This window comes from Actinosynnema sp. NPDC020468, assembly GCF_040642015.1.
Taxonomy (GTDB): Bacteria; Actinomycetota; Actinomycetes; order Mycobacteriales; family Pseudonocardiaceae; genus Actinosynnema.
In genome coordinates this window covers 1-53,714 of the sequence record NZ_JBFAEO010000052.1, presented here as the reverse complement: position 1 = coordinate 53,714, position 53,714 = coordinate 1, and the positions used below count along the sequence as shown (strand labels likewise).

The following is a 53,714-nucleotide window of genomic DNA, read 5'->3' as shown; positions in this document are numbered from 1 at the left end:
CCCCTTGACGCATGTGGTTGCCTCAGGCAGGCCATACGGGGAGAACACGACGCCCTAACCCCCGGAGGCGCTGCCCGTCCGGCGAGGACGCTCTTACGCTCTTAAAGCTCTTACGCTTTCAGGCTTTCACCGCCTAGACGGTGAACCCGAGAGCGCGAAGCTGCTCCCGCCCGTCATCGGTGATCTTCTCGGGCCCCCACGGAGGCATCCACACCCAGTTGATCCGGAAGTCGGACACGACCCCACCCCCGCCACCCCCGACCAACGCCGACCGAGTCTGATCCTCGATCACATCGGTCAACGGACAGGCAGCCGAGGTCAGCGTCATGTCGATCACCGCGACGTTGTCCTCGTCGACCCGGATGTCGTACACCAACCCGAGATCGACGACGTTGATCCCCAACTCGGGGTCGACCACATCGCGCATGGCCTCCTCGACGTCGTCCAACGCGGCGACATCGGCCTTGGGCGGCAGAGGAGGCATCCCCTCGACCCCGCGCACAACCTGCTCGGACTCAGAAGTCACGCCCCAACTCCTTCACTACGAGCCGCACCTTCACTACGAGCCACCGCATCCTTGAACGCCATCCACCCGAGCAACGCGCACTTCACCCGAGCCGGGTACTTGGCCACACCGGCGAACGCGATCCCGTCCTCCAGCACGTCCTCGTCGGGCTCGACCTGCCCACGCCCCTGCATCAACTCGACAAACGCGTCCAACTTCGCGAACGCCTCGTCAACGGGCTTGCCCACCACCAGATCCGTCAGCACCGAGGTGGAAGCCTGGCTGATCGAACACCCCTGGCCGTCGTACGACACGTCGGCGACGATCGGCCCGTCAAGCCTGACCCGCAACGTCACCTCGTCCCCGCAGGTGGGGTTGATCTGGTGCGACTCCCCGGAGAACGGATCCCGAAGCCCACGCCCGTGCGGGTTCTTGTAGTGGTCCAGGATGATCTCCTGGTACATCTGCGAGAGCTGCATCAGGCCACCCCGAAGAACTTCTGGGCTTCCCGCACCCCGTCCACCAACGCGGACACCTCGTCCAGCGTGTTGTACAGGTAGAAACTGGCCCGCACGGACGCCGGCACCCCCAACCGCTGGTGCAACGGCCAAGCGCAGTGGTGCCCGACCCGAACCGCGACACCCAGGCTGTCCAGGACCTGCCCGGAGTCGTGCGGGTGGATCCCGTCGATGGTGAACGCCACCGCGCCACCCCGATCGACAACCGACGTGGGTCCGATGATCCGCACCCCGGGAATCCCGCTCAGCCCGTCCAACGCGGCGGCCGTCAGCAGGTGCTCGTGCGCGGCGACCCGATCCATCCCGACGGCGTTGAGGTAGTCCACGGCCGCACCGAGCCCGACGGCCTGGGACGTCATCGGCACACCGGCCTCGAACCGCGCGGGCGGAGCCGCGAACGTCGACCCCGACATCCGCACCATCTCGATCATCGACCCACCGGTGAGGAACGGCGGCAGCGCCTCCAACAACTCGCGCCGCCCGTACAGCACCCCGATCCCCGACGGCCCCAGCATCTTGTGCCCGGAGAACACCGCGAAGTCGACGTCGAGCGCCCGCAGGTCAACGACGCTGTGCGGCACCGACTGGCACGCGTCCAGCACCGTCAAGGCGTCGACCCGCCGAGCCGCCGCGACCAGCACGTCGACCGGGTTCACCGTGCCCAGCACGTTGGACTGGTGGGTGAAGGCCACGACCTTGGTGCGCGGCGTCACCACGCTGTCCACATCGGACAGGTCCAGCCGACCCTCGTCGGTCACCCCGAACCAGCGCAACGTGGCGCCGGTCCGCAGCGCCAACTGCTGCCACGGCACGAGGTTCGCGTGGTGCTCCATCTCGGTCACCACGATCTCGTCACCGGGACCGAGCCGGAACCGCGCGGCCTCCGGGCCGGCGACCGCCGCGTTGCCCATGGCGTACGCCACGAGGTTCACGCCCTCGGTGGCGTTCTTGGTGAACACGATCTCGCCGTAGGCGACCCCGACGAACGCGGCGATCTTCTCGCGCGCGCCCTCGTAGCCGTCCGTGGCCTCTTCCGCCAACTGGTGCGCCCCGCGGTGCACGGCCGCGTTCGAGGTCTCCAGGAACGCCCGCTCCGCGTCGAGGACCTGCCTCGGCCGCTGCGAGGTGGCGCCGGAGTCCAGGTACACCAACGGCTTGTTCTCCCGCACGGTGCGTCCCAGGATCGGGAAGTCCGCCCGCACGGCAGCGACGTCCAGTGGAGTAGCGGTGGTGGTCACTGCCCCGACGCCTCCTCTCGTAAGCGAATCCACAACAGGGACAACGTCAGCGGGTGGTCGCGGCTTCCTGGACACCGGCGTACTTCACGTAACCCTCGTTCTCCAGCACGTCCGCCAGCTCGCGACCGCCGGACTCGACGATGCGGCCGTTCGCGAACACGTGCACGAAGTCGGGCTCGATGTACTTGAGGATCCGGGTGTAGTGCGTGATCAGCATGACGCCGACCTCGCCGGACTCCTTGTACCGGTTCACGCCCTCGGACACCACGCGCAGCGCGTCGACGTCCAGGCCGGAGTCGGTCTCGTCCAGGATCGCGATCTTCGGCCGGAGCAGACCCAGCTGGAGGATCTCGTGGCGCTTCTTCTCGCCGCCGGAGAAGCCCTCGTTGACCGAGCGCTCGGCGAACGCCGGGTCGATGTCGAGGTCGGCCATCGCGCCCTTGACCTCCTTGACCCAGTGCCGCAGCTTCGGGGCCTCGCCGCGGACGGCGGTGGCGGCGGTGCGCAGGAAGTTCGACATCGACACGCCGGGCACCTCGACCGGGTACTGCATGGCGAGGAACAGGCCGGCGCGGGCGCGCTCGTCCACGCTCATCTCCAGCACGTCCTCACCGTCGAGGGTGACGGAGCCGGAGGTGATCTCGTACTTGGGGTGGCCCGCGATGGCGTAGGACAGCGTGGACTTGCCCGAGCCGTTGGGGCCCATGATCGCGTGCGTCTCGCCTGCCCTGATGGTCAGGTCGACGCCCTTGAGGATCTCCTTGGACGCCTCGTCGGTGGTGACCGAGACGTGCAGGTCCTTGATCTCCAGAGTGGCCATTGGTGCTTCGTTCTCCTGTGGCGAGCGTGGAAAAAAGTCAGTTCGTGGTGGTGGCGACGTCCACGAAGACGTCGTCACCGCGGAGTTCGACGGCGAACACGTCGACGGGCTCGGTGGCCGGTGGCGACGACGGGGCGCCGGTGCGCAGGTCGAAGCACGACCCGTGCAGCCAGCACTCCACGCCCTTGCGGGTGACCTCGCCCTCGCTGAGCGCGACCTCGGCGTGCGAGCAGAGGTCGCGCAGCGCGTGGACGACGTCGCCGTCGCGGACGAGCAGGACCGGGGTGTACTCGGCGCCGACCTCGAACGCGACCGGCTTGCGGTCGTCCAGGTCGGTCAGCGAGCACACCCTGATCACACCCCCACCGCTTCGAGTTCCGCCTCGATGGCCGCCTCCAGGCGCTCGCGCACCTCGGGAACGCTGATCTTCAGCAGGATCTCGTGGAAGAAGCCGCGCACGACCAGCCGGCGCGCCTGCTCCTCCGGGATGCCCCTGGCCTGGAGGTAGAACAGCTGCTCGTCGTCGAACCGGCCGGTGGCGGACGCGTGGCCCGCGCCCTCGATCTCGCCGGTCTCGATCTCCAGGTTGGGCACCGAGTCGGCGCGCGCGCCGTCGGTCAGCACCAGGTTCCGGTTCAGCTCGAAGGTCTCGGTGCCCTCGGCCGCCGCGCGGATCAGCACGTCGCCGATCCACACCGTGTGCGCGTCCTCGCCCTGCAACGCGCCCTTGTAGACGACGTTGCTGCGGCAGTTGGACTCCGCGTGGTCCACGAACGTCCGGTGCTCCAGGTGCTGGCCCGCGTCGGCGAAGTACAACCCGAGCAGCTCGGCGTCGCCGCCGCGGCCGCCGTAGGTGACCACCGGGGTGAGCCGGACGAGGTCGCCGCCCAGGGTGATGACGGTGTGCCGGAACGTGGCGTCGCGGCCGAGCTTCGCGTGGTGCGCGGAGACGTGCACCGCGTCGTCGGCCCAGTCCTGGATCGCGACGACGGTGAGGTGCGCGCCGTCGCCGACGACGAACTCCACGTTGTCCGCGTACGCGCCCGACCCGCGGTGGTCGATGACGACGACGCCCTCGGCGAACTGCTCGGCCCGCACCAGCAGGTGCCCGTAGGCGACCTGGTCGACGCCGGGGCCGGTGACCGTGACGGTCGTCGGCTCGCTCTTGACGTCGCGCGGCAGCGTGATGACGGTCGCCTCGGCGAACGCCGACCACGCCTGCGCGGCGACGCGGTCGCCCGGCGTGCCGGCGGTGCCCAGGCGCTTGTCGCCGCGCACCGCCGTGTCGACGTCGACGCCCTCGGGCGCCTTGACGTCGACCGCGGCGGTGCCGGTGGCGGGCGCGCCGTTGTGCAGGTTGCGCAGGCGCTTCATGGGGGTGAAGCGCCAGATCTCCTCGCGACCGCCGGGCACCTCGAAGGCGTCCACGTCGAACGAGGCGAAGTGCTCGGCCCGCGACGAGATCGGGACGACCGCCCCGTGCGAGTGGGCCGTCAGGCCGTGTTGCTGGTCTTCGGTGGTGACGGCCATGTCAGCCGACGGCCCCTTCCATCTGAAGCTCGATCAGGCGGTTCAGCTCGAGCGCGTACTCCATGGGCAGCTCGCGCGCGATGGGCTCGACGAACCCGCGCACGATCATCGCCATGGCCTCGTCCTCGTTGAGACCGCGCGACATCAGGTAGAACAGCTGGTCCTCGGAGACCTTGGAGACGGTCGCCTCGTGACCCATCGACACGTCGTCCTCGCGGACGTCGACGTACGGGTAGGTGTCCGAGCGGCTGATGTTGTCCACCAGCAGCGCGTCGCACTTGACCGTGGACTTCGAGTGGTGCGCCCGCTTGTTGACCTGGACCAGGCCGCGGTAGGACGTCCGGCCGCCGCCCCGTGCCACCGACTTCGACACGATCGTGGACGACGTGTGCGGCGCCATGTGGACCATCTTCGCGCCGGCGTCCTGGTGCTGGCCCTCGCCCGCGAACGCGATCGAGAGGACCTCGCCCTTGGCGTGCTCGCCCATCAGGAAGACGGCCGGGTACTTCATGGTGACCTTGGAGCCGATGTTGCCGTCGATCCACTCCATGGTCGCGCCCTCTTCGGCCTTGGCGCGCTTGGTGACCAGGTTGTAGACGTTGTTCGACCAGTTCTGGATGGTCGTGTAGCGGCAGCGACCACCCTTCTTGACGATGATCTCCACGACCGCGGAGTGCAGCGAGTCCGACGAGTAGATCGGCGCGGTGCAGCCCTCGACGTAGTGCACGTACGCGCCCTCGTCGACGATGATCAGCGTGCGCTCGAACTGGCCCATGTTCTCGGTGTTGATCCGGAAGTAGGCCTGGAGCGGGATGTCGACGTGGACACCCTTCGGCACGTAGATGAACGAGCCGCCGGACCACACCGCGGAGTTCAGCGCGGAGAACTTGTTGTCACCGGAGGGGATGACGGAGCCGAAGTACTCCTTGAACAGCTCCGGGTGCTCCCTCAGCGCCGTGTCGGTGTCGAGGAAGACGACGCCCTGCTCCTCGAGGTCCTCGCGGATCTTGTGGTAGACCACCTCGGACTCGTACTGGGCGGCGACACCGGAGACGAGGCGCTGCTTCTCGGCCTCCGGGATGCCCAGCCGGTCGTAGGTGTTCTTGATCTCGTCCGGGAGCTCGTCCCAGGTGGTCGCCTGCTTCTCGGTCGACCGGACGAAGTACTTGATGTTGTCGAAGTCGATGCCCGACAGGTCGGAGCCCCACGTGGGCATCGGCTTGCGGTCGAACAGGCGCAGTGCCTTCAACCGGAAGTCGAGCATCCACTCGGGTTCGTTCTTCTTCGCCGAGATGTCCCGAACGACGTCCTCGTTCAGACCACGGCGAGCGCTCGCGCCGGCCACGTCGGAGTCGGACCAGCCGAACTCGTAGCTCCCGATGCTCGCCAGGGTTTCCTCCTGGGTGAGCGGGGTCGTGGTGGTGCGCTGCTCGGCAGCGGCAGTCATGCGGGCTCCCCTCCGGTGTTGTTCAAGGGTGTGTTCGGGATGTGTGTCGTGCACACGGCGTCGCCGCGCGCGATCGTGGCCAGGCGCTGCACGTGCGTGCCGAGCAGGTCCGCGAACGCGGCCGTCTCGGTTTCGCACAGCTGGGGGAACTCGGCGGCCACGTGCGCCACGGGGCACAGGTGCTGGCAGAGCTGCTCACCGGTGTTGACGTGCCGCGCGGACGCGGCGTAGCCCTCCCTGGTGAGCGCGACCGCCAGTGCCTCGGCCCGCTCGGCGGGCTCGGCGCGGCTGACGATGGTCGCCCGGTGCTGGTCGACGAACGCGGAGACCCGGCGCTGAGCGAAGGCCCGTACCGCCTCCTCCCCGCCCTGTTCGGCGAGGAACCTCAGTGCGGCGACCGCGAGGTCGTCGTAGGCGTGCCCGAAGCGGGCCCGCCCCTGTTCGGTGAGCAGGAAGAGCTTGGCCGGGCGCCCCCGGCCGCGCGCGCCACGGCGTGACGCCTCCCTGCTGACGGCCTCGCCGTCGGCCACCAGCGCGTCGATGTGCCGGCGCACGGCGGTCGGGCTGAGCCCCAGCGTCTCGGCGACGGCCGCGGCCGTGACCGGGCCCTGCTCCAGCAGGAGCCGGGCGACGCTGTGCCGGGTGCGGCCGTCGTGCCCCTGGTGGGGCACCGCGGCGAAGTCGCTCCCGGCGTTTTTCACAACACCAGTGTTGCGTATTTCCCCGGCAGTCGCAAACAGCCATCACGCGAGGCGTTCGGGTGACGTGGACCACCCGTGCCGCTCCCCCGCCACGCCGCCCGGAAACACCGCGTAACGTCCCATCGTTCAACAATCCTACAAAGCGGCGCGTAACGCGGCGAGCGGGGCGGCTCGGCAGGCAGGGCCGCGGCGGGTCGAGGCAGCCAGGGGGTCGGAGCGGGCCGGGTCGCGGACAGCGGGTGGGGTTCGGGCGGTCACGGTGGCCGAGGGCCGGCGACGGCGGGCACCGGCCGGGAGCGAGGCCGGTGGAGGACGCGGCAGCATGGCGGGTAGCGGTCTCCGTCGGCAGGTCCGGCCGGCGGGCCGCGCGAGGGCGTGGCTCGAGGTGCCGGGTTTGGGCGGTTCGTGGACGCCGGTGGCGCGGTGGGCGGGTTCTCGGGGGTCGGCGGGGTGGGTGGTCGCTACCCTTCCGGCGTGGCGGCGGGTGGAGTGGTGATGGTGGAGCGGCGCGAGTTGGACGAGGCCGCCGCTCTCGACGCGGTCGAGCGGCGGCAGTTGGACATCATCCGGCGGTGGGGGACCGTCGGGGCGTTGCTGTTGGCCGTCGGGTCGCTCGGATCAGGCGCCGCGCCGGTGTTCAGCCCGTTGCCGGGTACGCCGGTGCTCGGGTTGTTCACCCGGATGCCCAGCGCGGCCATGGGGATCGCGTTCACCGGGATGTTCCTGATCGTGTCCGCGTGGTTGTGGCTCGGGCGGTTCGCGCGGCCCGGGCGGCCGCGGTTGGTGTCGCGCAGCCAGCTCGACCGGACGCTGCTGATGTGGATCACGCCGCTGGTGTTCGTGCTGCCCATGTTCAGCCGGGACGTCTACAGCTACCTCGCCCAGTCCCAGATCGCCGCCAACGGGCAGGACCCCTACGAACTCGGGCCCGCCACCGCGCTCGGCGTCGACCACCCCCTGACCACCAACGTGCCGAACATCTGGCGCGAGACGCCGGCGCCGTACGGGCCGCTGTTCCTCGCCGCCGGCCGGCTGATCTCGATGGTCACCGGGAACTCCGTGCTGCCGGGCGTGTTCCTGCACCGGCTGCTGGTGCTGGTCGGCCTGGCCATGATCGTGTGGGCGCTGCCCCGGCTGGCCCGCCGGTTCGGGGTGCCGCCGGTGAGCGCGCTGTGGCTGGGCGCGGCGAACCCGCTGGTGCTGTTCCACCTGGTCGTCGGCGTGCACAACGAGGGCCTGGCGATCGGCCTGATGCTGGTGGGCCTGGAGTTGGCGCTGCGGAAGATGCCGACCACACCGGGCGCGCCGACCACGCGCGAGGAACTGCTGTGGATCGTGCTGGGCGCGACCATGATCACGTTCGGCGCGGCGGTGAAGATCCCGGCGGCGCTGGCGCTCGGCTTCCTCGGCGTGATGCTCGCGCGGCGGTGGGGCGGCACGTTCACCGACCTGCTCAAGGCCGCCGGGCTGCTGCTGGTGGTGTCCGGGGTGGTCATGGTGGCCACGTGCCTGGGCACCGGGCTCGGGTTCGGCTGGATCCAGACGCTGAACGTGGCGGGCACGGTCAAGAGCTGGATGTCGCCGCCGACCGCGCTGGGCTTCCTCGGCGGCGGCCTGGGGTTGACGCTGGGGCTGGGCAACCACACCGACGCGATGATCACGTTGATGCGCCTGCTCACCCAGGCGGTGTCGGTGGTGCTCGTGGCGACGCTGATGTGGAAGGCGTTCCGCGGTCGGATCAAGGCGGTCAACGGCCTGGGCGCGGGCCTGGGCGCGGTGCTCGTGCTGGGTCCGGTGCTCCAGCCCTGGTACGTGCTGTGGGCCGCGCTGCCGCTGGCCACGGCGATGCTCGCGCGCCGGTTCCGGGTGTTCGCGACCACGGCCAGCGCGGTGATCGCGGTGATCCTGCCGCCGACCGGCAGCGCGTTCGACGGCCGCGCCTACATCGTGCCGCAGGCGGTGGCGGGCGCGCTGGTGGCGTTCGGGCTGTGCCTGTTCGTGGCCCGCAAGCAGGTGTTCCCGCTGATCCGGAAGGACCCGCTGCCCGGCTCCGCCTAGCCCGAACGGGCGGTAACACCTCCAAGTCCGGCGGACGGGCGTCCGGCGCTTGAGAGGATCCCGCCCCGGGTGGAGGGAGCACGTCGTGGCCGAGATGCCGCAGGAGCAGATCCGGTTCGCCGTCGTCCTCAACGGCGGGGTCAGCCTCGCCGTGTGGATGGGCGGCGTCGTCCTGGAGCTCGACCGGCTGACCAGGGCCGTCGACGGGTACGCCGAGCTGCTCGACGTGGTGGGCGCCACGGCGCGCGCGGACGTCATCACCGGCACCTCGGCGGGTGGCATCAACGGCGCGGCGCTCGCGCTGTCCCAGGTCAACGCGAACGCGAAGCTGGAGCGGTTGCGGGACCTGTGGGCCGAGCAGGGTCGGATGGAGCAGCTGCTGCGGACGCCGTTCCGCGGCGCGCCGGTGTCGTTGCTGCGCGGCGACGAGTTCTTCCTGCCGCGGCTGCGGGAGGCGTTGAGCAGGCTGACGACGGACTTCGCGCCGACGCCGCCGGCCGAGCGGCCGGTGGACCTGCGGATCACCACGACGCTGCTGTCCGGCGTGCCGACGACCACCTACGACGACCTGGGCCAGGCGCTCGTGCAGTCGAGCCACCAGGGCAGCTTCTCGTTCCGCCGCGACCCGACCGGCCGCGACGACTTCGCGCCCGACGGGATCACCGGCCTGGTGGACCGGATGGCGCTGGCGGCCCGCTCATCGGCGTCGTTCCCGTTCGCGTTCGAGCCGTCCTACGTGCCGGTGGGCGCCACGGCGCCGGACCGGCCGGACATGGCGGACGTGGCGTCGTGGTCGGACGGGACGGCGGACCGGTCTCGGTACGCGGTCGACGGCGGCGTGCTGGTGAACACGCCGACGAAGGAGGCGCTGGACGCGATCGACCGGATGCCGGCCGAGGGTCCGGTGCGCCGGGTGATGCTGCTGGTGTTCCCGCACGCGCCGCAGGCCGCCGAGTCCTCCGCGTGCGGCGACCTGCCCAGCACGATCGGCACCGGCGGGCAGCTGCTGGGCGCGTTGACCAGTCAGAGCGGGCGCACCTACGTGGAGCGGATCGAGGAGCACAACCGGTTGGCCGCGTCCCGGCGCGGTGGGCGCGGCGCGCTGCTGGACCGGTTGGCCGCGGGCGGCTCGGTGACCGGGAAGCTGTACGACCTGGCGGCGGCGTTGCACGACCACTACGAGGACGTGCGGATCCGGATGGCCGCGCGGGACCTGACCGCGCGGCGGTTCGAGGTGCCGGGCGCGAACCCGGCGGGCTCGACGTTCGAGCGGGTCCGCAGCTCGGCCGAGGCGGCGCAGCGGGCGTACCGGGCCGAGCACGGGTCGCTGCCCTACGTGCCGCGGCGGGCGTTGCCGCACGCGCTGCCCGAGGTCGGGTGGCCGTGGGGGCTCCAGATGGCCGAGCGGGTCGCGTCGGCGGCGGCGGACCTGCTCAAGCGGCGGGTGTGGGTGGTGCCGGACACCGCGGAGGAGCCGTTCGCCCGGGCGTGTCCGCGGATCGCCCGGGCGCGGGCCGACCTGTACGCGGTGCGCGAGGAGCTGCGGGAGGCGCGCGAGGACCTGGACCGGCGGTGGGCCGACGACCGCGGCGACCTGGGCCGGGCCTACTGGCTGGAGCGGGTCGGGGCGTACGCCGCCGGGATGGGCACCGGGGAGGTGGGCGCGCGGGTGCGGGCCGCGGTGGACCGGATCGGCGGGTTGCTGGACGTGGCGCACGACATCCTCGTGCTGCTGGACGACACCCGGTTGCGCATGGGCGGCCTGGAGAACTGGCGGGCGCTGCTCGACGCGGCGGCCACGCCCGAGGAGGAGTCGGCGGGGTTGGACCCGGCCGGGCGGCGGCTGTCCCGGTTGCTGGCGCTGGAGATCGCGACGACGTGCCTGGCCGACGACACCCGCGGCGGGGTGGACCAAGCGGTCGAGCTGGTGCAGATCAGCCTGCGCACGCACAACGCGTTCGCGGACTACAGCCTGACGCCGGAGGACAAGGCCGGTGGCGCGTCGCTGGCCCGGTTCTCCGGTTTCCTCAAGCGGTCCTGGCGGGTCAACGACTGGATCTGGGGTCGGCTCGACGGGGCGACCATGCTGTGCAAGGTGCTGTTCGACCCGCAGCGGTTGCTGCGCATCGACCGGCTGTCGGGCTCGGCGTCGTCACCGGATCCCGTCGAGCGGGCCCGGATTCGGGTGGAGTCGTTGGTGTCTGCGCTCTTCGGCGAGGCGCCGGCGCGGTTGCGGTCCACTGTGGACCGCGCGGTGGCGGAACTCGCCGACGTGTACGCGCGTCCGGACGACGACCACCCGCCGACGTGCGCGGCGCTGGCCGAGTTGGCCGCGTGGGGGTTGCACGTGCGGATCGTCTGCGAGGAGATGCCGTCGTTGCGCGCGGCGATCCTGGCCGACCGCAACGACGGCGCGGACCGGCGGTCGCGCGGTGAGCTGTTCCTGGAGGAGCACGACCGGCTGCTGGCGCGGTTCCCGGTGCGGACGCGGGAGGAGCGGGTCGCGGTCGGGTTGGAGGCGCTGGAGGCGTTCGACCGGGCGGGGATCGGGCGCGAGCCGCTGACCCAGGAGTCGAGCAGCGACCAGGTGATCCGCACGGCGGCGACGGCCGCGGCGGTGGCGATCACCGTGGCGGACAGCGGGAATTCCGGGCTGGGACCGGCGAAACCGCTCACCCGGGCGTTGCGCGGCGCGGCGTTGCTGCCGTACTGGACGATCACCGGGTTGACCCGGGGTGGGCGGCTGGCGCAGTTCCTGGCGCTGCTGGGGTTCGCGCTGGGCGGGGTGCTGCTGGTGCTGGCGCTGTTCGACCTGCTGCCCGCGTGGGCGGTCGGTCCGGCGGCGGCGCTGGGTGGCGGCGTGGTCGCGGCGGCGTTCGGGTACGCGGCGCTGCGGTCGGGAACCCTGTTGCACGGCTTGGTGTTGCTGTCACCGGTGATCCCGCTCGGGGTGGTCGCGGTCGACCGGACGCGGGGCGCGCTGCGGGCCGGCGAGACGTCCGGCCAGGCGGTCACCGGTGTGGTCGCGGTGGGTGGCGTGCTGCTGGTCGTGGTGGCCCTGCTGGTGATCGGCAGCCTGCCCGCGCCGGTCGGCACCCCGCTGTCGGTCCTGCGCCGAATCCGCGTCCGGCCGCGGTTGCTGGCCCGGGTGGTGGTGGCCGGTGCGGTGTGCGCCGGGGTGTGGGCGGTGGTGCGGTACCGGCTGTACGACGTCGCGCCGTCGGTGGTCGTGGTGGGGACGGTGGCGGCGGTCGCCTTCGGTGGCGTGGTGTCGTACCTGCTGGGGAGTTCGCTCCGGCGGTGGCGGCGGGTGGACGGGCAGTGGCGCACCGAGGACGCCGAACCCCCGGCGGCGGCGACCGCGGGGTGGGCGGCGGTGTACGGGGCGGTGCTGCTCGCGGTCGCGGCGCTGGTGCAGGTCGCGGGGTGGCGGTTCCCGGGGTGGGAGGCGGTGCTGGTGACGACGCTGTCGTTCGGGTTGGTGCTGCTGCTGGTGACGACGTGGTGGGTGCCGGTGCGGGCCCGCCGGGCGATCGAGCGTTCCCTGGTGGAACAGGGCGTGCCGGCGTACCGGCCCGACCCGGCCACTCCCCACACGGCCGGATTCGGCTCGGGCGGCTCGGGCGGCTCGGGCGGCTCGGGCGGCCAAGACTCGGGCAGGTCGGGCGCTTCGGCCACGGATGGCTCGGCCTCGGACGGCCTTGGCGCGGACGACGCGAACTCCGGCGACCTTGGTTCGGGCGGCGCGAACTCAAGCGGCGCGAACTCCGGCGGCTCGGACTCGAGCGGCTCGGACTCGAGCGGCCTTGGCACGGGCGACACGGAGGGCGCGAACTCCGGCGACCGCGACCCAGGCGGCGCAAACCCCGGCGATCTTCGCTCGGATTCCTCGGGCATGGGAACTCCCGACTCGAGCGGCTTGGAAGACCAGGCACGGAAGGCGCATCAGGCCGATCACACAGCCCAGGAAGGCCAGGCCGAGCGTCCCGTCCCTAGCGAACAGACCGACGATTCGCGGTCACTCGAACAGACACTGCTCAAACACCTGGAGGGCAACGGCATGCTCTTCAAGTTCCTGATCCGCGTCCACGCCGGAAACCCGCGCTGAGCCCCTCCGGCCTCCGAGTCGCCCGCCGCCTCGCCCGCAGCGCCCGCGCCATCACCTCCGCTCGCCAGAGCCCTTGGTAGGATTGTTCAACAATCCCTTCATCCTGCAATTCAACAACTTCGCGACCGGCATTCACCCTTGGGTGCAGGAGATTCGAAGACAGGTCGTAGAATCGTCGGATTGTTGAACGATTGAACGAGCTTTGGCCCGTCGCCCGGATGGGTCGACGGGCCAAAGCTCGGTGCCTGGTGCCTCGCCTAATGACCGGCGGACCGGCAGGTCGGTAGACCGACGGGTCGGGTCGGTGGGCCGGGTCGGTGGGCCGGGTCGGCGGGTCGGGTCGGCGGGTCGGGTCGGCGGGTCGGGTCGGCGGGTCGTTGGGCCGCAGCGGGTGTGGGTCGGGATGTGGATCTTGGGGTGCGCTGCGGTCGGCGGGTGGTTCAGGTGGGGGTCGGGTGGGTCAGGCGGCCAGGGCGGTGGGCTTCAGGGAGGGGAGGCCCAAGGCCTGGGCGTAGAGTGCCTCGAACTTCTCCAGGGTGTCGTCGATGGCGTGCGCGGCGATGAGTTCGGTGCTCGCGGCGCCCATGCGGGCCGTCACGTGGGGGTCGGCGGTCACCGCGTGCAGGCGCTCCGCCAAGCCCGCGACGTCGCCCGGCGTGAACAGCCAGCCGTTGCGGCCCGGCTTGCACAGGTGGGGCAGGGCCATCGCGTCCGCCGCCACCACCGGCTTGCCCGCGGCCATCGCCTCCATCGTGGCCAGGCTCTGCAACTCCGCCACACCCGGCATGCAGAACAGGTCGCACCCGGCGTAGGCGTCCAACAGTTCCTCCTCCGACACGAACCCGCGGAACCGCACCCGGTCCGCGATGCCGAGCTCCGCCGCCAACGCCTCCCACTCGCCCCGGCACGACCCGTCGCCGACGACGTCCGCCCGCAGCCGCGGCACCAGGGCCACCGCGCGCAGCAACTCGTCCACCCGCTTCTCCTCGTCCAGCCGCCCGACGAACAACACCGTCGGCGACTCGGACCGCTCGACCGCCCGCCCCCGGTACCGCTCGATGTCGATCCCGCACGACACCGCCACCGCCCGCTCCGGGAAACCGTTGTCGTGCAACAACTGCACCGCGCGCGGCGTCGGGGCGGTGACCACGTCGGCCGCGCCGAACACCCGGCCGAGATCGCGCCACGCCCACCGCGACGCCGCGCCCTGCAACCACGCCGGGCACCGGGTGTGCCCGAACAGGTTCTCCGGCATGAAGTGGTTCGTCGCCACGGTCGCGAGCCCCAGCTCGGTCGCGTGCCGCAGCACGTACCGCCCCACCACGAAGTGCGCCTGGACGTGCACCAGGTCCGGCCGGAGCGAGGTCAACAACTCCCGCACGTCACCGCTGACCTGCCACGGCAACCCGATCCGGAACGTGCGGTGGAACGGCGTCCGGTGCGACCGCAGCCGGTGCACCGTGATCCCGTCCACCGACTCGGTGCGCGCCGAACCCTCCGGGTCCAGGCAGATCACGTGCACGTCGTGGTCGCGGCCCGCCAACCCCGTCGCCAACCGGTGCGCGAACCGGGCGGCGCCGTTCACATCCGGCGGGAAGGTCTCGGCGGCGATCACGATCCGCAGCGCACGTCCGTTGCTCACAACGTTCTCCGATCTGGTGGCGGCGACGGGGGTGCGCGACAGCGCGACGACTCCCCCGACGGCGATGGCGGCGCAGGCCACTTCGGCCAGCGCGGTGGGAAGACTCGTGTGGTTGGCCTCGCCGAGCAGACCCGCGCCGATCCCCACGGCGACGAGCGGGTCCACCACGGTGAGGCAGGCGACCGCCAGGTGCGGCGGACCACCGGCGTAGGCGTGCTGGATGAACCAACCGCCGACGAGCAGCGAAACGACGATGCCCGCCGCGGACACCCCGGTCGTCCAGTCGACCCGACCGCCCTGGACGTCCTGCGACACGGCGCGCATCAGCACCGACACGTACCCGTAGGCGACACCGCCGGCCGCGCCGAACCCCAGTGCCCGCACCGCGGGACGCGACGACACGACGCCCAGCAGACCCGGCACCGACACCAGGCCCAGCACGAGCAGTCCGGCGGTCAACTCGGCGTCGGGCGCGATCGGCGTCGGCGTCGCGCTGCCCGCCGCGAGCAGCACGAACAGGCCGACGCCGAGCGTCGTCACCAGCACCGCGGGCAGCTCGCGCCGTCGACCGCCGAGCAGCGCGGTGATCCCGATCGCCAGCACGCCGACCGGCTGCACGACGCTCAACGGCGCCATCCCCAGTGCCGCCGCGTGCACGACCGACCCGATCACCAGCAGCAGCAACCCGACCAGCCACCGCGGCCGGCGCAGCAGGGTCACGACCCGCAGCGCGCCCTCGGTCGCGTGCACCGCGTCGTGCTGCAACCGCGCCGCGAAGGCGAAGAACCCGGCGCCCAGCGCCGCGAGCGAGACCGCGATCCACGTCACGCCGTCACCCGCCGACCCGCCGCGACGGCCAGCGCGAACAGCAGCCCGTAGAGCAGTGCGAACAGCACCCGCTCGAACAGCCCCAGGTACACCGCGCCGTTGGACACGAACACCGCCGCGTGGCTCAGCATGAATGCCAGCGAAGTGACACCGGCGGCGAACGAAAAGCGGCGCACCGCGGTACTGCGAATGAACCGGCGGGAAATCAACCACCCGGCGAGAGGCAGGCTGGTGAACATCACCGCGCCCGCGTACCGGTGCACCAGACCGGAGACCGACGTCGGCGTCCCGGTCGGGTCCGTCGGGAACACGGCGACCACCGCGAGGCCCGCCGACCACAGCGCGATCAGCAGCGCCACCGGCCCCCGCCTGGGCAAACCGCAGGAGAACAGGCACAGCAGCAGGCACACCGACCCGGCCGCGAGCGACAGCGCCGTCACGGCCAGCAGGCCGCTGCCGTGCGCGACGAAGATGTAATCGCTGATCGTGTGGCTGATCGGGCTAAGCTCGCCGACCGACGCCACGTGCAGGTAAACAATCGGGAACAGCGACAGGACAAGGCTCGCAACAGCCAGCGGCAAGACCGCCGCCCGTCTTTTACCCCGGATCTCCGTCACGGAGAAAATCCTGGCCCGAAACGGAGCCGAACGATATCCGGATCACCCCCGAGACGACCCTGAAGCCACCCCGAAGCCGGTGGTGGGGCTGACCCCACCACCGGGGTGGGGCACGCCACGCCCTACGCTTCCCGCTCGTGAGCCCGCATCCCCAGCAACCTGCCGTGGAAGTGTCGGGGCTGGTCAAGCGGTACGGCGCGAACACCGCGGTGGACGGGCTCGACCTGACCCTGGAACGCGGCACGGTGCTCGCCCTGCTCGGCCCCAACGGCGCCGGGAAGACCACGACAGTCGAGGTGTGCGAAGGATTCCGCACCCCCGACGGCGGCACCGCGCGCGTCCTCGGCCTCGATCCGCGCCGCGACGGCGACCGCCTCCGCCCGCTGATCGGCGTCATGCCCCAGGGCGGCGGCGGGTACCCCGGCATCCGCGCCGACGAGATGCTGCGCCTGGTCGCCACCTGCTTCGCCCACCCGCTCGACCCGAGGTGGCTGCTCGACGTGCTCGGCCTGTCCGGTGTCGGGCGCACCCCGTACAAGCGGCTCTCCGGCGGGCAGCAGCAACGGCTGTCGCTGGCGTGCGCACTGGTCGGCCGGCCCGAACTGGTGTTCCTGGACGAGCCGACCGCGGGCCTGGACCCGCAGGCCCGCCGACTCGTCTGGGACCTCGTCGGCGCGCTGCGCTCCGACGGCGTGTCCGTGCTGCTCACCACCCACCTGATGGACGAGGCCGAGGCGCTCGCCGACCAGGTGGTGATCGTCGACGCCGGTCGCGTCGTCGCCGCCGGCACACCCGCGTCGCTCACCGCGGGCTCCGAGGACGACCGCCAACTCCGCTTCCGGGCCCGGCCCGGGCTGGAGCTGACGCTGTTGCGCGCCGCCCTGCCCGAGGGCCTGGACGTGCGCGAGCCGACCCGCGGCGGTTACCTGGTCGAGGGTCGGATCGATCCGCAGGTCGTGTCGACCGTGACATCGTGGTGTGCCCAGCAGGGTGTGCTCGCCGAGGAGTTGACCGTGGCCAAGCGGAGCCTGGAAGACGTCTTCCTGGACCTCACCGGGCGGGAGCTGCGGTCGTGAACTTCACCCCCGGCACGTTCACGCCGGCACCGGGGCGCGGCAGCCTCGGCCGGATGCTGTGGGCGCAAACCCGCACCGAGACCATGCTGACCCTGCGGCACGGCGAACAGGTGCTGCTGACCGTGATCATCCCGGTGGCGCTGCTCGTGGCGCTGTCGGTGACGACGATCATCCCGGTCCCCGAACCCCGCGTCGGCTCGGCCGCCGCCCGGATCTTCGCGCTCGCGGTGATCTCCTCGGCGTTCACCGGCCAGGCCATCGCCCTGGGCTTCGACCGCCGCTACGGAGTCCTGAAACGCCTGGCCGCGACGGCGTTGCCGCGGTGGCTGCTGATCGGCGGTCGGGTGCTGGCCGGGTTGGCGGTCGTGGCGTTGCAGCTCGTGATCCTGTCGGTGACGGCCCTGCTCCTGGGCTGGCACCCGGCGGCGTCGGGGTTGGCGTGGATGGTGCTGCTGGTGGTGGTGGGCACGCTGGCGTTCGGCGCGTTGGGGGTGCTGCTGGGTGGTGCCCTGCGGGCCGAGATCGTGCTGGCGCTGGCCAACATCGTGTGGTTCGTGCTGCTGCTGATCGGCGGCGTGGCCCTGGGCGTGGACTCGATGCCGGGGTGGCTGGCGACGGTGGTCCACCTGCTCCCGTCGGCGGCGCTGGCCGAGGGCTTGCAGGCGGCGTTGGTGGACGGAACGGCGCCGAGCCTGAGGTCGGTGCTGGTGCTGGTGGCGTGGGGCGGGGCGGCGGCCCTGCTGGCCACGAAAACCACCAGGCTGTCCTGAGCCTGGGTCGGGGCGAGGGGTTGCCCTAGGATCGGCCCGCCGAACACAACCGATCGAAAACGGCGGTGGCGACGCACAAACCCGCAGTTCAGGAAGTATCTTCCCCGCACACGCGGGGGTGGTCCGACCGTGGCGTCCCGCGCCGGCGTCCAGCCCACATCTTCCCCGCACACGCGGGGGTGGTCCCGAGGCCCTGATCAAGATCGAGTCGGCCGGGTTCTCTTCCCCACACACGCGGGGGTGGTCCCAGCACCGTCCACAGGTGACGGTCGCGGCGGGCGTCTTCCCCGCACACGCGGAGGTGGTCCCGACCGCTCCACGCCGGTGACCAGCAACCTGAAGTCTTCCCCGCACACGCGGGGGTGGTCCCCGGCGCCGTCCGGCGGCGCGGACGGAGCGTGAGTCTTCCCCGCACACGCGGGGGTGATCCGGTAAGGGGCTGCCGATGAGCTGGCAAGCCGTGGGTCTTCCCTGCATACGCGGGGGTGGTGCTTGCTTCGGATCGCCGTGGAGCGGTCGCAGCACGACCTCCCCGTGTAGGCAGGGGCGTCTTCTCGGCTGACGGTCGTAGGATTGTGGTCTTGTTGGATTGTTGAACGATCTGGCGATTGAACGAGTCGACATCACTACGACCCCGTGGGCGTCACCCCGGCGGGCGGGGCTCAGGTGGTGGTACCTACCATCGGGTCGTGTCCGCGCCGGCCTGGTTCACCGCTCCCCTGCTCGCTTTCCAACGTGCGTTCGCCGTTGCCGTCGTGGTGGCGCAGGGGGGTATCGCGGTCACCGGGTCCGTCGTCCGGGTCACCGGGTCCGGGCTCGGGTGTCCCACGTGGCCGCAGTGCGTGGCCGGGAGCCTCACGCCCGTCGAGCACCCCGCGGTCGCGCCCCTGCACCAGTGGGTCGAGTTCGGGAATCGGACGCTCACCGGGCTGGTCGGGGTGATCGCGGTGCTGTGCGTGCTCGCCGCCTGGTTCCACCGCCCCCGCCGCAGGCGCGTCCTCGTGCTGGCCCTCGTCCAACTCGGCGGCGTCGCGGTGCAGGCCGTGGTCGGCGGCATCACGGTGCTGACCGGACTGCTCTGGTGGACCGTCTCCGTGCACTTCCTGATCTCGATGCTGCTCGTCTGGTTCGCCGTCCTCCTCGTCGCCGCCATCGGCGAGGGCGACGCGCCGGCCGTGCCGCTCGTCCCCGCCGGACTGCGCAAACTCCAGGTCGCCCAGGCGATCGTGCTCGGCTTCCTGCTCCTCGCCGGCACGTTCGTCACCGCCGCCGGTCCGCACGCGGGCGACGCCGCCACCCCGAGGTTCGACGCCTCCGTCGAAACCCTCTCCCAGCTGCACGCCGACCTGCTGTTCCTGTTCCTCGGCATGCTGACCGCACTCGGCTTCGCCCTCAACGGCACCGCGCGCAAACCCTTCTGGGCGCTGGTCGCGGTCGTCCTCGCCCAGGGCGCGCTCGGCATGGTCCAGTACTGGACCGGCGTGCCGGAGGTGCTCGTGTCGATCCACGTCCTGGGCGCCGGCGCGGTCGTCGTGGCCACCGCCGCGCTGTGGATCGCGACCCGGACGAGGGAAACCGACTACCGCGACGTCGAGGACGGCCTGCGGTCCCAGAGCGCCGGCAGCTCGGTTGCCAGCCACGCGTAGAGGTCGTCCACGGCCCGCAACCGCACCGCGCGCTCCGGGTCGCCGCTCATCAACCGCATCCCCGACTCGGTCAGGTCGCGCACGCTGACCAGCGCGTCGAGCTTGCGCTGCACGAGGTCCGCCCAGCGCTTCTCGTCGATCCGGAACTGCGCCGCCTGCCGGCCGCGCCGGGTCCGCTTGGTCACCAGCCCGGCGTTGACCAGGAACTTCAGGTTCGTGCTGATGGAACCGCTGCTCGCCTCCAGCTCCTGGGACAGCTCGGCGGCGGTCCGCTCGGACGGCTGGCAGACCAGCAGGTACCCGAGGATGCGCCCGCCGATCAGCGGGATGCCCTCCTCCGCGAAGTGCGCGGCGAACCTCTCGATCCACGCGGACAGCCGCGTTTCCCGACCGACGCTCATGCGACCCCCTCCAGCTTCGGTCAACACTGAAGCCATAGTAGGTCGGGTGGTGATCTTCGCGCAAAGGGTCGGCCCCGGTACGGGCACAATTCCCCGGAACGAGCGGAGCGGGTCAGAGCCGGCGCAACCCGGCCAGAACCCGCTCCATCAACCCGAGGTCCGGCTGCGCGCCGTCGCCCGCGCCCGTCTGGTGCACGTCGATCAGCCCGCGTTCGGCCATGTCGCCGAGCAGCACCTTGGCCACGCCCAGCGGCAGCCTCAGTAACGCCGCCACCTCGGCGACCGACCGCGGCCTGCCGACCAGGTGGATCACGTCCTGGTACTCGGCCTTCATCGGACCGCCCGGCGGGTAGTCCCACTCGACCGCGGACACCAGCGTCTCGATCTCCAACTGGTAGGACGACGTGGTGCGCCCACCGGTCCACGAGTAGGCGCGCACGATCGACGCGGCCTCCTCGCGGCCGAAGTCGAAATCGTCGTACCGGCCGCCGTACTCCTCGTACTCCTCCTCGGGGTAGGCAGGCGACTCCGCGCCCCGGGGCAGCGGCGCCGATCCCGCGGGATCGGGGCGCCTGCGTCTGGACGAGTCGAAGCTGAAGCCGTTGAGCAGGTCCGCGAACGTCTGTTCGGAGGGGGACTCCGGGTCCGGGCTCATGACCACCTCTACACCGATGGGCGGGCCATCATCCTCTTCGCGCCGTGGAGTTGCGCGCGCAGTTCGGGGGTGAGCAGCTGGCCGACCTGGTCGACCACGACGGTCATCTCGTAGGCGACCTGGCCGACGTCGGCGTCCGGGGCGGCGAGGACGGCGAGGCACGAGCCGTCCCTGATCGACATCAGCAGCATGATCCCGTACTGCATCTCGACCACGGAGCGCAGCACGCCACCGCCGTCGAAGCAGCGCGACGCCGACTCCGTCAAACTCGCGACGCCCGCCGCGATCGCCGCCAGCTGGTCGGCCCGGTCGTCGGGCAGACCCGCGGACGCCGTCAGCAGCAGACCGTCGACGGAGATCACCACGGCGTGGGCCACACCCGGCACGCGTTCGGCGAAATTGCCGACCAGCCAACCGAACTGGTCCACCTGCCGTGACCTCTGCGCGCTCATGTGCTCTCCCGCCCCTGACCCGGTCGGCTCTCACCGGATTCCTGTACACCTTGCCGGATACCAGTCTGGTAGTTGGCAAGAAACCCGCGTGTCGCGTGCGCATCCCTCCGTACGGGTGCACCCGCGTCGGGGCCATCCGGACGCTCGGACACCAGGTTCGTCCGGGGACGCCGCTTCGGCAGGCCGGTGTGGCCGTCGGAGGAGGCGTCCGAGTCGGCCGCGCGGTGGCGGGCCGGTTCGGACGGTACGGCGCCGCCGCCGAACCACGTCGAGTTCCCGGTGGGAGGCCCGACGGGTGGTGGCGGGGACGGCGTCTTGGTGCCGGGATCGACCGTGTGGCCCCGGAAAGGCTCCCAGCCGTCGTCCACGCCGTCGACGGGCGCGGCGGCCCGGCTCGGCGCCGGCGGCTGGGGTGGAACGGGTGGCAGCGCCACACCACGCGGCGGTGTGGCGGTGCGGGTGGCGGGCAGGCTGTGCGGGGCGGAGGCCGCGTCGCGTGCCGCCGGGGTGACGCCGTTGGGCTTGCCGAACGCGGCGGCGGCGACGCTGCCGGGCTTGGCGAACGCGGACGCGGCGTGCGTCCCGTTGGTGCCGTTCGTGCCGTTCGTGCCGTTCGTGCCGTGGGAACCGTTGACGCCGTTGGCGCCGGTCGGCTCCGGGGTGCTCGCGGTGACCTTGGGCAGGCCACCGGTGTGGTGCAGTCGGGAGGGCGCGACGGCGCGGACGAGTTCGGCCGGCACGGACACCACGGCCCGCAACCCCTCGCCCTGCTCGCGCAGCTTGACCTCGACGCCGTGCCGTCCGGCGAGCCGGCCGACCACGTAGAGGCCGAGCTGGCGGGACACCGGCAGTTCGCCGGACTCGTCGGCCGCGGCGACGGCGATCTTGTGGTTGGCGTCGTCCATCTCCTCCTCGGACATGCCGACGCCGGTGTCGATCACGTCGATCAGCACGCCGCCGCCGGGCCTGCCGCGGCCGCCGACGACGACCTGGCTGCGCGGCGGGGAGAAGGAGGTCGCGTTGTCCAGCAGCTCGGCGACCAGCCGGACGAGGTCGCCCGCCGCGTAGCCGACGACGTCGACCTGCGGCGCGGCCTGCACCACGACCCGCTGGTACTGCTCGATCTCGGACGCGGCGGCGCGCAGCACGTCGCCCAGCGGCACCGGCCGGGTGAACCGGCGGGCCACGTCGCTGCCGGAGAGCACCATCAGGTTCTCGTTGTTGCGGCGCATCCGAGTGGCGAGGTTGTCCAGCTTGAACAGGTTCGCCAGCTGCTCGGGGTTCTCCTCCTGCCGCTCCAGCTCCTCCATGAGCTTGAGCTGCCGCTCCACCAGGCCCTGGCTGCGGCGGGACAGGTTGATGAACGCGTTGCGCATGCCGGCCCGCAGGTCGGCCTGCTCGGCCGCGGAGCTGATCGCCTGGGCGTGCACCGCGTCGAACGCCCGGGCCAGCTGGCCCAGCTCCTCGCGGGTGTGCACGGGCACCGGGTCGATCGTCACGTCCGGCGTCGCGTCGCCGTCCTTGAGCTGCGCCACCAGTTCCGGCAGCCGGCGGCGGGCCACGTCCAGCGCCGAGGTGCGCAGCGCGCGCAGCGACCGGAGCAGGTAGTTGCCGACGACCAGGCCGACCGCGCCCGCGACGAACAGCGACGCCAGCAGGATCACCGCGGCCACGCCCGCCCGGTCGCTGGTCTCGTCCTGGAGCCGCGTCGCGGCGTCGGTGAGCTGACCCTCCAACGACTTGAGCACCACGCCCATCTGCTTGGCGGTGCCCTCGGAGCCGGTGCTCCACACGTCGCGCGGCACGGCGGTCACCGACGACGGGTCGTTGCGGACGTCCTGGAGCAGCCGGTTGCGCACGTCGACGTTCTGGCCGGACACGGTGGCCCGGTAGTCCTCCTGCTGCTGCGCGGTGGCGACGGCGGAGAAGTCGGCGAGCTTGTCCTGCATCCGGGTCCACGACTGCTCGAGGCCGGTGACCTCGGTGTCGTTGAGGGCTCCCCGGCTGATGCCGGCCAGGATCGTGGCGTGCTGCCAGGACACCTGCTCGCCGGTCATGGCCAGGTGGTGCAGCGCGGTGGCGGTGCCGGCCAGCGCCGGGTCGCCGAAGTCGCCGACCATCGCCTGGTCGAAGTCCATCAGGGCGCGCAGCACGACCGTGTAGCCGCCGACGCCGCCCGCGAGGTCGACGCCGCCGCCCAGCACCCGGTCCCGCAGCTGGGGCAACCCGTCGAGCTGGACGCCGACGTCCCGGAACCGGGCCCGGGAGACCTCGCCCAGGGTGTCGGCGCGTTCGAGCAGGTTGCGCACGCCGGCCACGGCCGAGTCGGTGACGCTCGTCAGCTCCTTGAACTTCTTGGCGTCGGCCTTGCCGCCCTCGGCGCGCTGCGCGGACAGCGCCCGCTCGGCCTGCACTCCTGCCACGAGCGGATCCAGTCCGGCACGGAGCGTGACCAACCGCTGCATCGCGATGTACCCGTCGGCGCTGCGGACGTAGTTGCGGATCTGCACCATGCCCGAGCCGACCGCCACCAGGACGGGCACCGCGAGCACCGCGGCGAGCTTCACCGGCAGACGCCAATTCCGCCAGTCCGCGACAGCGTTCCACCACTGCCAGCGCGCGCTGTTCTCGCCAGTCACCAGACAAGTCCCGGAAGTTGTCGCAGTAGTAATCGATTGACTACGGAATCGCCGCCACCGCGAATAACGGGGGCGGCGGACGCTGCTGCGAGATAGTAGGTGGTGGACCGGCCGGGGACAACGACCTCGTCCGCCCGCCTCATCCGTTCGGCCCAAGCGGCCGTCACCCGGTTCCTCCTCCCGCCAAGCAAGACGCTCACCCGGCCGGATGACGCCGCGCGCCGGGCAGGTCAGGCCGGCCGGGGTACGGGCGAACCGCCCGTTGACTGGCGGCGGAACGCGGTTAGGCTGATCGCCCGTCGATAGCCGTGCGCTCCCGCCTGCCCGGCCGGCAAATCCCCCGTGGAGGATTGATGACGAAGGCGATCCTGCCTCCGACGGATTCGCGGCCCGCCCGATCGGGTGGTCGCGGGTTCGCGACTTTCGACGATCCAGGGGTCCCCCTGTTGACGGACGCGGCGGGCAATCCCGACTTCGTCGCCATCCGGGACAGCGAGGATTTCCAGGAGCTCCGCCGGCGGTGGACGATCTTCGTTTTGCCGGTGACGTGCGGTTTCCTGGCCTGGTACCTGGGCTACGTCGCCTTGTCGGCCTACGCGCCGACCTTCATGAGCACCGAGGTGTACGGGGTGCTCAACATCGGACTGATCTTCGGGCTGCTCCAGTTCGTGACGACGATCACGCTGACGCTGTCCTACGCCCGTTACGCACGGCGACGACTCGACCCCCAGGTCGCCGCGGTCCGGGCGCTCACCTCGGAGGACCGCACGTGACCAGCGGCAACACCGTGATCAACCTGAGCGTGTTCGCGGTCTTCGTGTTGATCACCCTGTACGTGGTGTACCGGGCCGGGTCGCGCAACGCGACGGCGTCGGACTACTACGCCGCGGGCAGCAGCTTCACCGGGCCGCAGAACGGTGTCGCACTTTCAGGTGACTTCCTGTCGGCGGCGTCGTTCCTGGGCATCTCCGGCAGCATCGCGGTCAACGGCTACGACGGGTTCCTGTACTCGATCGGCTGGGTCGTGTCGTGGCTGCTCGGCCTGATGATCATCTCGGAGCGGCTGCGCAACACCGGCCGGTTCACCCTGGGCGACGTGCTGGCGTTCCGGATGAAGCAGCGCCCGGTGCGCGCGGCGGCGGCGAACGTGACGCTGGTGATCTCGCTGTTCTACATGATCGCGCAGATGGCGGGCGCGGGCGCGCTCATGGCCCTGCTGCTGGACGTGCACACCAAGGGCGGCCAGGCGATCGTCATCGCGGTGGTCGGCGTGGTGATGGTGCTCTACGTGCTGCTGGGCGGCATGAAGGGCACGACCTGGGTGCAGATCATCAAGGCCGTGCTGCTGGTGCTGTGCGTGACGCTGCTGACCGTGTTCCTGCTGGGCAAGTTCGGCTTCTCGCTGTCGTCGCTGCTGGAGACCGCGAGCGAGAACTCCACCCTCGGCCCCGAGGTGCTCCAGCCGGGCGTGCGGTACGGCGGCAGCCCCACCAACAGCCTGGACTTCCTGTCGCTCGCGCTGGCCCTGGTGCTCGGCACCGCCTGCCTGCCGCACGTCCTGATGCGCTTCTACACGGTGCCGAACGCCCGCGAGGCGCGCCGCTCGGTCGTGTGGGCGACGTGGATGATCGCGGTGTTCTACCTGTGCACGCTGGTGATCGGCTTCGGCTCGCTGGCGCTGGTCGGCTCGAAGGCGATCAGCGAGGCGCCGGGCGGCGAGAACTCGGCGGCGCCGCTGCTGGCGTTCCGGGTCGGCGGCGCGGTGCTGCTGGGCATCGTGTGCGCGGTGGCGTTCGCGACGATCCTGGCCGTGGTGGCGGGGTTGACGCTGACCGCGTCGGCGTCGTTCGCGCACGACGTGTACGCGAACGTGATCAAGCGCGGCAAGGCGGACCCGAAGGAGGAGCTGAAGGTCGCCCGGCTGACCGCGGTCGCGGTCGGGGTGCTGGCGATCGGCGGCGGCATCGCGGTCAACGGGCAGAACGTGGCGTTCCTGGTGGCGCTGGCGTTCGCGCTGGCCGCGTCGGCGAACCTGTCCACGATCCTGTACTCGCTGTTCTGGAAGCGCTTCAACACCAACGGGACGCTGTGGGCCATCTACGGCGGCCTCGGCTCGTGCATCCTGCTGATCGTCTTCTCCCCCGCCATGTCCGGCACCCGGTCGTCGATCTTCCCGGACGTCGACTTCGCCTGGTTCCCGCTGGGCAACCCGGGCATCGTGTCGATCCCGCTGTCCTTCCTGTGCGGCTACCTCGGCACGGTGTTCAGCAAGGAGCAGGCCGACCCGGAGAAGCAGGCCGAGATGGAGGTCCGTGCCATGACGGGCATCGGCTCGGGGCTGCGCTGAGCCTCGCGGGTGCGACCGGTCCCGGTCGCACCCGTCAGCGCGCGGCGAGCGCGGCCCGCACGGCCGAGGCGAACCGCAGCGGCGCGCCGGTGTCGGCGTGCCGCAGGCCGAGCGAGGGTTCGACCAGTTCCAGCTCCAGCAGCAGCGGACGGCCGTCGGCGCCGGGCACCAGGTCGACCCTGGCGTAGAGGAACGCGGCGCGCGGCAGGCCCAGCAGCACGCCGGCGGCGTCCAGGGCGTCCTCGGCGACGCGGCGCTGCGCGGGCTCGGGCGTGGTGGCGGACAGCCGTTCCACCACGAACAGCCCGGAGCCGTCGACCTCCGCGTCGGGGGTGAGCAGCGCGTCCTTGGTGAACGCGTGCGAGTACCGGCCGCCGAGGAACACGACCGCGGTCTCGCCGCGGGTGTCGACGCCCGACTGGTAGGGCTGCACGAGCGCCGGCACGCCCAGCGCGGCCAGGTGCTCCGCCGCGGCCGCGAAGTCGCCCGCCGCGACCCGCAGCGCGCCCCGCGAGCCCGCGCCGACGGTCGGCTTGACCACGAACTCGCCGTCCGGCCAGTCGGTGAAACCGGGGTCCACCACCGTCGTCGGCACCACGGGCACGCCTGCGCGAGCCAGGTCGACCAGGTAGGACTTGTCGGTGTTCCAGCGGACCGCGACGGTCGGGTTGGCCAGGTTCGGCACCGAGTCGCACCAGGCGAGGAACGCGGGGAGCCGGGACGGGTAGTCCCAGGTGGCGCGCAGCACGACCAGGTCGGCCGGCGGCTGGGCGCCCCACACCGCCCACTCGGCGGTCACGCCCACGTCGGCCAGCGGACCGAGCAGCAGCGCGTCGTCGTCGTTGCCGTCGGGCAACTCCTCGCAGGTCGCGAGGACGACCTTCACCGGCGGGCCATCTTCCGCCGGTGCGCGGCGCCGATCCGCGTCGCGGCGGTGGTCTCGCGGTCCCACTCGTGGGGCTCCAGGTCGGCGACCCGCTCCACCACGGCCCGGGCGGCCTCCGCGGTCGGCAGCACCACGTCGCCCATCGCGCCGTCGTCGCCGACCAGCACGACCCGCGCGCCCGCCCGGCCGACGTTCTCCACCACGGCGCGCGCCGGCTTGCCGTGCGCGGCGACGAAATCGGCCGCCGTCCTCACCGCTCGGGCGATCTTCTTGTCCTCAGCCACGCCCGCCAGCGTAGAACCTGCGGGTAACTTCCGTGCACGTGACCGAAACCACGACACCGTCCCGACTCGTCGGTGACTTCCTCGCCTGGCAGTTCGACCGCGTGCCCGGTTCCGCGGCCATGCTCGGCTCGCTGGACCACGACCACACCCTGGGCGACTTCCGCGCGGAGGCGTTCCTCTCCTACGAGCGCGAGGCCGCCGGGTGGCTGGACCGCTTCACCGCGCTGGACACCGCCGACCCGGCGGAGGCCGTCGACCGGGACCTGGTGGTGTCGGTGCTGCGCGGCGCGGTCGCGAAGGCGGCCTGGCCCGCGTGGCGGCGCGACCCGTCGGTCTACACCGGCGCCGCGCTCTACCCGCTGTACTCGTCGTTCCTCAACCGGTTGCGCCCGGAGCCCGAGCTGGTGGCGCGGGTCGTCGCCCGGCTGGCCGAGGTGCCCGCGATCACGGCGGCGTGCCGGGCGAACCTCGACCCCGACCTGGCCGCTCCCGCGATCGTGGAGCGCGGCGCCGCGCAGGCGGGCACCGGTCGGGCGTTCCTGACCCGGACGCTGCCCGCGCTCGTGGAGGACCCGGGCCTGCGCGCCCGGCTGGTCGAGGCCGCGGAGCCCGCCGCCGCCGCGTTCGACGACCTGGCCGCGTTCCTGGGCGGGTTCGAGGCGCGGGGCGACTGGCGGATGGGCGAGCCGCTGTACTCGACGCTGCTCGTCGAGCAGGAGGTGCTGGGGTACGGCGCGGCCGAGCTGCACGAGCGCGGGCGGACCGCGTACGCGGAGCTGGAGGCCGAGATCCGGGAGCTGGCCGGCACGGCCGACTGGCACTCGGTGATGACCGGGCTCCAGGACGACCACCCGCCGACGCCGGAGGCGATGCGCGCCGAGTACGAGGCGGAGACGCTGCGGGCGCGCGAGTTCCTGGTGGAGCACGGGCTCGTCACGTTCGCCGAGGGCGAGCGCTGCGAGGTCGTGCCGTCGCCCGCGTTCCAGCGGCCGGTGCTGTCCGTGGCGTCGTACATGTCACCGCCGCCGCTGACCTCGGCCCGCGTCGGCCACTTCTTCGTGCCGTTCCCGCCGGACGACTTCACCGCCGAGCAGACCGCCGAGCGGTTGCGGACGAACTCGCGCGCCCAGCTCGCGACCATCGCGGTGCACGAGGCGTACCCCGGTCACCACTGGCACCTGTCGTGGCTCGCGGCGCAGGACCGGCCGGTGCGCAAGGTGTTCCGCACGCCGTACTTCGCCGAGGGGTGGGCGCTGTACGCGGAGAAGCTGTTGCGCGAGCACGGCTACTTCACCACCCGGGAGCAGGAGCTGGCGCACGTCGAGGCGCGGTTGTTCCGGGCCGCGCGGATGATCGTGGACACCGCGCTGCACTGCGGTGACATGACCGTCGCACAGGCCGAGGACTTCATGACCACGAAGACGTCGCTGACCCGGGGCACGGCCGTCGGCGAGGTGAGCCGGTACTGCGCGTGGCCGACGCAGGCGCCGTCGTACCTGACCGGCGCGCTGGAGATCGAGGCGATCCGGGCGGAGTACACCGGGTCGCTGAAGTCGTTCCACGACACCATCGCGGGCTCCGGCGCGCTGCCGCTGGGGTTGGCGCGCCGGGTCGTTCTCGGTTCCTGAGACGCCGCGGCGGCGCGGAACACGGTGTCGGCGCGCGCGGTTGTCCCGAACGGATCTTCTCGCACAACGGAGGACTTGATGGCCAAGGCAGTCGTGGTGAACCGGACCGGCGGTCCCGAGGTGCTGGAGTACACCGACGTGGACCCGAAGACCCCGGGTCCGGGCGACCTGCTGGTCGACGTGGCCGCGGCGGGCGTGAACTACATCGACACCTACCACCGCGCGGGCCGCTACCCCCTGCCCCTCCCGTTCGGGATCGGGTTGGAGGGCGCGGGCCGGGTGGTCGAGGTCGGCGCCGAGGTGACGTCGTTCCGGGTGGGCGACCGGGTGGCGTGGCACGGCACGCTCGGGTCGTACGCGGAGCAGGCCGTGGTGCCGGCCGCCGACGCGCTGCTCGTGCCCGAGGGCGTGGACGACGACGTCGCGGCGGCCCTGCCGTTGCAGGGGTTGACGGCGCACTTCCTGGTGCGGTCGACCTTCGAGGTGTCGGGTGGGCACACCGTGCTGGTGCACGCGGCGGCCGGCGGGGTCGGGCTGCTGCTCGTGCAGCTGGCCGCGGCCCGGGGCGCGCGGGTGCTGGCCACGGTGTCGACGGCGGAGAAGGAGGCGCTGGCGCGGGAGGCCGGCGCGGCCGAGGTGATCCGGTACGACGAGGTGGACTTCGCGGCGCGGGTGCGGTCGCTGACGTCGGGCGCCGGGGTGGACGTGGTGTACGACGGCGTGGGCGCGTCGACCTACGAGGGCAGCCTGGCGAGCCTGCGCCCGCGCGGTCTGCTGGCCCTGTACGGCGCGGCGAGCGGCCCGGTGCCGCCCCTGGACCCGCAGATCCTCAACCAGCACGGCTCGCTGTTCCTGACCCGGCCGTCGCTGGGTGCCTACACGGCGACCCGCGAGGAGTTGGACTGGCGCGCGGGCGAGCTGTTCGGCGCGGTGGCGGACGGCTCCCTGAAGGTCCGGATCGGCGGGCGGTACGCGCTGTCCGACGCGAAGCGGGCCCACGAGGACCTGGAGGGTCGGCGGACGACCGGCAAACTGCTGCTCACCCCGTAGTCCGCGCGGTCGCGGGGTGGTCCGACGCGGGTCGGACCACCTCGCGGTCCGGGCACGGGTCGTGCGACCGGATCCCGGGTGCGGGCTGCGCGGTGTGATCGCCGGGTCGGAGTCGCTCGGTCGTGTGGACATTCGGCCGGCGGCGTGGAGAAGACGCCGGAATCGGTCCCCGAACGGGCGACGGCCCGCGCTTCAGGAGGCGCGGGCCGTCGGCGAGTGGCGGGGGTCGGGGTCAGCCGACCTTCAGGGCGTCGATGACGAAGACCAGGGTTTCGCCGGGCTGGATCGCGCCGTTGCCCTCCGGGTAGCCCTTGTCCGGCGGGACGACGAGGAGGCGGCGGCCGCCTTCCTTCAGGCCGATCAGGCCCTCGTTCCAGCCCTGGACGACCGAGGCCTGGCCCACGTTGCGGACCGTGTACGGCTTGTCGTCCCAGCTCGCCTCGCGGGTCTTGCGGTCGCGGAAGGTCGCCAGGACGTACTGGACCTCGACCGACGAGCCCTGCTTCACCTCCGCGCCGGTGCCCACCGTCAGGTCCTTCACGAGCAGGCCGTCCTGGGGCGCGCAGCCCGCCGGCACGGTGATCGTCGGCTTCTTGCCCGGCTCGCCGTCGACCTTGTACTGGTCCGGCGAGCACGGGGGGCCGGTCGGCGCCGGCAGGGCCTGGGCCTGCGCCGAGGTGGTCTTCGCGGGCGCACCCGCCGAGGTGGTGGCCGGGCGGTCGCCGGCGGAGCACGCGGACAGCGCCATTCCGGCGGACAGGAGGGCCGCCAGAAGCAGGGTGGGTCGATCGACAGCACGCATGGTTGCGGAGCTTATGGGTCGGCCGAGGACGACCGGACGCCAGGCCCACCGGCCGGCCCAATGGCGGTCACCGTGCGTCGAGGCAACGGAAAATTGAAACCGCAAATGTGCACCGAATTACCGCTTTCGCGCGCCGGGACACGCGCGTACAGTAACTCCGCGCACTTGATCGGAAACCCAGTGGATTCGTCCGACCAGGTGCCGACCAAGGAGGTGACAGCTCGTGTCCGCGGAGCCCGTCGGCGTCCGCCAGAACGCCCGCGACAACACAACCGACAACGCTCGCCACACCCTGTTGCAGGAATTGTTCTGGACCAGGACGGGTCTACTCCTGTTGATTCTCGTGGTGACCGCGGTGCTCGCGCTCACCATTTCCGGCGGCCTGGAACCGGGCACCGGCCGGACGCTCGTGACCTCTCTGGGCACCGGCACGCTGATCTCCGCGGTGGTCGGCTTCACGCAAACCCTGGTGACGAGTTCGGCGGCGCAGCGCTCGCTGCTCGCGCCGGTGGTCGAGGAGAGCCGCAAGGCGCTGCACGACCTGGCCGCCGAGTACCGCTCGCTCGACCGGGAGTTCTTCCCCAGCCACGTGTTCGAGCCGACGACGCGCCCGGACCCGGCGTTCAACCAGCTGATGATGCAGGACCTGGAGCGCACCAGGCTGTACGGGTTCCGCGGCTTCGCGGGCCGGTACGCGGCGTGCCGGGTGCTGCTCGCGCAGTCGGAGTGCGAACTCAGGGCGGTGCTGGCCGACCCGAAGGACGACGACGCGATCAGCGGCCGCGCGCGCTACCTGTTGCGCAACGAGGGCGCGGACGGCGATTACGACACGATCGTGGCGCGGTTGCGCGAGCAGGTGTCGGTGGGGCTGGTGGGGTTGTTCCTGGCCCGGAGCCGGTGCGCGCGGATCGACCTGACGATCGTGTCGGACCCGCCGCTCGACCGGTTGGAACTGTTCGACGACAGCGCCTGGTTGGCGTTGTACAGCAACACGAGCGCGGGTGTGGTGCGGCTCTACCCGCGCACGTTGCGCTTTTCCGAGGGTTCCTTCGTGTACGGGATGGAACGCGCCGAGTTCCTCCGCATCAGCAATTCCCGGGCGGGCCTGCACGTGGCCATCACACCGCGCACCACGCGCGCGGACTTTCTGGTGCTGGCCGAGAAGATCACCGGTGCGGCGTGGACCGAGCCCGGTTTCCGTTCGTTGGAGGAGAAGTTCCACGAGTTCCGCCGGGAATTCTCCGCTTCGGCTCAGTTGGGGAGCTGATAGGTCGTGCCGACCGATACCGGGTTCTCCGCGTTGGCGGAGCTGGCCACGCTCGTCTCCGTTTCCTCGCCGGCGCAACCCCCCGTCCTCGACCGCTGGAGCGCCGTGGGTGCCCGGTTCGGGGAGTGGGCGTCGCGGCCGGACCTGCGGGGCCGGCTGCGCGCGCACCTCCGCGCCCTGTCGCCGCAGGACGAGATGCGGCTGGTGGCGAGGTCGCGGGAGACGACGACGCACTTCGCGTGGTGCCTGCGGGACGAGGCGGCGGAGCCGTTCACGTTCTGGCTGCACGAGTACAAGCCGCAGCGGGATTGGCGGCGCGGGTACGCCGATTCCATCCACAACCACCGCTACCACTTCTGCACGGTCCTGCTCCAGGGCTCCTACCTGCACGAACGCTTCTCGGCCCGGTTGGACGGCCCGGGGCGGGCGATCCTGTCCACGAGCCTGCTGCGCCGGGACGAGGCGGGCACGGGCGCGTCGGGCACGATGCTGGCCGACCAGTTCCACCGGATCCCGCGGGCGGCCGACGACACGCTGACGTTCCTGGTGAAGTCGCGCGCGGTGCGACCGTGGAGCCTGTCGTTCGACCCGGACACGGGTGTGAGCCACCGGCACGTGCCGGTGGAGTCGCGGTTGGAGGAGTTGGTCGCCGGCCTGTAGCACCCTGACCCGGCCGGACGCGAATCGCTCTCGCACCGTGCGGACTTACCATCGGCCCCCCGCGACCAGGGAGGGTCCGATGAGCACGGTGTCGAGCGAGTCGATCAGGTGGGTGGAGGACGAGGTGGCGCGGATGTGCCGCGACCTCGCGGCGAGGTTGCAGTTCCACGGGTGGCACCACGTGAGCTTCGTGCGGGACAAGGCGGTGCACTTCGCGCGCCGCAACGGCTCGGACGCGGCGTTGGTGGAGGTGGCCGCCCTGGTGCACGACGTGAACTACATGGTGCGCCGCAACTCGCTGCCGGTGGACGGCCGCGACCTGCGGCTGGGCATCCTGCGCCGGGCCGGTGTGCCGGACGGGGTGGCCGCGCGGGTGGACGCGGTGGTGGAGGAGGCGGAGATGCGGACCCGCCACCGCGGCATCTCGCCGGAGGCGCAGGCGCTGTCGGACGCGGACACCCTGTTCAAGGCGTTGCCGGTGACGCCGGTGGTGCTCGCGCCGAAGTACCTCGAGGAGAACGGCATCTCGTTGCGCGAACTGGCGCACAAGATCGTCGGCGAGCAGGCGGGCAAGCACGACGAGGGCTACTACTTCTACGACCCGGAGGCGGCGGCGACGTACTCGCGGTGGGCGACGGCGAACCTGGAGCTGTGGCAGTGCATCGTCGAGTCGTTGGACGATCCGACCGTTGACCGTCTGCTGTCGGCCGTTGGCTAAACGCGATATTTCGAAGTTACTCCGTTCGCGCGGTGAAATTAGTGCGTTCGCCCGCGTCAGACCTCCCTCACCCGAGCGTCCCCCTCACACAGCTGGGTGATAGCCGCGGTGCGCGCGACCGCGGCGGGGGTGGAGGTGCTCTCGATGGTGTTCGCCGACGACAGGCCGGTCGCGTTACGGGATTCCGCCGCTGCCCCGGAGGTCGTTGCCGCCGCGGTGGCCGGTGACCGGCGGGCGGTGGAGTTGGTGCTGGGTTCGGTGCGGCCGGCGGTGGTCCGGTACTGCCGGGCCCGGCTGGGTGGTTCGCTGACGTCGGCGGACGACGTCGCGCAGGAGGTGTGCCTGGCGTTGCTGAAGGCGCTGCCGTCCTACCGGGACCAGGGACGTCCGTTCCTGGCGTTCGTGTACGGCATCGCGGCGCACAAGGTGGCGGACGCGCACCGGTTCGGCGCCCGGAACCGGGCGGAGCCGGTGGCGGAGGTGCCGGACGCGCCGAACCAGGAGGCGGGTCCGGAGCTGCTCGCGATCCGGGGCGAGCTGTCCGAGGAGATGTCGCGGCTGCTGGCGATCCTGCCGCCCAAGCAGCGGGACATCCTGGTGCTGCGCGTGGTGGTCGGGCTCTCGGCGGAGGAGACGGCCGAGGCGGTGGAGTCGACACCCGGCGCGGTGCGGGTCGCCCAGCACCGCGCGTTGACGAAGTTGCGGGACGCGGTCGCCGACCGGCGTCAGGAACTGGTGGCCCGCTGACGGGAAACGGTCCCGGGCCGCCGCCGGGACCCCCTCGGGCCGCCTCCTAGAAAGGCCACCCGAGGACGGGAAGGCCGACGACCGCGTCGACGGCCAGGCCGCAGAACACCAGCATCAGGTACAGGTTCGACATGTGGAAGAACTTCATCGTGTTCGTGGAGCCGCCGCGCCGCACGACGCCGTGCAGCCGGTGCGCGAACACCGCGAACCAGACGCCGGAGACGGCCGCGGTCGCGACGTAGATCCACGACGTGACGGGCGCGAGCAGCAGCGAGCACACCACGGTGATCCACGAGTAGATGACGATCTGCCGGGTGACCTGCTGGGCGGTGGCGACGACGGGCAGCATCGGGACGCCGGCCCGGGCGTAGTCCTCCTTGAACTTCATCGCGAGCGCCCACGTGTGCGGCGGCGTCCAGAAGAAGATGACGCCGAACATCGCGACGGCGGGCCACGCGACGGTGCCGGTCACCGAGGACCAGCCGATGATCACCGGCATGCAGCCGGCCATTCCACCCCAGATGATGTTCTGCGACGTGCGCCGCTTGAGCACCAGCGTGTAGACGAAGATGTAGAACAGGATCGTCGCGACGGCGAACAACGCGGAGATCAGGTTCGTGGTGATCCACAGGAACCCGAACGACACGAGTCCGAGCACGATGCCGAAGATCAGCGCGTTGCGCGGCGGGATGGTGTTCTGCGCCAGGGGCCGCGCGCCGGTGCGCTTCATCACCGAGTCGATGTCGGCGTCGACGTAGCAGTTGAGCGCGTTGGCCGAGCCCGCCGCCAGGGTGCCGCCGGCGAGGGTGCACGCGATCAGCCACAGCGGCGGGAGGCCGCGGGCGGCGAGCAGCATCGCCGGGATGGTGGTGATCAGCAGCAGCTCGATCACCCGGGGCTTGGTCAGCGCCACGTACGCGCCGACGACCTGTCGGGGCGACCGCGCCGGGGCCTCGGTGACGGCACTCATCGCGTCGCGCTCCTCTGCCAGGTCGGGGATGCGCAGATGGTAACCGCGAGGGGTGCGCGCAGCCCGTTCGGGTAGGCGGTGAACGGAGCGGGGTAACCGGTGCGTATGCCCTGTGCGTACGCACACAGAGCGTGAGTCACACGTGCGTCGGACCAGCCGACTAGGCTTGTCGGCGGACGAGTGAAACCCCGCATCGGGCCTGCTGGGATTGATTGAGAAATGCCCTTCAGGTCGCCGCCTACGTGAGTTTGGAGCTGGAAGTCCGTGTCCGTCACCGATGACATTTCCCGGTTGACCGAGGCCACTCTGCCCGACGACTGGACGGAGCTCGACAAGCGCGCGGTGGACACCGCCCGGGTGCTCGCCGCCGACGCGGTGCAGAAGGTCGGCAACGGCCACCCCGGCACCGCGATGAGCCTGGCGCCGCTCGCCTACACGCTGTTCCAGCGGGTCCTGCGGCACGACCCGGCGGACGCGGACTGGATCGGCCGCGACCGCTTCGTGCTGTCCGCCGGCCACTCCAGCCTGACGCTGTACGTCCAGCTGTTCCTCAACGGCTACGGCCTGGAACTGGACGACCTGAAGGCGCTGCGCACGTGGGGCTCGAAGACCCCGGGCCACCCGGAGCACAAGCACACCCGCGGCGTGGAGATCACGACCGGCCCGCTGGGCCAGGGCCTGGCCTCCGCGGTGGGCATGGCGATGGGCGCGCGCCGCGAGCGCGGCCTGTTCGACCCGGACGCGGCTCCCGGGCAGAGCCCGTTCGACCACGACATCTTCGTCATCGCCTCGGACGGCGACATCGAGGAGGGCGTGACGTCGGAGGCGTCGTCGCTGGCGGGCACCCAGAAGCTGGGCAACCTGACCGTGGTCTACGACGACAACAAGATCTCCATCGAGGACGACACGACCATCGCGCTGTCCGAGGACACCGCGAAGCGGTACGAGGCCTACGGCTGGCACGTGCAGGTCGTCGAGGGCGGCGAGAACGTCAAGGGCATCCTCGAGGCCCTGCGGGCGGCGAAGGCGGAGACCGAGCGGCCCTCGTTCATCCTGCTGCGCACCGTCATCGGCTTCCCGGCGCCGACCAAGCAGAACACCGGCGCGGCGCACGGCGCGGCGCTGGGCGGCGACGAGGTCGCGGCGGTCAAGAAGATCCTGGGCTTCGACCCGGAGCAGACCTTCGAGGTCGCCGACGAGGTCCTGGCGCACACCCGCGAGGTCGTGAAGCGCGGCGAGGCGGCCAAGGCCGAGTGGCAGCGCTCCTTCGACGCGTGGGCGGCGGCCAACCCGGAGCGCAAGGCGCTGCTGGACCGGCTGGTCGCGCGCGAGCTCCCCGAGGGCTGGACCGACGCGCTGCCGTCGTGGGACCCGGACCCCAAGGGCGTGGCGACGCGCAAGGCCTCCGGCGAGGTGCTGACCGCGCTCGGCCCGGTGCTGCCGGAGCTGTGGGGCGGCTCGGCCGACCTCGCGGAGTCGAACCTGACGACGATCAAGGGTTCGGACTCGTTCGGCCCGGAGGGCATCTCCACGGGCATGTGGAAGGCCAACCCGTACGGCCGGACGCTGCACTTCGGCATCCGCGAGCACGCGATGGGCTCGATCCTCAACGGCATCGCGCTGCACGGCCCGACCCGCCCGTACGGCGGCACGTTCCTGGTGTTCTCCGACTACATGCGCCCGGCGGTCCGGTTGGCCGCGCTGATGAAGTCGGCCGTCACCTACGTGTGGACGCACGACTCCATCGGCCTGGGCGAGGACGGCCCGACGCACCAGCCGATCGAGCACCTGGCCGCGTTGCGCGCGATCCCGGGCCTGGCGGTCCTCCGACCGGGTGACGCGAACGAGACCGCGGCCGCGTGGCGGGCGACGCTGGAGCAGACCGACGGCCCGGTGGGCCTCGCGCTGAGCCGGCAGAACCTCCCGGTGCTGGAGGGCACGAAGGAGAAGGCCGTCGAGGGTGTCCGCCGCGGCGGCTACGTCCTGGTCGAGGCTTCCGCGCAGCCGCGGCTGATCCTCATCGGCACCGGCTCGGAGCTCCAGATCGCGGTCGAGGCCGCGAAGGTGCTGGAGGCCGACGGCGTGCCGACGCGGGTCGTGTCGCTGCCGAGCGTCGAGTGGTTCGACGCGCAGGACGAGGCCTACCGCGAGTCGGTGCTGCCGAAGGCCGTGACGGCGCGGGTGTCGGTCGAGGCCGGCATCGCGCAGCCGTGGCACAGGTTCGTGGGCGACCGGGGCGAGGCGGTGTCGATCGAGCACTTCGGCGCGTCGGCCGACTACCAGACCCTGTTCAAGGAGTTCGGATTCACCACGGAGCACGTCGTCGAGGCCGCGCGCCGGTCGCTGGGCCGGGCCTGAACCACTCATCAGGGGAGATGACATGACCACCAACCCACTGGCGGCTCTCAGCGACGCCGGCGTGTCGATCTGGCTGGACGACCTGTCCCGCGAGCGGCTCGACACCGGCAACCTGGCGGGCCTGATCGCCGACAAGCACGTCGTCGGCGTGACCACCAACCCGACGATCTTCGCGGCGGCGCTGGCGAAGGGCTCGGCCTACGACGGCCAGGTCCGCGAGCTGGCCGCGCGCGGCGCGGACACCTCCGCCGCGGTCCGCGAGATCACCACGACGGACGTGCGCAACGCGTGCGACCTGTTCCGCGACCTGTACACCTCGACCGACGGCGTCGACGGCCGGGTGTCGATCGAGGTCGACCCGCGGCTCGCGGGCGACACCGAGGCCACCATCGCCGAGGCGCTCGACCTGGCCAAGACGGTCGACCGGCCGAACCTGCTGGTGAAGATCCCGGCCACGGTCGAGGGTCTGCCCGCGATCACGAAGGTGCTCGCCGAGGGCATCAGCGTGAACGTGACGCTGATCTTCTCCGTCGAGCGCTACCGCGACGTGATGGAGGCGTTCGCGGCGGGTCTCGAGCAGGCCAGGGCGAACGGGCACGACCTGCGCGGCGTCCACTCCGTGGCGTCCTTCTTCGTGTCCCGGGTGGACAGCGAGATCGACAAGCGGCTGGACGCGCTGGGCACGTCCGAGGCGAAGGACCTGCGCGGCAAGGCGGCCATCGCGAACGCGGTGCTGGCGTACGCGGCGTTCCAGGAGTTCTTCGCGGGTGCCCGCTGGGAGGCCCTGGTCGCCGACGGCGCCCGCGCGCAGCGCCCGCTGTGGGCCTCGACCGGCGTCAAGGACCCGAACTACTCCGACACCCGGTACGTGGACGAGCTCGTGGTGGCCGACACGGTCAACACGATGCCGGAGAAGACCCTGCACGCGGTCGAGGACCACGGCAGGATCACCGGTGACACCGTCACCGGCAGGGCCGCCGCGGCGCGGGAGGTCTTCGACGGGCTCACGCGCGTCGGCATCGACGTGGACGACGTGTTCGCCGTCCTGGAGACCGAGGGCGTCGACAAGTTCGAGAAGTCCTGGGCCGAGCTGCTCGACACGGTGACCGGGCAGCTGACCCAGGCGAAGGGCTGAACAGCATGACCGACGAGATCCCGGTGCTGTCACTGGAGATCGTCCGCACCCCCAACGAGGAGCAGGTCACCACCGTCGTCGAGGACCTGGTCCGGGACGGGGTGCCGAGCAAGCTCGCCGCCGGCGACCACACGCTGTGGGGTCCCGACGCGGACGCCGAGGCGTCCGTCCGGTTGGCGTGGACGACGTTGCACGAGACGTCCCGCCCGCTGGTGCCCGAGATCGAGGCGCTGCGCGCCGAACTGCTGGCCGAGGGCGTCGACCGGGTCGTCCTCGCGGGCATGGGCGGCTCGTCGCTCGCGCCCGAGGTCGTCACCGGCACCGCGGGCGTCCCGCTCGTGGTGCTCGACACCACCGACCCGGGCCAGGTGGCCGACGCGCTCGCGGGCGACCTGGAGCGCACCGTCCTGGTGGTGTCGTCCAAGTCCGGCGGCACGGTGGAGACCGACAGCCACCGCCGGATCTTCGAGAAGGCGTTCGCCGCGGCCGGTGTGGACGCGGCGTCCCGGATCGTCGTGGTCACCGACCCCGGCTCGCCGCTGGAGTCGCTGGCCCGGGAAGCCGGGTACCGCAAGGTGTTCCTGGCCGACCCGCACGTGGGCGGCCGGTACTCGGCGCTCACCGCGTTCGGCCTCGTGCCCTCGGGTCTGGCGGGTGCCGACATCGGCGCGCTGCTGGACGACGCGGCGGCCATCGCGCCCCGGCTGGCGGAGGACTCGGCCGACAACCCCGCCGTGAAGCTGGCGGCCACGGTGATCGTGGCCCACGCGCACGGCGCGGAGAAGGTCGTGTTCGCCGACACGGGCTCGGGCATCGCCGGTTTCGGCGACTGGGCCGAGCAGCTGATCGCCGAGTCCACCGGCAAGAACGGCACCGGTCTGCTGCCCGTCGTGGTCGAGGGTCCGGGCGCGCCCGGGTTCGTGGACGCGGGCTCGGACGCCACGACCGTCGCGATCGGACCGGCCACCGGCTCCTCGTCGGTGGCGGTCGAGGGTCGGCTGGGCGCGCAGTTCCTGCTGTGGGAGTACGCGACCGCCCTCGCGGGCCGCGGCCTCGGCATCAACCCGTTCGACCAGCCCGACGTGGAGGCGGCGAAGAAGGCGGCCAGGTCGCTGCTGGACTCCCCCGCCGCGTCGAGCGCGGTGCCCGCGTTCGTGGACGGCCCGATCGAGGCCTACCCGAGCGAGGGCTGGCTGCCCGCGGACGTGAAGACGGTCGCGGAGGCGCTGAAGGCGCTCGTGGCGGCCGTGCCGGCGCACGGGTACCTGTCCGTGCAGGCGTACCTGGACCGGCTGGACGACGCGTCGTTCGCGCTCGTCCGCGCCGAGGTGGCGCAGCGGTCGCACCTCCAGACCACCTTCGGGTGGGGCCCCCGGTTCCTGCACTCGACGGGCCAGTACCACAAGGGCGGCCACCAGAACGGCGGCTTCCTCCAGCTCACCGGCGCGTCGGAGACGCACCTCGACGTGCCGGACCGGCCCTACGACCTGGGCACGCTCCAGTTGGCGCAGGCGCTGGGCGACGGCCAGGTGCTCGCCGGGCACGGTCGTCCCGTGCTGCGGCTGCACCTGACGGACCGGGTGGCCGGGCTCGCGCAGCTGGTCGAGGCGATCCAGGAGGACGGCTCGTGACCGCGCCTTCCAAGCAGCGCAACCCGTTGCGCGACCCGAGGGACAAGCGCCTGCCGCGGATCGCCGGCCCCAGCGGCCTGGTGATCTTCGGCGTGACGGGCGACCTGTCCCGCAAGAAGCTGATGCCCGCGATCTACGACCTGGCCAACCGCGGCCTGCTGCCGCCCGGTTTCGCGCTCGTCGGGTTCGCCCGCCGGGACTGGGCGGACCAGGACTTCATGCAGGTCGTGCACGACGCGGTGAAGGAACACGCGCGGACGCCGTTCCGGCAGACCGTGTGGGACCAGCTCGCCGAGGGCATCCGGTTCGTCCAGGGCACGTTCGACGACGACTCGGCGTTCGACTCGCTCGCCGCGACGATCGCCGACCTGGACCGCGACCGCGGCACCGGCGGCAACCACGCGTTCTACCTGTCCGTGCCGCCGAGCGCGTTCACCACGGTGGTGAACCAGCTCAAGCGGGCCGGGCTCGCGTCGGGCGAGAACCCGTCGCAGTGGCGCCGCGTGGTGATCGAGAAGCCGTTCGGGCACGACCTGGCCAGCGCCAAGCAGCTGAACAAGACGGTCAACGCCGTGTTCCCCGAGGAGTCGGTGTTCCGCATCGACCACTACCTCGGCAAGGAGACGGTGCAGAACATCCTGGCGCTGCGGTTCGCGAACCAGCTCTACGAGCCCATCTGGAACGCGAACTACGTGGACCACGTGCAGATCACCATGGCCGAGGACATCGGTCTCGGCGGTCGCGCGGGCTACTACGACGGCATCGGCGCGGCCCGGGACGTGATCCAGAACCACCTGCTCCAACTCCTCGCGCTGATCGCGATGGAGGAGCCGGTGTCGTTCAAGCCGAGCGACCTGCGCACCGAGAAGGTGAAGGTGCTCTCGGCGACCCGCCCGGCGCTGCCGCTCGCGGAGACGACCGCGCGCGGCCAGTACACCGGCGGGTGGCAGGGCGGCCAGAAGGTGCCCGGTCTGCTGGAGGAGGGCGGGTTCTCGAAGGACTCGACCACCGAGACCTACGCCGCGATCACCGCCGAGGTGAACACCCGCCGCTGGGCGGGCGTGCCGTTCTACCTGCGCACCGGCAAGCGGCTGGGCCGTCGGGTGACGGAGGTGGCCGTGGTGTTCAAGCGCGCGCCGCACCTGCCGTTCGACGACACGGCCACCGAGGAGCTGGGGCAGAACGCCCTGGTGGTGCGGGTGCAGCCGGACGAGGGCGTCACCATCCGGTTCGGCTCGAAGGTGCCGGGCAACACGATGGAGGTCCGCGACGTCACGATGGACTTCGGCTACGGCCACGCGTTCACCGAGTCGTCGCCCGAGGCCTACGAGCGGCTGCTGCTCGACGTGCTGCTGGGCGAGCCGTCGCTGTTCCCGAAGAACGACGAGGTCGAGCTGTCCTGGGAGATCCTCGACCCGGTGCTGCGGCACTGGGCGGGCGCGGGCGCTCCGGAGAAGTACAAGGCGGGCACCTGGGGTCCGGCGTCCGCCGACGCGATGATGGCCCGCACCGGCAGGCACTGGAGGCGTCCGTGATCATCGACCTGCCCTCGACCACCACCTCGCAGGTCAACAGCAAACTCGTGCACCTGCGCGAGGAGGGTGGCGCGGTCACCCTCGGCCGGGTGCTGACGCTGGTCATCGTGACCGACGACGGCGCCAAGACCGAGGGCGCGGTGGACGCCGCGAACGACGCGAGCCGCGAGCACCCGTGCCGGGTCATCGTGGTCGCCCGGGGCGCGCGCAAGGCCGCGCCCCGGCTGGACGCGCAGATCCGGGTCGGCGGCGACGCCGGCGCGTCCGAGGTGATCGTGCTGCGGCTGTACGGCGAGCTGGCCAACGAGGGCGCCTCGTGCGTGGTGCCGCTGCTGCTGCCGGACACCCCGGTCGTGGCGTGGTGGCCTAACGAGGCGCCGCCGGTTCCCGCGAAGGACCCGATCGGCGCGCTCGCGCAGCGCCGGATCACCGACGCGGCGGCCGAGAAGAACCCGATCAAGGCGCTGGAGCAGCGCAAGGCGTCGTACACGCCGGGCGACACGGACCTGGCGTGGACCCGGTTGACGCTGTGGCGGGCCATGCTCGCCTCGGCGTTCGACCTGCCGCCGTTCGAGAAGGTCACCGACGCCGAGGTGAGCGGCGAGAGCGACTCGCCGTCGACGGACCTGCTGGCCGCGTGGCTGGCGGGCGCGTTGAAGGTGCCGGTGAAGCGGTCCCGCGCCACGCAGGGCGAGGGCATCGTGAACGTGCGGCTGGAACGCCGTTCGGGCGCGGTCGAGCTGAACCGGCCGGACGGCAAGATCGGCTCGCTGCTCCAGCCGGGCCAGCCCGAGCGCCGGTTCGCGCTGCACCGGCGCGAGCTGCGGGACTGCCTGTCGGAGGAGTTGCGCCGACTGGACCCGGACGAGGTGTACGAGGTCGCGCTGAAGTCGCTGGGCAAGGTCGTGCGCGGTCGCGGCACGCCGGCGAAGACGGTGGCGGCGCGCAAGCCCGCCGAGTCCGCGTCGGACAAGGTCGTGGCCGACAAGGCCGCGGACAAGCCGGCCGAGAAGCCGGCCGCCAAGGCCGCGAAGCCCAGGGCCGCCAAGGCGAAGGCGTCGTCGTGACCGACGTGCTGGTGCACCGGGACGGCGACGTGCTGGCCGCCGCCACGGCCGCGAGGCTGGTGACGGCCCTGGTGGACGCGCAGGCGGCCCGCGGTCGGGCGTCGCTGGTGCTGACCGGCGGCCGGTCGGGCAACGCGGTGCTCACGCACCTGCGGCACTCGCCAGCGTTGCCCGCGGTCGACTGGTCCGAGGTGGACCTGTACTGGGGCGACGAGCGGTTCCTGCCGTCCGGTCACCCCGACCGCAACGAAACCCAGGCGCGCGAGGCGTTCCTGGACCACGTCGCGGTGCCGGCCGCGCGCGTGCACGTCGTGGAACCGTCCGACGGCCGCTTCGGCGACGACCCGGACGCGGCGGCGCGCGCGTACGCGGAACTCCTGCCGGAGACGTTCGACGTGCTCCTGCTGGGCGTCGGCGAGGAGGGCCACACCGCGTCGGTGTTCCCCGACTCCCCCGCCGTGCACGAGCACGACCTGACGGTGGTCGCGGTCCGCGACTGCCCGAAGCCGCCGCCCACCCGGGTGAGCCTGACCCTGCCGACCATCCGCACCGCGCGCGAGGTGTGGCTGGTGACGACGGGAGCGGCGAAGGCGGAGCCCGTGGCACGGGCGTTGGCGGGCGCGTCCGAGGTGGACGTGCCGGCGGCGGGCGCGCGGGGCTTCGAGCGCACCCTGTGGATCCTCGACACCGAGGCGGCGGCGCAACTGCCGTAGCGGGTCACTGTGAAGGGGCCGGGGCCGACGCGACGTCGACCCCGGCCCCTTCGCTGTGGGAGGGTGCGGCCGTGGACCTGGCGGCGGAGCGGCTGTACCGGGCGTTCCGGCGGTACCGGAAACCCCGGAGCCTCGGCCTGTGCACGCCGCACTGCGTGCCGGCGCGCCTGGTGGCGTCGCTGCTCCGCGTGGACCGGCGGGAACTGGGCGCCGAGGACTTCGCCGCGTACGTCGGCGAGGTGGCCTACGCGGGCGACGACGAGTTCGGCTACTTCCTGCCGCGCCTGCTGGAGCTGCACCCGTGGGACGGGCTCGGGAAAGCCTCCGGGGTTCTGCTGCGGGTCGGGACCCACCCGTGGTCGCCGACCGAGTCCGCCGCGCTCGACGGGTTCCACCTGGACCGCTGGCGACGGGTGCTCGCCGACCCCGGCGCCGACGCGGTCGCGTTCCTCGCCGACGCGCGCGTCGCCCGCCCGACGGCGGCGCCGTTCCTCCGGGCGTGGGAAGAGGACACCTCGGACACCGCGATCGGGCACCTGGCGGAGTTCGTGGAGCGGCACCCGTTCGGCGTGTACGAGTTCGAGGACGGCTGGGACCACGAGGTGTCGGCGTGGCTCCCGGGGTACCCGGTGGAGGTCTTCACCGGTCGGGACGACCACCCGGAAGCGCAGGACATCACCCTGTCCTGGTGACGGCCGGCGTTCGCGGTCGCAACTTTGTGGTGGTGTCCGCGTCCCGTTCGGGTAACCGGGTCGTCTCGTTGGGTGAGGGTCGACGACGCGAGGCGGAAGGACGGTCATGCCAAGCGTGACGACGGCGCAGTACGGTGACAGGCGGCGGATGGCTGATGCGGGAGGTCGGACCCTGACCGGCGACGCTGTCGAAAGGCTGCCGAGCGGTGGGGTCAACGGCGTCCCGACCGAACGGGTGCCGGGTGCTGCCCAAAACCCCGCCGCCCGGACCCCGGCGGGCGGCTCCGCCGGCCGGTCGGCGCGGAGCCTGAGAGCCGGCTTCGCCCGTCACCGGCAGCTGTTCTACGACGTCGGCGCGGTCGCGATCGCGGCGCTCGACGTGTGGCTGCGGGTCGTGCCCGACGCGAAGCTCTACCAGTGGGTGCTGTCCCTGGTCGCGGTCGCCGCGGTGGCGTTCCGGCGCAAGTACCCGTTCCTGGTCGTGCTGATCACCGTGCCCGGCTTCCTCACCGGCTGGTCCCAGCTGGCCGCCATGATCGCGCTGGGCACCCTCGCCCGCCGCCGGCTGCTCGCCGCCGAAACCCTGGTGGGCGCCGCGCTGGTGTGGCTGTGCCGGTTCTTCATCTGGCCGGTGGACGAGTTCCTCGCCCAGCAGTGGAAAACCCACATCCACGACGCCATCTACGGGTGCATCGTCGCCGGCATGCCCATCGCCATCGGGCTCCTCGCGCACGCCCGCGAGGAGCTGTCCGCGCGGATCGCCGAACTGGCCGCCAGCCGGGAGCGCGAGCGCCTGCTGCACGCGCACGCCGTGCGGGCCGACGAACGCGCCCGGCTCGCCCGCGAGATGCACGACGTGGTGTCGCACCAGGTCAGCCTGATCGCGATGCAGGCGGGCGCGCTGCGGATGGCGGCGGCCGACCCGAACGCGAAGCGGGTCGCGGGCACCATCCGCACGCTGAGCACCCGCACGTTGGACGAGCTGCGCCAACTGGTCAGCGTGCTGCGGACCACCAACGGCGACGACTCGCCGCAACCCCGGGTGGACGACCTGCCGCAACTGGTCGCGACCGCCGGGTTCCCGGTGTCGCTGGCCGTCGGCGTGGTCGACCTGCCCGCGTCGATCTCCGGCGCCGCCTACCGGACCGTGCAGGAAGCGCTCACCAACGTGCGCAAGCACGCCGACGGCGCGCCCACGTCCGTGCTGGTGGCCGTGGAGGGCGACCGGCTCGAGGTCGAGGTGCGCAACGAGCCGCCCGGCACGCCGCGCGACTGCCACGGCCTGCCCAGCGGCGGCCACGGGCTCGTGGGCCTGCGGGAACGCGCGGGTCTGCTCGGCGGCAAGTTCGAGGCGGGACCCACCGACGACGGCGGGTTCGCCGTCCGCGTCACGTTCCCGCTGCCGCGCTCGCTCGACTAGCCGCGGCACGCCGCGTCGCCACGGCCGTGCAGACGGCCGCCGAGGCGCCCAGCACCCCGCACGCCACGGCCGGCCACAAACCGGGCGCGACGCGCAGCAGCACCGACGGCAGCACCAGCACCGCCACGCCGAGCCCGAACCCCAGCGGCGCGGACGCCACCACCGCCGCCGTGCCCGACTGCCTCCGGCGCAGCGAGCGCAGCAGCGACTCCAGGTAGGCGAAGGTGAACAGCAGCAGCACGCCGCTGCCCACGCCCATGATGCTGATCATGGGGTTCTGCGGCGGCTGCAACGAGTACTCGGTGACACCGGTGTTGGTGGTCACGGCCGCGTCCACCGCGCCGCCGACCACCCACCGCGCCGCGCCGGGCAGCTCGAACGTCGCCCGGCCGTCGGCCACCACACCGGCCGTGCGCGCCACCGAGAACCCGGCCGCCCAGATGTCGAACTCGGCGGAGGTGACCCCGTCCGCGACCGGCACCACGACGGGCTTGCTCAGGTCCACCGCCAGCACCGGCACGTCGGAGGCGGGCAGGCTGAACGGCAGCGCCACCATGACCGCGGCCAGCAGCGCGGCCGCCAACCCGAACCACCGCGCGGGCCTGGGCTCCTGCCCGTCGATCAGGTCGCGCGCGGGCACCAGCGTCTGCTGACCCAGCCGCACCGGCGGCGTCGCCTCGACCATCGTGCCGCGCACCGGGATGTTCAGCGTCTCGCGCGGGATCACCGACCCGGTCGCCGGCCGCGAACTCGCCGCCGCCACCTGCGGCGACAGGTGCACCGGCGTGCCGACGCGCATCAGCCAGTCGGCGCCGAACACCTCGGCCGCGGCGCCCGCCAGGTCGATCGCGAACGTCTCCGCGTTGCGGTAGCGGCGCACCGGCTCCCGCTCCACACCCCGCATCACCACGCGCGCCAGCGGCGCCGGCACGTCGGTCAACGGCCGCGGCTCCTGGTGCACGTGCCGCTGGATCATCGCGAGCGGCCCGCCGCCGCTGTCGAACGGCAACCGCCCGCTGAGCAGCTCGTAGAGCACCGTCGCCGCGCCGTACACGTCGGCCGCCGGGCTCAGCGGGTTGCCCAGCGCCTGCTCGGGCGAGAGGTACGCGGGCGTGCCGAGCACCTGGCCGCCGTGCGTCATCAGCGTCGCGCCCTCGCTGACCACCTGGGAAATGCCGAAGTCCGCGACCTTGAGCACCCCGCCCGCGGTGAACAGCAGGTTCTTCGGCTTCACGTCCAGGTGCAGCACCCCGGCGCCGTGCGCGGCGTGCAGACCGGACAGCATCGCCAACCCCAGCGCGCACGTCTGCGCGGGCGTGAACCCGACCTCGGTGAACCGCGACCAGACCGTGCCGCCGTCCAGCTTCTCCATCACCAGCAGGTGCTCGCCGTTGTTCTGCACGTAGTCGTACACCGGCACGATGTGCGGGTGGTCGAGCCGGGCGAGCAACCGCGCCTCGTGCTCGAACCGCTCGCTCATCCGCCGGTCCTCGGCGAGGATCCCGGGCAACCGCTTGATCGCCACCGGCCGGCCGAGCGGCCGGTGCACCGCCGAGTACACGACGCCCATCCCGCCGTGCCCGATCTGCGCGCCGAGGTCGTACTGCGGGAGCGCGGCGACCACGCTCGGCGACGGCGCCTTCACGCCGCACCACCGGGCGGCAGCGGTCGCGTCAACCGCTGCGTCGCCTCGGGATCGACCGGTGCCGCCGGCGCCGGGTGCGGCGTCAGGTACCCGAGCAGCAACGCGGCCGCCGCGGCGACCACGATGAACGGGATCTCCGCGGCCGGTGACGGCGCCATCACCCCGAGCACCGACAACGAGATCACCGCCACCAACCCGGTCCCGATGCCGGCCGGCAGGAACTGCATCGCCCGCTGCCACCGGTTCGCGGGCAACCGCCGCCGTGCCAACGCGAACAACGCGCCCGCCCACGCCAACGCGGTCAGCAGCAGCACGGCCAACCCGAAGATCCCGTAGACCGACCACACCGACCCGCGCACGTCACCGGTCGTCTCGACACCCGCGATCACGTCCCGCGAGGCGTCCAACACGGCCAACTCGGTGGGCAGCAACCCGGTCGCCTGACTGCCGAGCTGGTCGAGGTCCAGCACGAACCCCCGAGTCACGCTCTCCCCGCCGGGCACGTCGAACGGCAACGTCGTGTCGTAGGAGAAGAACGTGAGGGCGAGCGCGGTACCCGACAACCGCACGGTTTTGACGTGCAGCACCCGGTCCGTTCCGTTGTGGATCGTGAGCGAGATCCGCGCGCTCCCGGAAGGATCGAGCAGCAACTCGTCGCCCGTCACCGGCTTGCCGTCCACAGTGGCGTTGATCGACACCCCGCCCACCGCGGCGACGGCCGGGGAGACCCCGAGCAACATCCCGCAAAGAAGCAGTAAACCGACCCCGCTCATAATGCGTCTCACAGGGACACCTCGAAGTTCAAGGACGCGGACGAGTCCGGGAGTCGGTATGCGATCGGCAGGAACACTAGCTCTACTCGGTGCCGTCGCCTACGGCGTTACCACCCTTGTGACCAGTCCCGCGTCGGCCCAGGTCCCCCCGACCGTCGCCGTGAAGCCCGCGAGCGGCCAGGCGGGCACCCCGATCACGATCTCGTGGTCCGGCTTCCCCACCGTCTGCTCCCGAGGCGTCACCGCCTACTACTTCGACAGCGGCCCGGTCGCCTCGGGCCTGGGCGCACCCAGCGGAGCCATCGGCGCCACCGTCCCCGGCAACGCCACCCTGGGAACCCACACGATCCTGGCGTCCAACTCGACCTGCAAAACCGAAGCCAGAACAACGTTCGTCGTCATCCCGTTCCCCACCACGACCACCACACCCCCACCCCCGACCACCACGACGACCCAACCCCCACCCCCCACCACGACCACCACCGCCCCGACCACGACGACAACGGCCACCACGACGACAACGACGGCCACCACCACCACGACAACGCCCACGACCACCACACCGTCGACCTCGGGCAGCCAACCCCCGACCACCACGTTCCACACCGACGGCGCCCTGACCCTGGACAAGGACAACATCCAGCCGGGCGACCCCTTGACCGCGACGGGAACAGGCTGCCCCCCAGGCTCCTTCGTCCGCCTGACCTCCCAGGACGAAAGCGTGGGCAACACGAAGGCCGACCCCACCGGCCGCTTCAGCGCGAGAGTCGAATTCACCACGATCGACCCGGGCCGCCACCTGATCAAGGCGGACTGCGGCATCGTCCTGGTCGGCACCGTCGACGTGGCCCTGACCAGCTCGACCGGCGGCACAACCTCGACCTTGGTGGTCCTGGTCTTCTTCATCCTGGTGGGCACCACCCTCCTACGCCGCCAACTGACGGCAGTACGAGCAACCCCCTGACCACCACGCGCACAGCACACAGCACACAGCGCGCAGCGCACAGGGATCACCCAGGCGCGTTCTCCCCGTATGGCCTGGGCGCAGCCCAACCACATGTGGCCAGGGGGCGCCGAAAACCCAGGACCGCCACCCGAACTCGAAAGCCGGCGCCCCCTGGTCACATGTGGTTGCCTCCGGCAGGCCATACGGGGAGAACGCGCAACGCCCTACCTCCCCGGAGGCGCTGCCCGTCCGGCGAGGACGCCCTAAACACACCCAACGACACACCCCGCCATGCCGCCCTACAAGACACACCGCGCAGCCCAGCTCAACCCTTCAAGACGCACCCCGCCATGCCGCCCCACAAGACACACCCCGCAGCCCAGCTCAACCCTTCAAGACGCCCCCCACCGCCACAGCTCCACCCCTCAAGACACACCCGCCACCACAGCTCCACCCCTCAACACACCCGCAGCCCAGGCCCCCTCAAGACACACCCCAGGCACCCCAGGCCCCAAGCCACACGGCCCCAAGCCACACCCGCGAACAGCAAACGGCCCCCGAGGAACCCCCGGGGGCCGTCCTTGAAAACCGCCCAAACCTAAGGCAGTTCCCGCTGCCTGCGCAGCTTGGTGAGCGCCTCTTCGAGGATCGCCTCGCCGTCAGCGTCGGAGCGCCGCTCCTTCACGTAGGCCAAGTGCGTCTTGTAGGGCTCATTCCGCGGAGGAGCAGGCGGTGCCTGCTCGTCCCTGCCCGCCGGCAGGCCACAACGCGGACAGTCCCAGTTGTCCGGGATCTCCGCCTCCACCGCGAACGACGGACGCGACTCGTGTCCGTTGGCACACCAGTACGACACCCGACGTCGGGGCGCGGACTCGCCGCGCTCCGATTCGCCCATCGGGCCTGCGCCGACGCGGGTACCGCGAATCGCGTTACCACCAGCCATCGACCCTCACACCCCCACCACGTGGATTCCCTGTGCTACCTGTTCAGAGCTTGAGCATCAGCCCGATGCCGACGATGGAGATGATCCAGACCGCGCCGACGAACAGCGTCAGCCGGTCGAGGTTCTTCTCCACGACACTGGAACCGGACAGGCTCGACTGCATACCGCCGCCGAACAGCGAGGACAGACCGCCACCTCGACCGCGGTGCAGCAGCACCAGCAGGATCAGCAGCAAGCTGGAGACGATCAACAGGATCTGCAGGAAAAGGATCATTTCTTTCCTCGCTGTCAGGCAGGTGACGCCACAGAGTACCCGGTCGACTGCCGACCGTGGACCACCGCGGTGGTAGGGATGTGTCGACAGGTCAGGGTAGTGGTCCGCCCGCGGCGAGCGCGCACAGCTTCGAGAACTCGTCCGCGTCCAGGCTCGCGCCGCCCACCAGGGCGCCGTCGACGTCCTTCTGCGCGATGAGCTCGCCGATGTTGCCGGACTTCACCGAACCGCCGTAGAGCACCCGGACGACCGAGGCGACTTCCTCGCCGTGCAGCTCGGCCAACTTCGCCCGCAGCGCGGCGCACACCTCCTGCGCGTCCGCCGACGAGGCGACCTTGCCGGTGCCGATGGCCCACACGGGCTCGTAGGCCACGACGACCTTGCCGACCTGCTCGGCGGTGAGCCCCTCCAGGCCCGCCACCAGCTGGTTCGTGGTGTGCTCGACGTGGTTTCCGGCTTCGCGGACGTCGAGCTGCTCGCCGAGGCAGAAGATCGGGGTCACGCCGTGCTTCAGCGCCGCCTTGACCTTCGCGTTGACGGTCGCGTCGTCCTCGTGGTGGTACTCGCGGCGCTCGGAGTGGCCCACGGTGACGTAGGAGCAGCCGAGCTTCGCGAGCATCGGGCCCGAGGTGTCACCGGTGTAGGCGCCCGAGTCGTGCGGCGACAGGTCCTGCGCGCCGTACTTGAGCAGCAGCTTGTCGCCGTCGACGAGGGTCTGGATCGACCGGATGTCGACGAACGGCGGCAGCACCGCCACCTCGACCTTCGCGAAGTACTTCTCCGGGAGGGAGAAGGCGATCTTCTGCACCAGGGCGATGGCCTCGAGGTGGTTGAGGTTCATCTTCCAGTTGCCCGCGATGAGCGGGGTGCGCTGGGCCATCACGCCTCCAACACGGATACGCCGGGGAGTTCCTTGCCCTCGAGGTACTCGAGGGAGGCGCCTCCACCGGTGGAGATGTGCGAGAACCCGTCCTCCGGCAGGCCGAGGGCGCGCACGGCCGCGGCCGAGTCACCGCCGCCGACCACCGTGAACGCGTCGCTCGCGACGAGGGCCTGCGCCACGGCGCGGGTGCCGCCGGCGAAGGCGTCGAACTCGAACACGCCCATCGGGCCGTTCCAGAACACGGTCTTCGCGTCGGCCAGCTTGCTCGCGAACAGCTCCTGCGTCGCCGGGCCGATGTCGAGACCCTGCCGGTCGGCGGGGATCGCGTCCGCCGCGACGACCTCGAACTCGGCGTCGGCCGCGAACTTCGTCGCCGCCAGCACGTCGACCGGGAGCACCAGCTCCACGCCGCGCTTCTCCGCCTCCGCGAGGAAGCCCGTGACCTGCTCGAGCTGGTCGGCCTGGAGCAGCGAGCCGCCGACCTCGTGGCCCTGTGCCTTGAGGAAGGTGTAGGCCATGCCGCCGCCGATGAGCAGCCGGTCGACCTTGGTCAGCAGGTTCGCGATGACGCCGAGCTTGTCGGAGACCTTCGCGCCGCCGAGGACGACCACGTAGGGCCGCTTCAGGTCGTCGGTGAGCTTGCGCAGCACCTCGACCTCGGCGAGCACCAGGCCGCCCGCGTAGTGCGGGAGCTTGCGCGCCACGTCGTAGACCGACGCCTGCTTGCGGTGCACGACGCCGAAGCCGTCGGACACGAACGCGTCCGCCTTGGCCGCGAGCTCGTCGGCGAGGGCGGCGCGCTCGGCGTCGTCCTTGCTGGTCTCGCGGGCGTCGAAGCGGATGTTCTCCAGCAGCACCACGGTGCCGTCGCCGGCCGTCTCGGTGCCGAGCTCCACGGTCCGGCCGAGCAGCTCGCCGAGCCGCACGGCCACCGGGGCCAGGGAGAACGCGGGGTCGGGCTCGCCCTTGGGGCGGCCGAGGTGCGCGGCGACGAGGACGCGGGCGCCCGCGTCGACGAGCGCCTTGAGGGTCGGCACCGACGCGCGGACGCGGCCGTCGTCGGTGATCTTGTCGCCGTCGAGGGGAACGTTCAGGTCGGCGCGCACGAGGACGCGCCGACCCGAGACACCCTCGGCGAGCAGGTCGCTAAGAGTCTTCACAGCCTGTCTTTCCCTCTGGGGTCGGAGCACCGGCCGGGGTGGACCCGACCGGTGCCCGGCGACGATGGGTCAGAGCTTCGCGGCGATGAACGGCACGAGGTCCGCGAGGCGGCTCGAGTAGCCCCACTCGTTGTCGTACCAGCCCACGACCTTGACCTGGTTGCCGATGACCTTGGTCAGCGGCGCGTCGTAGATCGAGGACGCCGGGTCGGTCACGATGTCGCTCGACACGATCGGGTCGGTGTTGTAGCGGAGGATGCCCTTCAGCGGGCCCTCGGCGGCGGCCTTGAACGCCGCGTTGACCTCTTCCACGGTGGTGTCGCGGGAGACGGTCGCGGTCAGGTCGGTGACCGAGCCGGTGGGCACGGGCACGCGCAGCGAGTAGCCGTCCAGCTTGCCGTTCAGCTCGGGCAGCACGAGGCCGATGGCCTTCGCGGCACCGGTGCTGGTGGGCACGATGTTGACCGCGGCGGCCCGGGCGCGGCGCAGGTCCTTGTGCGGCGCGTCCTGGAGGTTCTGGTCCTGCGTGTACGCGTGGATCGTGGTCATCAGGCCGCGCTCGATCGTGAACGAGTCGTGCAGCACCTTGGCCAGCGGGGCCAGGCAGTTCGTGGTGCACGAAGCGTTGGAGATGATCGTCTGCGAGCCGTCGTACTCGTGGTCGTTGACGCCGAGCACGATGGTGAGGTCCTCGTTCTTGGCCGGGGCCGAGATGATGACCTTCTTCGCGCCGCCCTCGTCGACGTGCTTGCGCGCCACCTTGGCGTCGGTGAAGAAGCCGGTCGACTCCACCACGATGTCGACGCCGAGGTCCTTCCAGGGCAGGTTGCCCGGGTCGCGCTCGGCGAGCGCCTTGATGGTCTTGCCGTCGACCTGGATGCCGTCGTCGGTCACCTTCACGTCGGCCTTCAGCGGGCCGAGGATGGTGTCGTACTTCAGCAGGTGGGCCATCGTGTCGACGTCACCGAGGTCGTTGAAGGCCACGATCTCGATGTCGTGCCCGCTGGCCTGAACGGCGCGCCAGAAGTTGCGACCGATTCGGCCGAAACCATTGACACCTACGCGAACCGTCACGGTGAGTCTCCTCGATACTCGTCTGGCTGTGCGCCAGGGTGTGGACGGGCTGACATGGTCAGCCGCTTGCCAGCCTAGCCGCCGCGCTGCGGCCCTGGTCACGTGGACCACCAGCATCTCTTTATCGAGCAAGAAAATCCAGTCGTACGGTTCAGTAACTACGACTGTTCGTGTTCGGGGTGGGTGGGGTGGACCAGTGGTGGGTGGTGGTCCAATCCGGTTCCTGGGGTGGTCTTGTGGTTGGCGTGTTGGGGTGGTTGTCGGGGTGCGCGGTGGGGTGGGGTGGTGGGTGCCGTCTTGGGGTGTGTTTCTTGCGTGAAAAGCGAAAAGCGTCCTCGCCGGACGGGCAGCGCCTCCGGGGGTGAAGGGCGTCGTGTTCTCCCCGTATGGCCTGCCGGAGGCAACCACATGCGTCAAGGGGGCCGTTTCGTAGTTTGGCCGGCGGTAGCGCTGAA

47 protein-coding genes and 1 CRISPR repeat array are annotated in these 53,714 nt (G+C 71.6%); of the genes, 22 read left to right on the top strand and 25 right to left on the bottom strand.

Annotated features, from left to right (window positions below; all coding sequences use genetic code 11):
- Nucleotides 1–133 precede the first annotated feature (133 nt).
- The 8 genes from AB0G50_RS29635 to AB0G50_RS29600 are packed head-to-tail and all read right to left on the bottom strand — an operon-like array spanning nt 134 to nt 6,759.
- Nucleotides 134–484 (bottom strand): metal-sulfur cluster assembly factor, encoded by a 351-nt coding sequence (locus AB0G50_RS29635; protein ID WP_360114948.1) that lies wholly within the window; start codon nt 482–484, stop codon nt 134–136.
- A gap of 38 nt (nt 485–522) precedes the next feature.
- Nucleotides 523–984, bottom strand: coding sequence for a Fe-S cluster assembly sulfur transfer protein SufU (sufU, locus tag AB0G50_RS29630; protein WP_360114933.1), 462 nt, complete (start codon nt 982–984; stop codon nt 523–525).
- Nucleotides 984–2,261 carry a cysteine desulfurase gene (locus AB0G50_RS29625; RefSeq protein WP_360114930.1) on the bottom strand — a complete coding sequence of 426 codons (1,278 nt, stop codon included), beginning with the start codon at nt 2,259–2,261 and terminating at the stop codon, nt 984–986. Before AB0G50_RS29625 ends, sufU begins: the two co-directional genes overlap by 1 nt.
- Before the next feature lie 46 nt (nt 2,262–2,307).
- Nucleotides 2,308–3,081 (bottom strand): Fe-S cluster assembly ATPase SufC, encoded by a 774-nt coding sequence (sufC, locus tag AB0G50_RS29620; RefSeq protein WP_360114927.1) that lies wholly within the window; start codon nt 3,079–3,081, stop codon nt 2,308–2,310.
- Between the two features lie 37 nt (nt 3,082–3,118).
- On the bottom strand, nt 3,119–3,439 hold the full coding sequence (locus AB0G50_RS29615; protein ID WP_360114924.1) for a non-heme iron oxygenase ferredoxin subunit: 321 nt from the start codon (nt 3,437–3,439) through the stop codon (nt 3,119–3,121).
- On the bottom strand, nt 3,436–4,611 hold the full coding sequence (gene sufD, locus AB0G50_RS29610) for a Fe-S cluster assembly protein SufD (RefSeq protein ID WP_360114921.1): 1,176 nt from the start codon (nt 4,609–4,611) through the stop codon (nt 3,436–3,438). Before sufD ends, AB0G50_RS29615 begins: the two co-directional genes overlap by 4 nt.
- Nucleotide 4,612: 1 nt before the next feature.
- On the bottom strand, nt 4,613–6,058 hold the full coding sequence (sufB, locus tag AB0G50_RS29605; RefSeq protein WP_360114918.1) for a Fe-S cluster assembly protein SufB: 1,446 nt from the start codon (nt 6,056–6,058) through the stop codon (nt 4,613–4,615).
- Nucleotides 6,055–6,759 (bottom strand): metalloregulator ArsR/SmtB family transcription factor, encoded by a 705-nt coding sequence (locus AB0G50_RS29600; RefSeq protein ID WP_360114916.1) that lies wholly within the window; start codon nt 6,757–6,759, stop codon nt 6,055–6,057. The genes sufB and AB0G50_RS29600 overlap by 4 nt, the downstream gene beginning before the upstream one ends.
- Before the next feature lie 474 nt (nt 6,760–7,233).
- On the opposite strand from AB0G50_RS29600, the gene mptB reads away from it, so the two are divergent.
- Nucleotides 7,234–8,817 (top strand): polyprenol phosphomannose-dependent alpha 1,6 mannosyltransferase MptB, encoded by a 1,584-nt coding sequence (mptB, locus tag AB0G50_RS29595; protein WP_360114913.1) that lies wholly within the window; start codon nt 7,234–7,236, stop codon nt 8,815–8,817.
- A gap of 94 nt (nt 8,818–8,911) precedes the next feature.
- Nucleotides 8,912–12,925 carry a patatin-like protein gene (locus tag AB0G50_RS29590; RefSeq protein WP_360114945.1) on the top strand — a complete coding sequence of 1,338 codons (4,014 nt, stop codon included), beginning with the start codon at nt 8,912–8,914 and terminating at the stop codon, nt 12,923–12,925.
- Nucleotides 12,926–13,385: 460 nt separating this feature from the next.
- On the opposite strand, the gene AB0G50_RS29585 is transcribed toward AB0G50_RS29590, so the two are convergent.
- Both AB0G50_RS29585 and AB0G50_RS29580 read right to left on the bottom strand, forming a co-directional pair.
- The gene (locus AB0G50_RS29585; protein WP_360114910.1) at nt 13,386–15,395 is read right to left on the bottom strand and encodes a glycosyltransferase; all 2,010 of its coding nucleotides are present in this window, start codon (nt 15,393–15,395) and stop codon (nt 13,386–13,388) included.
- Nucleotides 15,392–16,012, bottom strand: coding sequence for a DUF998 domain-containing protein (locus AB0G50_RS29580; RefSeq protein WP_360114907.1), 621 nt, complete (start codon nt 16,010–16,012; stop codon nt 15,392–15,394). Before AB0G50_RS29580 ends, AB0G50_RS29585 begins: the two co-directional genes overlap by 4 nt.
- Nucleotides 16,013–16,176: 164 nt before the next feature.
- Between AB0G50_RS29580 and AB0G50_RS29575 the strand changes: the two genes are divergently transcribed.
- From AB0G50_RS29575 to AB0G50_RS29565, 3 genes are all read left to right on the top strand, one after another.
- Nucleotides 16,177–17,088, top strand: a complete 912-nt coding sequence (locus AB0G50_RS29575) for an ABC transporter ATP-binding protein (protein WP_360114904.1) — start codon at nt 16,177–16,179, stop codon at nt 17,086–17,088.
- Between the two features lie 53 nt (nt 17,089–17,141).
- Nucleotides 17,142–17,858 (top strand): ABC transporter permease, encoded by a 717-nt coding sequence (locus AB0G50_RS29570; protein ID WP_360114942.1) that lies wholly within the window; start codon nt 17,142–17,144, stop codon nt 17,856–17,858.
- Between the two features lie 98 nt (nt 17,859–17,956).
- A CRISPR array of direct repeats spans nt 17,957–18,350; the repeat unit is 27 nt; unit sequence TCTTCCCCGCACACGCGGGGGTGGTCC.
- Between the two features lie 197 nt (nt 18,351–18,547).
- Nucleotides 18,548–19,504 (top strand): COX15/CtaA family protein, encoded by a 957-nt coding sequence (locus AB0G50_RS29565; RefSeq protein WP_360114901.1) that lies wholly within the window; start codon nt 18,548–18,550, stop codon nt 19,502–19,504.
- On the opposite strand, the gene AB0G50_RS29560 is transcribed toward AB0G50_RS29565, so the two are convergent.
- The 4 genes from AB0G50_RS29560 to AB0G50_RS29545 form a co-directional block, all read right to left on the bottom strand.
- Nucleotides 19,438–19,905: an ArsR family transcriptional regulator gene (locus AB0G50_RS29560; RefSeq protein ID WP_360114898.1), complete on the bottom strand. Its 468-nt coding sequence runs from the start codon at nt 19,903–19,905 to the stop codon at nt 19,438–19,440. The two genes, AB0G50_RS29565 and AB0G50_RS29560, sit on opposite strands and share 67 nt — an antisense overlap.
- A gap of 112 nt (nt 19,906–20,017) precedes the next feature.
- Nucleotides 20,018–20,560 (bottom strand): DUF742 domain-containing protein, encoded by a 543-nt coding sequence (locus AB0G50_RS29555; protein ID WP_360114895.1) that lies wholly within the window; start codon nt 20,558–20,560, stop codon nt 20,018–20,020.
- A gap of 8 nt (nt 20,561–20,568) precedes the next feature.
- Nucleotides 20,569–21,012, bottom strand: coding sequence for a roadblock/LC7 domain-containing protein (locus AB0G50_RS29550; protein WP_360114892.1), 444 nt, complete (start codon nt 21,010–21,012; stop codon nt 20,569–20,571).
- Nucleotides 21,009–23,579: a nitrate- and nitrite sensing domain-containing protein gene (locus tag AB0G50_RS29545; protein WP_360114889.1), complete on the bottom strand. Its 2,571-nt coding sequence runs from the start codon at nt 23,577–23,579 to the stop codon at nt 21,009–21,011. Before AB0G50_RS29545 ends, AB0G50_RS29550 begins: the two co-directional genes overlap by 4 nt.
- 518 nt (nt 23,580–24,097) lie before the next feature.
- On the opposite strand from AB0G50_RS29545, the gene AB0G50_RS29540 reads away from it, so the two are divergent.
- The gene (locus AB0G50_RS29540) at nt 24,098–24,424 is read left to right on the top strand and encodes a DUF485 domain-containing protein (RefSeq protein WP_360114886.1); all 327 of its coding nucleotides are present in this window, start codon (nt 24,098–24,100) and stop codon (nt 24,422–24,424) included.
- Nucleotides 24,421–25,998, top strand: coding sequence for a cation acetate symporter (locus tag AB0G50_RS29535; protein WP_360114883.1), 1,578 nt, complete (start codon nt 24,421–24,423; stop codon nt 25,996–25,998). Before AB0G50_RS29540 ends, AB0G50_RS29535 begins: the two co-directional genes overlap by 4 nt.
- Nucleotides 25,999–26,032: 34 nt before the next feature.
- On the opposite strand, the gene AB0G50_RS29530 is transcribed toward AB0G50_RS29535, so the two are convergent.
- Nucleotides 26,033–26,884: a hypothetical protein gene (locus tag AB0G50_RS29530; protein ID WP_360114881.1), complete on the bottom strand. Its 852-nt coding sequence runs from the start codon at nt 26,882–26,884 to the stop codon at nt 26,033–26,035.
- On the bottom strand, nt 26,881–27,168 hold the full coding sequence (locus tag AB0G50_RS29525) for a hypothetical protein (RefSeq protein WP_360114878.1): 288 nt from the start codon (nt 27,166–27,168) through the stop codon (nt 26,881–26,883). The genes AB0G50_RS29530 and AB0G50_RS29525 overlap by 4 nt, the downstream gene beginning before the upstream one ends.
- Nucleotides 27,169–27,206: 38 nt before the next feature.
- Here AB0G50_RS29525 and AB0G50_RS29520 point away from each other — a divergent pair, with 38 nt between their 5' ends.
- Together AB0G50_RS29520 and AB0G50_RS29515 are read left to right on the top strand one after the other, a co-directional pair.
- Nucleotides 27,207–28,796 carry a DUF885 domain-containing protein gene (locus AB0G50_RS29520; RefSeq protein ID WP_360114875.1) on the top strand — a complete coding sequence of 530 codons (1,590 nt, stop codon included), beginning with the start codon at nt 27,207–27,209 and terminating at the stop codon, nt 28,794–28,796.
- A 78-nt stretch (nt 28,797–28,874) separates the two neighbouring features.
- Nucleotides 28,875–29,846 (top strand): quinone oxidoreductase, encoded by a 972-nt coding sequence (locus tag AB0G50_RS29515; RefSeq protein ID WP_360114872.1) that lies wholly within the window; start codon nt 28,875–28,877, stop codon nt 29,844–29,846.
- A 232-nt stretch (nt 29,847–30,078) separates the two neighbouring features.
- Here AB0G50_RS29515 and AB0G50_RS29510 read toward each other — a convergent pair whose 3' ends face one another.
- Nucleotides 30,079–30,648 carry an FKBP-type peptidyl-prolyl cis-trans isomerase gene (locus tag AB0G50_RS29510; protein WP_360114869.1) on the bottom strand — a complete coding sequence of 190 codons (570 nt, stop codon included), beginning with the start codon at nt 30,646–30,648 and terminating at the stop codon, nt 30,079–30,081.
- Between the two features lie 292 nt (nt 30,649–30,940).
- Between AB0G50_RS29510 and AB0G50_RS29505 the strand changes: the two genes are divergently transcribed.
- The 4 genes from AB0G50_RS29505 to AB0G50_RS29490 all read left to right on the top strand — a co-directional run bounded on the left by AB0G50_RS29505 (nt 30,941) and on the right by AB0G50_RS29490 (nt 34,040).
- Nucleotides 30,941–31,915 carry a hypothetical protein gene (locus AB0G50_RS29505; protein ID WP_360114939.1) on the top strand — a complete coding sequence of 325 codons (975 nt, stop codon included), beginning with the start codon at nt 30,941–30,943 and terminating at the stop codon, nt 31,913–31,915.
- Nucleotides 31,916–31,921: 6 nt separating this feature from the next.
- On the top strand, nt 31,922–32,575 hold the full coding sequence (locus AB0G50_RS29500; RefSeq protein WP_360114866.1) for a hypothetical protein: 654 nt from the start codon (nt 31,922–31,924) through the stop codon (nt 32,573–32,575).
- A 79-nt stretch (nt 32,576–32,654) separates the two neighbouring features.
- Entirely contained in the window at nt 32,655–33,293 is a 639-nt protein-coding gene (locus AB0G50_RS29495) for an HD family phosphohydrolase (RefSeq protein WP_360114863.1), read from the top strand.
- A gap of 144 nt (nt 33,294–33,437) precedes the next feature.
- A complete protein-coding gene (locus AB0G50_RS29490; protein ID WP_360114936.1) occupies nt 33,438–34,040 on the top strand; it encodes a sigma-70 family RNA polymerase sigma factor in 603 nt (200 codons plus the stop codon).
- A 46-nt stretch (nt 34,041–34,086) separates the two neighbouring features.
- Here the strand turns inward: AB0G50_RS29490 and AB0G50_RS29485 are convergent, their stop codons facing one another.
- On the bottom strand, nt 34,087–35,010 hold the full coding sequence (locus AB0G50_RS29485; RefSeq protein WP_360114860.1) for a heme o synthase: 924 nt from the start codon (nt 35,008–35,010) through the stop codon (nt 34,087–34,089).
- Between the two features lie 264 nt (nt 35,011–35,274).
- Here AB0G50_RS29485 and tkt point away from each other — a divergent pair, with 264 nt between their 5' ends.
- From tkt to AB0G50_RS29445, 8 genes are all read left to right on the top strand, one after another.
- Complete coding sequence (tkt, locus tag AB0G50_RS29480; protein WP_360114857.1) at nt 35,275–37,368, top strand: transketolase; 2,094 nt, start codon at nt 35,275–35,277, stop codon at nt 37,366–37,368.
- 22 nt (nt 37,369–37,390) lie between these two features.
- Complete coding sequence (gene tal / locus AB0G50_RS29475) at nt 37,391–38,503, top strand: transaldolase (RefSeq protein ID WP_360114854.1); 1,113 nt, start codon at nt 37,391–37,393, stop codon at nt 38,501–38,503.
- 5 nt (nt 38,504–38,508) lie between these two features.
- On the top strand, nt 38,509–40,134 hold the full coding sequence (locus AB0G50_RS29470; RefSeq protein WP_360114853.1) for a glucose-6-phosphate isomerase: 1,626 nt from the start codon (nt 38,509–38,511) through the stop codon (nt 40,132–40,134).
- Nucleotides 40,131–41,669, top strand: coding sequence for a glucose-6-phosphate dehydrogenase (gene zwf / locus AB0G50_RS29465; RefSeq protein ID WP_360114851.1), 1,539 nt, complete (start codon nt 40,131–40,133; stop codon nt 41,667–41,669). The genes AB0G50_RS29470 and zwf overlap by 4 nt, the downstream gene beginning before the upstream one ends.
- On the top strand, nt 41,666–42,736 hold the full coding sequence (opcA, locus tag AB0G50_RS29460; protein WP_360114848.1) for a glucose-6-phosphate dehydrogenase assembly protein OpcA: 1,071 nt from the start codon (nt 41,666–41,668) through the stop codon (nt 42,734–42,736). The genes zwf and opcA overlap by 4 nt, the downstream gene beginning before the upstream one ends.
- Nucleotides 42,733–43,449, top strand: coding sequence for a 6-phosphogluconolactonase (gene pgl, locus AB0G50_RS29455; protein ID WP_360114845.1), 717 nt, complete (start codon nt 42,733–42,735; stop codon nt 43,447–43,449). The genes opcA and pgl overlap by 4 nt, the downstream gene beginning before the upstream one ends.
- A 71-nt stretch (nt 43,450–43,520) precedes the next feature.
- Nucleotides 43,521–44,141, top strand: coding sequence for a hypothetical protein (locus AB0G50_RS29450; RefSeq protein ID WP_360114843.1), 621 nt, complete (start codon nt 43,521–43,523; stop codon nt 44,139–44,141).
- A 148-nt stretch (nt 44,142–44,289) separates the two neighbouring features.
- On the top strand, nt 44,290–45,561 hold the full coding sequence (locus AB0G50_RS29445) for a histidine kinase (protein WP_360114840.1): 1,272 nt from the start codon (nt 44,290–44,292) through the stop codon (nt 45,559–45,561).
- Here the strand turns inward: AB0G50_RS29445 and AB0G50_RS29440 are convergent.
- On the bottom strand, nt 45,530–47,206 hold the full coding sequence (locus AB0G50_RS29440) for a serine/threonine-protein kinase (protein WP_360114837.1): 1,677 nt from the start codon (nt 47,204–47,206) through the stop codon (nt 45,530–45,532). The two genes, AB0G50_RS29445 and AB0G50_RS29440, sit on opposite strands and share 32 nt — an antisense overlap.
- Entirely contained in the window at nt 47,203–47,946 is a 744-nt protein-coding gene (locus tag AB0G50_RS29435; protein ID WP_360114835.1) for a hypothetical protein, read from the bottom strand. Before AB0G50_RS29435 ends, AB0G50_RS29440 begins: the two co-directional genes overlap by 4 nt.
- 193 nt (nt 47,947–48,139) lie before the next feature.
- Between AB0G50_RS29435 and AB0G50_RS29430 the strand changes: the two genes are divergently transcribed.
- Nucleotides 48,140–48,943 carry a hypothetical protein gene (locus AB0G50_RS29430; RefSeq protein WP_360114832.1) on the top strand — a complete coding sequence of 268 codons (804 nt, stop codon included), beginning with the start codon at nt 48,140–48,142 and terminating at the stop codon, nt 48,941–48,943.
- 580 nt (nt 48,944–49,523) lie between these two features.
- Here AB0G50_RS29430 and AB0G50_RS29425 read toward each other — a convergent pair.
- The 5 genes from AB0G50_RS29425 to gap form a co-directional block, all read right to left on the bottom strand.
- The gene (locus AB0G50_RS29425; RefSeq protein WP_360114829.1) at nt 49,524–49,868 is read right to left on the bottom strand and encodes an RNA polymerase-binding protein RbpA; all 345 of its coding nucleotides are present in this window, start codon (nt 49,866–49,868) and stop codon (nt 49,524–49,526) included.
- 43 nt (nt 49,869–49,911) lie between these two features.
- A complete protein-coding gene (gene secG / locus AB0G50_RS29420) occupies nt 49,912–50,142 on the bottom strand; it encodes a preprotein translocase subunit SecG (RefSeq protein WP_360114826.1) in 231 nt (76 codons plus the stop codon).
- A gap of 91 nt (nt 50,143–50,233) precedes the next feature.
- Nucleotides 50,234–51,022, bottom strand: a complete 789-nt coding sequence (tpiA, locus tag AB0G50_RS29415; protein WP_360114823.1) for a triose-phosphate isomerase — start codon at nt 51,020–51,022, stop codon at nt 50,234–50,236.
- Nucleotides 51,022–52,185 (bottom strand): phosphoglycerate kinase, encoded by a 1,164-nt coding sequence (locus AB0G50_RS29410; protein WP_360114820.1) that lies wholly within the window; start codon nt 52,183–52,185, stop codon nt 51,022–51,024. Before AB0G50_RS29410 ends, tpiA begins: the two co-directional genes overlap by 1 nt.
- A 69-nt stretch (nt 52,186–52,254) precedes the next feature.
- Entirely contained in the window at nt 52,255–53,259 is a 1,005-nt protein-coding gene (gene gap / locus AB0G50_RS29405) for a type I glyceraldehyde-3-phosphate dehydrogenase (protein WP_360114817.1), read from the bottom strand.
- Nucleotides 53,260–53,714: the final 455 nt, after the last annotated feature.

Bases quoted from the DNA above. Each gene is read 5' to 3' on its own strand.
- AB0G50_RS29490 (WP_360114936.1), top strand. From the start codon at position 33,438: ATGGTGTTCGCCGACGACAGGCCGGTCGCGTTACGGGATTCCGCCGCT.
- AB0G50_RS29515 (WP_360114872.1), top strand. From the start codon at position 28,875: ATGGCCAAGGCAGTCGTGGTGAACCGGACCGGCGGTCCCGAGGTGCTG.
- AB0G50_RS29550 (WP_360114892.1), bottom strand. From the start codon at position 21,012: ATGAGCGCGCAGAGGTCACGGCAGGTGGACCAGTTCGGTTGGCTGGTC.
- AB0G50_RS29555 (WP_360114895.1), bottom strand. From the start codon at position 20,560: ATGAGCCCGGACCCGGAGTCCCCCTCCGAACAGACGTTCGCGGACCTG.
- sufD (WP_360114921.1), bottom strand. From the start codon at position 4,611: ATGGCCGTCACCACCGAAGACCAGCAACACGGCCTGACGGCCCACTCG.
- sufB (WP_360114918.1), bottom strand. From the start codon at position 6,058: ATGACTGCCGCTGCCGAGCAGCGCACCACCACGACCCCGCTCACCCAG.
- AB0G50_RS29570 (WP_360114942.1), top strand. From the start codon at position 17,142: ATGCTGTGGGCGCAAACCCGCACCGAGACCATGCTGACCCTGCGGCAC.
- AB0G50_RS29635 (WP_360114948.1), bottom strand. From the start codon at position 484: ATGCCTCCTCTGCCGCCCAAGGCCGATGTCGCCGCGTTGGACGACGTC.
- AB0G50_RS29425 (WP_360114829.1), bottom strand. From the start codon at position 49,868: ATGGCTGGTGGTAACGCGATTCGCGGTACCCGCGTCGGCGCAGGCCCG.
- AB0G50_RS29495 (WP_360114863.1), top strand. From the start codon at position 32,655: ATGAGCACGGTGTCGAGCGAGTCGATCAGGTGGGTGGAGGACGAGGTG.
- AB0G50_RS29560 (WP_360114898.1), bottom strand. From the start codon at position 19,905: ATGAGCGTCGGTCGGGAAACGCGGCTGTCCGCGTGGATCGAGAGGTTC.
- sufU (WP_360114933.1), bottom strand. From the start codon at position 984: ATGCAGCTCTCGCAGATGTACCAGGAGATCATCCTGGACCACTACAAG.
- AB0G50_RS29435 (WP_360114835.1), bottom strand. From the start codon at position 47,946: ATGTTGCTCGGGGTCTCCCCGGCCGTCGCCGCGGTGGGCGGGGTGTCG.
- AB0G50_RS29470 (WP_360114853.1), top strand. From the start codon at position 38,509: ATGACCGACGAGATCCCGGTGCTGTCACTGGAGATCGTCCGCACCCCC.
- tpiA (WP_360114823.1), bottom strand. From the start codon at position 51,022: ATGGCCCAGCGCACCCCGCTCATCGCGGGCAACTGGAAGATGAACCTC.
- AB0G50_RS29590 (WP_360114945.1), top strand. From the start codon at position 8,912: ATGCCGCAGGAGCAGATCCGGTTCGCCGTCGTCCTCAACGGCGGGGTC.
- tal (WP_360114854.1), top strand. From the start codon at position 37,391: ATGACCACCAACCCACTGGCGGCTCTCAGCGACGCCGGCGTGTCGATC.
- sufC (WP_360114927.1), bottom strand. From the start codon at position 3,081: ATGGCCACTCTGGAGATCAAGGACCTGCACGTCTCGGTCACCACCGAC.
- AB0G50_RS29445 (WP_360114840.1), top strand. From the start codon at position 44,290: ATGGCTGATGCGGGAGGTCGGACCCTGACCGGCGACGCTGTCGAAAGG.
- secG (WP_360114826.1), bottom strand. From the start codon at position 50,142: ATGATCCTTTTCCTGCAGATCCTGTTGATCGTCTCCAGCTTGCTGCTG.
- AB0G50_RS29485 (WP_360114860.1), bottom strand. From the start codon at position 35,010: ATGAGTGCCGTCACCGAGGCCCCGGCGCGGTCGCCCCGACAGGTCGTC.
- AB0G50_RS29510 (WP_360114869.1), bottom strand. From the start codon at position 30,648: ATGCGTGCTGTCGATCGACCCACCCTGCTTCTGGCGGCCCTCCTGTCC.